This window comes from Desulfosediminicola ganghwensis, from assembly GCF_005116675.2.
Classification (GTDB): domain Bacteria; phylum Desulfobacterota; class Desulfobulbia; order Desulfobulbales; family Desulfocapsaceae; genus Desulfopila; species Desulfopila ganghwensis.
The window spans coordinates 3609963-3667633 of record NZ_CP050699.1; the positions used below are offsets into that span (position 1 = coordinate 3609963).

51 protein-coding genes and 1 pseudogene (2 of these 52 cut by a window edge) are annotated in these 57671 nt (G+C 46.2%); 24 read left to right on the forward strand and 28 right to left on the reverse strand.

Annotation, left to right across the window (positions count from 1 at the left end; translation table 11 throughout):
- Positions 1–52, reverse strand: the 5' portion of a protein-coding gene (gene lspA / locus FCL45_RS15365) for a signal peptidase II (RefSeq protein ID WP_136796650.1). It extends 434 nt beyond the left edge of the window; only the first 52 of its 486 coding nucleotides appear in the window; its start codon is at positions 50–52; its stop codon lies off the left edge, out of view.
- A gap of 2 nt (positions 53–54) precedes the next feature.
- Positions 55–2877, reverse strand: coding sequence for an isoleucine--tRNA ligase (gene ileS / locus FCL45_RS15370; RefSeq protein WP_136796649.1), 2823 nt, complete (start codon positions 2875–2877; stop codon positions 55–57).
- A gap of 556 nt (positions 2878–3433) precedes the next feature.
- Here ileS and ftsE point away from each other — a divergent pair.
- Genes ftsE through FCL45_RS15395 form a run of 5 tightly spaced genes read left to right on the forward strand, consistent with a single transcriptional unit; the run spans position 3434 to position 8128 of the window.
- Positions 3434–4141, forward strand: coding sequence for a cell division ATP-binding protein FtsE (ftsE, locus tag FCL45_RS15375; RefSeq protein ID WP_228721345.1), 708 nt, complete (start codon positions 3434–3436; stop codon positions 4139–4141).
- Entirely contained in the window at positions 4138–5025 is an 888-nt protein-coding gene (gene ftsX / locus FCL45_RS15380; protein ID WP_136796648.1) for a permease-like cell division protein FtsX, read from the forward strand. Before ftsE ends, ftsX begins: the two co-directional genes overlap by 4 nt.
- Before the next feature lie 11 nt (positions 5026–5036).
- Positions 5037–6374, forward strand: coding sequence for a murein hydrolase activator EnvC family protein (locus tag FCL45_RS15385; protein ID WP_167495720.1), 1338 nt, complete (start codon positions 5037–5039; stop codon positions 6372–6374).
- Positions 6375–6407: 33 nt separating this feature from the next.
- Positions 6408–7739, forward strand: coding sequence for a S41 family peptidase (locus FCL45_RS15390; RefSeq protein ID WP_136796646.1), 1332 nt, complete (start codon positions 6408–6410; stop codon positions 7737–7739).
- On the forward strand, positions 7739–8128 hold the full coding sequence (locus FCL45_RS15395; protein WP_136796645.1) for a DnaJ family domain-containing protein: 390 nt from the start codon (positions 7739–7741) through the stop codon (positions 8126–8128). Before FCL45_RS15390 ends, FCL45_RS15395 begins: the two co-directional genes overlap by 1 nt.
- Positions 8129–8222: 94 nt before the next feature.
- On the opposite strand, the gene FCL45_RS15400 is transcribed toward FCL45_RS15395, so the two are convergent.
- Positions 8223–9914 (reverse strand): serine hydrolase, encoded by a 1692-nt coding sequence (locus tag FCL45_RS15400; RefSeq protein ID WP_167495719.1) that lies wholly within the window; start codon positions 9912–9914, stop codon positions 8223–8225.
- A gap of 220 nt (positions 9915–10134) precedes the next feature.
- Positions 10135–11043 (reverse strand): GTPase Era, encoded by a 909-nt coding sequence (gene era, locus FCL45_RS15405; protein ID WP_136796756.1) that lies wholly within the window; start codon positions 11041–11043, stop codon positions 10135–10137.
- Between the two features lie 236 nt (positions 11044–11279).
- Between era and FCL45_RS15410 the strand changes: the two genes are divergently transcribed.
- Entirely contained in the window at positions 11280–13283 is a 2004-nt protein-coding gene (locus tag FCL45_RS15410) for an RNB domain-containing ribonuclease (protein ID WP_136796643.1), read from the forward strand.
- 48 nt (positions 13284–13331) lie between these two features.
- Here FCL45_RS15410 and FCL45_RS15415 read toward each other — a convergent pair whose 3' ends face one another.
- Positions 13332–13526, reverse strand: a complete 195-nt coding sequence (locus FCL45_RS15415; protein WP_136796642.1) for a hypothetical protein — start codon at positions 13524–13526, stop codon at positions 13332–13334.
- Between the two features lie 296 nt (positions 13527–13822).
- Here FCL45_RS15415 and FCL45_RS15420 point away from each other — a divergent pair, with 296 nt between their 5' ends.
- Both FCL45_RS15420 and FCL45_RS15425 read left to right on the forward strand, forming a co-directional pair.
- On the forward strand, positions 13823–14791 hold the full coding sequence (locus FCL45_RS15420; RefSeq protein WP_136796641.1) for a helix-turn-helix transcriptional regulator: 969 nt from the start codon (positions 13823–13825) through the stop codon (positions 14789–14791).
- Between the two features lie 45 nt (positions 14792–14836).
- Positions 14837–15247 (forward strand): hypothetical protein, encoded by a 411-nt coding sequence (locus tag FCL45_RS15425; RefSeq protein ID WP_136796640.1) that lies wholly within the window; start codon positions 14837–14839, stop codon positions 15245–15247.
- A gap of 27 nt (positions 15248–15274) precedes the next feature.
- Here the strand turns inward: FCL45_RS15425 and FCL45_RS15430 are convergent, their stop codons facing one another.
- A complete protein-coding gene (locus tag FCL45_RS15430; protein WP_136796639.1) occupies positions 15275–15892 on the reverse strand; it encodes a LysE/ArgO family amino acid transporter in 618 nt (205 codons plus the stop codon).
- A 97-nt stretch (positions 15893–15989) separates the two neighbouring features.
- Between FCL45_RS15430 and FCL45_RS15435 the strand changes: the two genes are divergently transcribed.
- Positions 15990–16904 (forward strand): LysR family transcriptional regulator ArgP, encoded by a 915-nt coding sequence (locus FCL45_RS15435; RefSeq protein ID WP_136796638.1) that lies wholly within the window; start codon positions 15990–15992, stop codon positions 16902–16904.
- Between the two features lie 240 nt (positions 16905–17144).
- Positions 17145–17753: a DUF2284 domain-containing protein gene (locus FCL45_RS15440; protein WP_136796637.1), complete on the forward strand. Its 609-nt coding sequence runs from the start codon at positions 17145–17147 to the stop codon at positions 17751–17753.
- Between the two features lie 2 nt (positions 17754–17755).
- On the opposite strand, the gene FCL45_RS15445 is transcribed toward FCL45_RS15440, so the two are convergent.
- Complete coding sequence (locus tag FCL45_RS15445; RefSeq protein ID WP_136796636.1) at positions 17756–18280, reverse strand: 2-thiouracil desulfurase family protein; 525 nt, start codon at positions 18278–18280, stop codon at positions 17756–17758.
- 277 nt (positions 18281–18557) lie between these two features.
- Here FCL45_RS15445 and FCL45_RS15450 point away from each other — a divergent pair, with 277 nt between their 5' ends.
- On the forward strand, positions 18558–19013 hold the full coding sequence (locus FCL45_RS15450) for a glycine zipper family protein (protein WP_136796635.1): 456 nt from the start codon (positions 18558–18560) through the stop codon (positions 19011–19013).
- A 564-nt stretch (positions 19014–19577) separates the two neighbouring features.
- A complete protein-coding gene (locus tag FCL45_RS15455; RefSeq protein ID WP_136796634.1) occupies positions 19578–21026 on the forward strand; it encodes a DNA integrity scanning protein DisA nucleotide-binding domain protein in 1449 nt (482 codons plus the stop codon).
- Positions 21027–21133: 107 nt separating this feature from the next.
- Here FCL45_RS15455 and FCL45_RS15460 read toward each other — a convergent pair whose 3' ends face one another.
- On the reverse strand, positions 21134–21388 hold the full coding sequence (locus FCL45_RS15460) for a hypothetical protein (protein ID WP_136796633.1): 255 nt from the start codon (positions 21386–21388) through the stop codon (positions 21134–21136).
- Positions 21389–21460: 72 nt separating this feature from the next.
- The gene (gene rpmB / locus FCL45_RS15465; RefSeq protein ID WP_136796632.1) at positions 21461–21655 is read right to left on the reverse strand and encodes a 50S ribosomal protein L28; all 195 of its coding nucleotides are present in this window, start codon (positions 21653–21655) and stop codon (positions 21461–21463) included.
- Positions 21656–22753: 1098 nt separating this feature from the next.
- On the opposite strand from rpmB, the gene resB reads away from it, so the two are divergent.
- From resB to FCL45_RS15480, 3 genes are all read left to right on the forward strand, one after another.
- Positions 22754–24064 (forward strand): cytochrome c biogenesis protein ResB, encoded by a 1311-nt coding sequence (gene resB / locus FCL45_RS15470; protein WP_136796631.1) that lies wholly within the window; start codon positions 22754–22756, stop codon positions 24062–24064.
- A gap of 95 nt (positions 24065–24159) precedes the next feature.
- On the forward strand, positions 24160–25008 hold the full coding sequence (gene ccsB / locus FCL45_RS15475) for a c-type cytochrome biogenesis protein CcsB (RefSeq protein ID WP_136796630.1): 849 nt from the start codon (positions 24160–24162) through the stop codon (positions 25006–25008).
- A gap of 150 nt (positions 25009–25158) precedes the next feature.
- Entirely contained in the window at positions 25159–25581 is a 423-nt protein-coding gene (locus FCL45_RS15480; protein ID WP_136796629.1) for a cytochrome c3 family protein, read from the forward strand.
- A gap of 135 nt (positions 25582–25716) precedes the next feature.
- On the opposite strand, the gene glyS is transcribed toward FCL45_RS15480, so the two are convergent.
- From glyS to FCL45_RS15525, 9 genes are all read right to left on the reverse strand, one after another.
- The gene (gene glyS / locus FCL45_RS15485; protein WP_136796628.1) at positions 25717–27789 is read right to left on the reverse strand and encodes a glycine--tRNA ligase subunit beta; all 2073 of its coding nucleotides are present in this window, start codon (positions 27787–27789) and stop codon (positions 25717–25719) included.
- Positions 27790–27855: 66 nt separating this feature from the next.
- A complete protein-coding gene (locus FCL45_RS15490; protein WP_136796627.1) occupies positions 27856–28581 on the reverse strand; it encodes a GTP cyclohydrolase I FolE2 in 726 nt (241 codons plus the stop codon).
- A gap of 108 nt (positions 28582–28689) precedes the next feature.
- Complete coding sequence (locus FCL45_RS15495; RefSeq protein ID WP_136796626.1) at positions 28690–29040, reverse strand: response regulator; 351 nt, start codon at positions 29038–29040, stop codon at positions 28690–28692.
- A gap of 24 nt (positions 29041–29064) precedes the next feature.
- A complete protein-coding gene (gene galT / locus FCL45_RS15500) occupies positions 29065–30060 on the reverse strand; it encodes a galactose-1-phosphate uridylyltransferase (protein WP_136796625.1) in 996 nt (331 codons plus the stop codon).
- A gap of 6 nt (positions 30061–30066) precedes the next feature.
- Positions 30067–30429, reverse strand: coding sequence for an RNA polymerase-binding protein DksA (dksA, locus tag FCL45_RS15505; protein ID WP_136796624.1), 363 nt, complete (start codon positions 30427–30429; stop codon positions 30067–30069).
- A 40-nt stretch (positions 30430–30469) separates the two neighbouring features.
- Entirely contained in the window at positions 30470–30973 is a 504-nt protein-coding gene (moaC, locus tag FCL45_RS15510) for a cyclic pyranopterin monophosphate synthase MoaC (RefSeq protein WP_136796623.1), read from the reverse strand.
- Positions 30974–30979: 6 nt separating this feature from the next.
- Positions 30980–32113, reverse strand: a complete 1134-nt coding sequence (dnaJ, locus tag FCL45_RS15515) for a molecular chaperone DnaJ (RefSeq protein ID WP_136796622.1) — start codon at positions 32111–32113, stop codon at positions 30980–30982.
- A gap of 21 nt (positions 32114–32134) precedes the next feature.
- Complete coding sequence (rpoZ, locus tag FCL45_RS15520; protein WP_136796621.1) at positions 32135–32404, reverse strand: DNA-directed RNA polymerase subunit omega; 270 nt, start codon at positions 32402–32404, stop codon at positions 32135–32137.
- A gap of 85 nt (positions 32405–32489) precedes the next feature.
- Entirely contained in the window at positions 32490–33797 is a 1308-nt protein-coding gene (locus FCL45_RS15525) for an adenylosuccinate synthase (protein WP_136796620.1), read from the reverse strand.
- A gap of 447 nt (positions 33798–34244) precedes the next feature.
- Between FCL45_RS15525 and FCL45_RS15530 the strand changes: the two genes are divergently transcribed.
- Positions 34245–34760, forward strand: coding sequence for a twin-arginine translocase TatA/TatE family subunit (locus tag FCL45_RS15530; protein WP_136796619.1), 516 nt, complete (start codon positions 34245–34247; stop codon positions 34758–34760).
- Positions 34761–34841: 81 nt separating this feature from the next.
- Complete coding sequence (gene tatC / locus FCL45_RS15535; protein ID WP_136796618.1) at positions 34842–35615, forward strand: twin-arginine translocase subunit TatC; 774 nt, start codon at positions 34842–34844, stop codon at positions 35613–35615.
- Between the two features lie 76 nt (positions 35616–35691).
- Here tatC and FCL45_RS15540 read toward each other — a convergent pair whose 3' ends face one another.
- The 4 genes from FCL45_RS15540 to FCL45_RS15555 form a co-directional block, all read right to left on the reverse strand.
- The gene (locus FCL45_RS15540; RefSeq protein WP_136796617.1) at positions 35692–36735 is read right to left on the reverse strand and encodes a radical SAM protein; all 1044 of its coding nucleotides are present in this window, start codon (positions 36733–36735) and stop codon (positions 35692–35694) included.
- A 31-nt stretch (positions 36736–36766) separates the two neighbouring features.
- Positions 36767–37384 carry a nucleoside deaminase gene (locus FCL45_RS15545; protein WP_275942933.1) on the reverse strand — a complete coding sequence of 206 codons (618 nt, stop codon included), beginning with the start codon at positions 37382–37384 and terminating at the stop codon, positions 36767–36769.
- Positions 37385–37500: 116 nt separating this feature from the next.
- Positions 37501–38763 carry a TFIIB-type zinc ribbon-containing protein gene (locus tag FCL45_RS15550; RefSeq protein WP_136796616.1) on the reverse strand — a complete coding sequence of 421 codons (1263 nt, stop codon included), beginning with the start codon at positions 38761–38763 and terminating at the stop codon, positions 37501–37503.
- 3 nt (positions 38764–38766) lie between these two features.
- Complete coding sequence (locus tag FCL45_RS15555; protein ID WP_136796615.1) at positions 38767–39906, reverse strand: SPFH domain-containing protein; 1140 nt, start codon at positions 39904–39906, stop codon at positions 38767–38769.
- 128 nt (positions 39907–40034) lie between these two features.
- Between FCL45_RS15555 and FCL45_RS15560 the strand changes: the two genes are divergently transcribed.
- Complete coding sequence (locus tag FCL45_RS15560; RefSeq protein WP_176360054.1) at positions 40035–40400, forward strand: hypothetical protein; 366 nt, start codon at positions 40035–40037, stop codon at positions 40398–40400.
- A gap of 64 nt (positions 40401–40464) precedes the next feature.
- Here FCL45_RS15560 and FCL45_RS15565 read toward each other — a convergent pair whose 3' ends face one another.
- The 4 genes from FCL45_RS15565 to FCL45_RS15580 form a co-directional block, all read right to left on the reverse strand.
- Positions 40465–40968: an FmdB family zinc ribbon protein gene (locus FCL45_RS15565; RefSeq protein WP_136796614.1), complete on the reverse strand. Its 504-nt coding sequence runs from the start codon at positions 40966–40968 to the stop codon at positions 40465–40467.
- Positions 40969–41030: 62 nt separating this feature from the next.
- A complete protein-coding gene (gene aroB, locus FCL45_RS15570) occupies positions 41031–42104 on the reverse strand; it encodes a 3-dehydroquinate synthase (RefSeq protein WP_136796613.1) in 1074 nt (357 codons plus the stop codon).
- A 272-nt stretch (positions 42105–42376) separates the two neighbouring features.
- On the reverse strand, positions 42377–43654 hold the full coding sequence (gene sat / locus FCL45_RS15575) for a sulfate adenylyltransferase (RefSeq protein WP_136796612.1): 1278 nt from the start codon (positions 43652–43654) through the stop codon (positions 42377–42379).
- 459 nt (positions 43655–44113) lie between these two features.
- Complete coding sequence (locus tag FCL45_RS15580) at positions 44114–46624, reverse strand: heavy metal translocating P-type ATPase (protein ID WP_136796611.1); 2511 nt, start codon at positions 46622–46624, stop codon at positions 44114–44116.
- Between the two features lie 111 nt (positions 46625–46735).
- Here FCL45_RS15580 and FCL45_RS15585 point away from each other — a divergent pair, with 111 nt between their 5' ends.
- The 6 genes from FCL45_RS15585 (at position 46736) to FCL45_RS15610 (ending at position 55560) form a co-directional block, all read left to right on the forward strand.
- A complete protein-coding gene (locus FCL45_RS15585) occupies positions 46736–46930 on the forward strand; it encodes a heavy-metal-associated domain-containing protein (RefSeq protein ID WP_136796610.1) in 195 nt (64 codons plus the stop codon).
- Between the two features lie 337 nt (positions 46931–47267).
- Positions 47268–47801: a GspH/FimT family pseudopilin gene (locus FCL45_RS15590; protein WP_136796609.1), complete on the forward strand. Its 534-nt coding sequence runs from the start codon at positions 47268–47270 to the stop codon at positions 47799–47801.
- A 12-nt stretch (positions 47802–47813) separates the two neighbouring features.
- Positions 47814–48542: a prepilin-type N-terminal cleavage/methylation domain-containing protein gene (locus FCL45_RS15595; protein WP_136796608.1), complete on the forward strand. Its 729-nt coding sequence runs from the start codon at positions 47814–47816 to the stop codon at positions 48540–48542.
- A gap of 2 nt (positions 48543–48544) precedes the next feature.
- Entirely contained in the window at positions 48545–49015 is a 471-nt protein-coding gene (locus tag FCL45_RS15600; RefSeq protein WP_136796607.1) for a type IV pilus modification PilV family protein, read from the forward strand.
- A 4-nt stretch (positions 49016–49019) separates the two neighbouring features.
- A complete protein-coding gene (locus FCL45_RS15605; protein ID WP_167495717.1) occupies positions 49020–49685 on the forward strand; it encodes a pilus assembly PilX family protein in 666 nt (221 codons plus the stop codon).
- Positions 49686–49734: 49 nt separating this feature from the next.
- Positions 49735–55560 carry a PilC/PilY family type IV pilus protein gene (locus FCL45_RS15610; protein WP_136796605.1) on the forward strand — a complete coding sequence of 1942 codons (5826 nt, stop codon included), beginning with the start codon at positions 49735–49737 and terminating at the stop codon, positions 55558–55560.
- Positions 55561–55959: 399 nt separating this feature from the next.
- Here the strand turns inward: FCL45_RS15610 and FCL45_RS15615 are convergent.
- Positions 55960–56169, reverse strand: a pseudogene (locus FCL45_RS15615) (IS3 family transposase); the annotation flags it as partial.
- Positions 56170–56526: 357 nt separating this feature from the next.
- A protein-coding gene (locus FCL45_RS15620) for a sigma-54-dependent transcriptional regulator (protein WP_217907585.1) crosses the window boundary here: on the reverse strand, positions 56527–57671 show its 3' portion. The gene runs 250 nt beyond the window's last position; 1145 of the gene's 1395 nt are visible here — the last part of the coding sequence; its start codon lies beyond the right edge, outside the window; it ends in the stop codon at positions 56527–56529.

Genomic DNA, 57671 nt, shown 5'->3' on the forward strand with positions numbered 1-57671 from the left:
TCGTGTATTGGTCCGCGATAAAGACTATCACGGCAATTATAAAATATGGCACGTCTACTCTTCAGCTGGCAAGTCCATTTCTGCAACAACACCTGCACAGCGCTCGCAGATTAACGGATGATTGCTGTCCATACCTACTGTGGTAGAGCGTGTCCAGCAACGTTCACATTTAGCACCCGGTGCGGGCCGAACCGCAACCTTCACTCCGGGCAACTCCTCACTTGCTATAACGTTCTCTACAACACCGGATGCTGTTTCGAGATCGTTGAGCTCGGAGACGATTGAAATCTCTTTGATGGTCTGCCATTCCTGTTTGACAAACTCAGCGAGTTCTCCTTCAACAGAAAGCAATACCTCTGCTTCCAGTGGATGTCCAATCACTTTCTCCCGCCGTGCGTGCTCAAGAGCACCGGTAATTTCGGAGCGAATTTTAATCAGCCTGGTCCAACGTGCCTCTCGCTCGGCATCAATACCTGTCTCGGCAGGCGCTGGGAAATCCGAGAAGAACACGCTCTCATTCAGAGCTGTCTTCTGGTCATGCCCGTGCAGAGACTCCCAGGCTTCCTGAGCGGTAAAACTCAACACAGGGCTCATCAGTCTGAGCAAACCATCAAGGATATCATAGAGCACAGTCTGCGCTGCCCTGCGTGATTCAGAATCTGTTCCCGCAGTGTAGAGACGATCCTTTATGATATCAAGGTAGAAAGCACTCATGGTTGTACCACAAAAATAGTTCAGACCATGATAGATCGAATGAAATTCATACTTTTCGTATGAAGTGTAAACCCTGGATTTCAATTCTTCAAATTTTGCCAGTGCCCAGCGATCGAGTTCCGGAAGATTCTCAATTGCGACCTGGTGAACTGCGGGATCGTAATCGCTCAGATTACCAAGCATATACCTGATGGTGTTTCTGATCTTTCGATAGGCATCAGAGACCTGGCGCAGGATCTCGTCGGAGACCTTTACGTCGTCCTTGTAATCTTCACTGCTGACCCAGAGACGCAGGATCTCAGCACCGTACTTTTCAATGACCTCGCCCGGAGCTACGACATTGCCAACAGACTTGGACATCTTTTTACCGGCGCCATCAACAACATAACCATGGGTAAGAACGCCATGAAACGGTGCACAACCACGAGTTCCCACAGAGGTCAGTAAAGAACTCTGAAACCAGCCGCGATGCTGATCGCTACCTTCGAGGTACAAATCCGCAGGTGCTCTCAACTCGTCACGGATTTCACACACTGCGGCATGGCTGACTCCTGAATCAAACCATACATCGAGGATATCCTCTTCTTTAGTGAAATCAGTAGATCCACATGAACAGCTATGACCTTCCACAAGGAATTCCCCGACGTCATGTCTAAACCACGCATCGGCACCCTCTTTGAGAAACAGCTCATCGATTTTGTTTACCACTTCTTCGCTGCGCACAATCTCACCACAGGAAGAACAGCTGATTACGGTAATCGGTACACCCCATGATCTCTGGCGCGACAAACACCAGTCAGGACGCCCCTCAACCATAGATTGGATACGCTGCATGCCCCAGGAAGGAGTCCATTCAACCTTTTCGATCTCACTCAGAGCCTTGTTGCGAAGCTCATTTTTCTCCATTGAGATAAACCACTGCGGAGTAGCACGATACATAACCGGCTTTTTGCATCTCCAGCAGTGCGGGTAGCTGTGATGGATCTTGTTCTGGTGAATCAGTACTCCTGCTTCGAGCATATCACTGATAATGCGCTGGTTGACCTCAGGCACTTTTTCGCCGGCGTATGGCCCTGCCTCTTCAGTGTAGGTTCCATCGTTATTCAAAGGAGAGAGAATCTCAAGCCCGTAACGCAGACCTGTCTGGTAATCGTCGGTTCCGTGACCCGGTGCGGTATGAACACAGCCGGTACCGGCATCGGTGGTTACATAATCAGCCAGAACCAGCAGCGAATCCCTGTCGAGGAAAGGGTGACGGCAATTCTTGCGCTCAAGGCCAACCGCTGAAAAAGTTGAAACGATCGAATAATCTTCAATCCCAGCCTCGCTCATGACTGTTTCAACCAGCTCTTTTGCGATTACCCAGGTCTCTTCACCAACCTTGACCGCAGCATATTCAAAATCAGGATGCAGAGCTATCGCCAGGTTCGCAGGCAGGGTCCATGGCGTGGTTGTCCAGATAACTACGAACACCTTTTCTCCTGCAAGTGCTGAATCGACATCAGAAATGTCGTCTTTTACAGGGAATTTCACATATACCGATGGTGAGGTGTGGTCGTGGTACTCCACTTCCGCCTCAGCTAGAGCCGTGGTACAGGTTGAACACCAGTAAACTGGCTTCTTATTACGTATTACAGACTCTGAGAGCAGGAAGCGGTTGAACTCACGGGCAATGGCAGCCTCATACTCATAGGTCATGGTAAGATATGGCGCATCCCAGTCGCCCAGCACACCCAGCCTCTTGAATTCGGCTTTCTGGGTTTTAATCCACTTTTCAGCGTATTTGCGACAGGCACCACGCTTGGAAAGCTTCGGGATTACTTTTTTCTTCTCGCCAAGCTCTTTGTCTACATTATGCTCAATAGGCAGCCCGTGACAGTCCCAGCCCGGAATGTATGGCGCATTGAATCCAGCCATACGGCGTGACTTGAGAATGATATCCTTGAGAATCTTGTTGAAGGCGGTACCAAGGTGAATATGACCGTTCGCATATGGCGGGCCGTCATGCAGTACAAACAGAGGTTTTTCTGCAGAGTGCTCCTGGAGCATTTTATACAGTCCCTCTTTTTCCCAGCGTTTAAGGTATTCCGGCTCTCTTTGTGCAAGATTCGCCTTCATTTTGAACTTGGTCTGGGGCAGATTGAGAGTTGCCCTATAGTCCATGATATTCTCCTTTCATGTAAATCACTTCAACCAGAGACAAAGTCATAGTTGTCAAGTGTTAACGAATGTTTTGTTTGGGTGTTCAAGAGCCGTTGGCTAGTATCACATAAAACGAATAAAAATAACAACTGCGCTTGAACTTGCAAGGTTTAAAAAAAATGCATGGAACCAAGCCGCTTATCTTTGCGATGTGTTCGACAACGTTAATCTGAATAACCCGGTTTGTTTTGGGTAAATACTAATTTCCCAGTCAGTCAGTTACACCTTTGTTTGTGCTTACGGTGAATTCACCACTATCCGGAACGATACCTATTCTGATTTTTCTCATAAAATTGAGATCATTTTGACTACTACCTTCATAATATCAGGTTAAAACGACTATTTTCGTATATGACGTCAGCCCTTAATTGTGGTATAAATTCTGCCGAGGACTATTTACTTTGCAGTTTCCTTAGGTTATACCCTTATTTAAAGTAAAACCCTTAAATTATCAGGCCCTCCAAGCCGCGAAAGTAATATCGATCATTTTCGATCAATAGCATTGATTTTAGATTCCATGACAAACAGCGCCAAAAGTCAAGACATCCCGATGGTAGAACTGATCAAGGTTTTCAAGCGATATCCACCTGATGTCGCTGCTCTGACAAACATTTCCCTATCAATCGGACGCGGCGAAAAGTTTTTTATCATCGGTCGCTCCGGAGCTGGCAAAACAACTCTTTTAAAGCTTGTTTCGAGTATGGAGCCTCCCTCAAACGGGCTTATAGAGGTTTCAGGCAAATCGATTCACAAAATACGAGGAGCAAAACTGGCTCGTCTTCGCCAAAAGATAGGGGTGGCCTACCAGGACTTCAAGTTACTCCTCGATCGAACTGCTGCTGAAAATATCGCAATCTCCATGGAGGTCTCATATAAAAAACCGCAGATCATACGCAATCGTGTTCGATCGCTACTTGAACAGCTAGATCTCTCCGATAAACATAATACCATAACGGCTGAACTCTCACGTGGAGAACAGCAGCGGGTTGCCCTTGCCAGGGCCGTCGCCAATTCTCCAACCATGGTACTGGTGGATGAGCCTACAGGCAATCTCGACGCCGATACCACAGAGCGTGTCGTGAAATTACTTAATAACAGTCATAAATCAGGCGCGACTGTGATTATAGCTACCCATGATGAGTCTATTTATACAGATAGTTCCAGTCGCATTATGGAACTGAGGGGTGGCATGATTCACTCTCTCACAGGAGGTACAGCTGTATGAGTTTCTGGTTTACGGTAATACGACAGGTGGGGCGGAACCTCAGACAGACCTGGATGTCGCAGATCATGACTTTGCTCACGGTCAGTCTTTCGGTGCTTATTTTTACTCTGTTTTATCTCATCTATATGAACATGCTCAATGTCAGTGACCAATTGAGCGACGACCTGCGACTGATCGTATACCTTGAGGAAGAGCCGGTCCCCGAGATGAAGGAACAATTGAGAAACAAAATTCTCGCTTTCGATGATGTAGAGAGTATCAAATTTGTTTCGAGCGAAGATGCTTTTACACAATTTTCCGAGCAACTCGGCAATGACCGCGATGTGTTGGAAGATATGCCCAGGGATTTCCTTCCCGCCTCTATCGAAGTCACCCCACTGAAAACATTGAGGAGCCTCAACCAGATTCAGCTCTTCTCCGGCTATCTGGCTAAATTGCCCGGTACCATGAAGGTACAGTATGGAAAAGACTGGATTGAACGTTTTTTCCATTTCACCAGGTTGCTCTCTATCGTTGTCCTGCTCAGTGGCAGCCTACTGATTTTAACGACTGTTTTCATGGTTGCCTATACCATTCGTCTTACTATTATGGGACGGCAGGATGAACTTGAGTTGTTGAAGCTTGTCGGAGCCACCAATAATTACATACGCACACCATTTCTACTCGAAGGTTTTTTACAGGGAGCACTTGGTTCGACAGTCGGTCTTGCTTCCCTCTACCTCCTCTTTCAATGGATCACCATTCGCTTTACCGGCCAGGGATTTCTCAACCTGATTGATTTTGCCTTCTTCCCGCCTGCCACGGTAATAGCGATCATTGGTATATCGATTCTGCTCTGCGCAGTTGGCAGTCACACTTCAATGCGACGGTACCTGCGTATATGATTGATATTATCATGACATCAACCCGATCGCATGACAGTCAAGGCTACCGGCTACCCGCACGGAGTAAACGCAAATGGTCCAGTGCGCCTCAAAAATCCCGGGCCGGATATAAGAGTGTTGTGTTTTATCTTTTATGCTCGGCTTTTATTTTGAGCCCGCCGATACTCGCAGCATCAACAGATGTCGACGCCTTTACCAGAAAAGAAATTCGCAAAAATATTGAAAGCCACAGGATCAACATCCAAAGACTTCAGCTTGGTATTCATAACCAGCAGGATCTATCTCGCAAATCCGTTCAAAAAGAAAAAAACGTTCTACACGAGCTTGAAGAGATAAACCAGAAGCTTCAGAAACAACTGGTAAAAGTTTCAAAACTCGAACAGCAGACACAACTTCAGCAGGAACTCATAGCTACCAAAGAGCAGGAAATTTCCCAGCTACAGACAGATAAGAAAAGGGTCCTGCACCATTTCACAAAACGTGGCAGCGCCTATTATAAAATGGGTAAAATAGGCTTCCTGAACGTTACCTTCTCTTCCCGGTCACTTCCTGAACTGCTGAGATTTCAGGAAGCGTTCCAGACAATGATAGAATATGATCAGAATGTAATACGCAAATATCGCGCCAAAATCCATGATCTGGAACGTGCAAGGGACGCATACGCCTTGGAGAAAGGGGTTCTGCAGGAGTTTATAGCAAATACCAGGGCCGAAAATGAAGAGACAGCCAAGATCCGGGCCAAGAAGGAACAGCTTCTTACTCACATTCGTACCCAGAAACATTTACATGACCAGGCGGTTCTGGAAATGGAGGCCTCTGCTGCCCAACTCTCCGCAAACATCATTCAGCTCAAAAGCCAGGAAGAAGACCTCAAACATGTCTTCTCTCGCTCAAAGGGCAAATTGCCCGTGCCTCTTTCAGGAGAAGTCATCACCTTTTTCAACCAAGAGAAAACCAATAATCTCGGAGTACTGCGAAAGTCAACAGGTATAGCTATTGACGCACCGGAGGGTTCTCGTGTTCAGGCCATTGCTGACGGAACTATAATATTTTCTGGATATTTGAGAGGATACGGGAATACAATTATCATACACCACGGATACCAGTATTACTCTATTACCTCAAGAATCGACAAGATAGCTGCCCAAAAAGGTGACAATGTCAAATCAGGCAGTTATCTCGGCCTCTTGAGCGAGACTGGCACCCTCCTTGATGAAGGATTGTATTTTGAAATTCGTCATGGAAAAGAATCTCAGGATCCGTTGCAGTGGATTGATACCAGTAAGCTGGATATCCAGGAAGCTGAACTTGAATTCAGCGATCTCAATTCCTCTCTCAAGCAAGGGTGATCCGGAAAGGATCACCTTGGTCGGAGCCCCAACATGAGAAGCATAGCGCTCGTTTGCCGTCTTACCTTTCTTTTTCTGACTTTCCTTCTTGTCTCATCGACACTCTCCCATTCCGAATCGGCTGAAAAAGCCAAGCAGAGACAGGAGACCTACCAGCAGCTGGAAGTATTTGCCAACGTGCTGAGTATCTTGCAAGATAACTACGTCGAAGAAATCGATACGCCTGAAACGATTAACGGCGCTATAAGAGGTCTCCTCTACTCGCTCGATCCGCATTCCGCCTATCTGGACTCTGAAGGATTCAGCGAACTTCAGGAAGAGACACAAGGCCAGTTCTCAGGTATCGGCATAGAAGTCACTATCAAGGATGACATTCTGACTGTTATCAGCCCAATAGAGGGCACACCGGCAGACCAAGCCGGGCTTAAAGCAAAAGATGTAATCGTAGAAATTGATGGCGAAAAAACTAAGGAGATGGGTGCAGTTGAAGCTGTTAAAAGATTACGAGGCCCCAAAGGAAGTAGTGTTAAAATAACAGTATTCAGAGAAGGCTGGAGCGAGTTTAAGGAATTCAATCTTACCCGTGACATTATCCCCCTCCAGTCCGTACGATCTTTCATGCTTGCACCTAACATTATCTACTCCCGTATAACAAACTTTCAGAGTCACACCACCGAAGACTTCAAGGAAGCGATAGCCCGGCTTTCTGCAGATACAGAGATCAAAGGCCTTATCCTTGATCTTCGTAACAATCCCGGCGGCCTGTTGAATCAGGCTGTAAGCATTACGGATTTGTTCGTTGACGAGGGTCTCATTGTATACACCAAAGGCAGAACCGAGAACCAGAACATGTCGTTTAAAGCCAAAACTTCGCCTCAGGATTACCAGTTTCAGCTTGTTGTACTGGTCAACGAGGGTTCGGCCAGTGCTTCTGAAATTGTGGCCGGAGCCTTACAGGATCACCAGCGCGCGATAATTGTCGGCACCAGGACTTTCGGCAAAGGTTCCGTCCAGACTATCATACCTCTTCCCGGTGGCGCAGGATTACGTGTTACCACAGCACGTTATTTTACCCCCAACGGAAAATCCATACAGGCCACTGGTATTTTACCTGATGTTGAGGTACCTTTTGTGCCATGTAACGGCCAGGTCGAAGAGAGTGACGAGGATGAAGAGAAATTTCGTGAATCTGATCTGAAAAATCACATCCCCGGCACTGAGAAAGCTAAAGATACCAAAACCGAGTCAGAGCAAAATCAGGCTAAACAGAGGCTGGCTGAAGATAATCAGCTGCGCTCAGCCTTGAATATACTGAAAAGCCTTAATCTCTACTCACGATTTTGTGAAAAGGACAACGAGACCTAATGGATTGCCTCACCTTTATTGCCGAACAAAAGATCGCTCAAGCCATTGAAAATGGCGAATTAAAAACATCTGGCTGGAAAAACAAACCACTCAAGCTCGAAGATGACCATATGGTTCCCGATGACCTGAAAATGGCATATAAACTGCTTAAAAATGCTGGCTACATTCCACCAGAGATTGAGCAGAGAAAAGAGATAACCAGACTCGAAGAACTTATCGCGAAAACGGAAGACGAGCATGAACGTTTGCAGCAGATGCGAAAACTCAGCGTTTTATTAATGAAGGTCGATGCTAACCGTATCACACCAGCCAACATCTCCCACGATGATGAGTATTATCGTAAGCTAGTTGAGAAAACTTCCGTTCATTCCACAAAGAAAGATAAATAACTTCGAAAATCCACCCAGGCACAAAAAAAAAAGCTGAAACCGTTCTGAGTGAACGATTTCAGCTTTTTTAATGTTCTATACAATGAACCTATGACTACATGAAGTTATGCTTCTCCTTCATGTCCTGGTAAACGATCGTCGAGACCTTCCTGATAACGTTGCCCCGGGTGAGCATCCAGTTTCCATAATTTGCGGGCCTGGAACTTCCCTCGATAACCCCGATAATTGCGTATGGATAGCGCTTTCCCTGGCGGGTTTTGGCGACGATAATCCCCATATCCCCACAAAGGTGGGCTGTTGAACCTGTCTTATTATAGACCAGTGTTCCTCGTGGAATCGGAGTTCCATAATAGAGGCGGTCACGTTTGGGCAGGGCCATAATTCTTCGGATTTCTTTACTGTATGGCAATTCCACATTCCATAACGCTCTTAGGAAACGTATGTAATCTGACGGCGGTGCCGAGTTTTTATAGGTTCTGCCACTGGCTGGAATATATTCAGTGATAACAATATTGCGAAATATCGATCCGTAGTGATTTCTCAGCAAACGCTCTGTTGCCGCAGGCCCTCCCACCTGGCGAATTGCCCAGTTTGTAGCAGTGTTACTGCTACGCTGAATCATCGCCTCAAGCATCCGCCTACTCTTTGGTCCATATTGTATTTTGCCGTTCTTTACCTGATGAAAGAAGGCCAGGGCAACAAACGGTTTAATCATACTGGCAGCCTGAAATTGCTGATCGCCATTGATATTGACCAGACTGCGATCATTTTCGAGATCATAAACCATCCAGCCGGTACGCTCGTCACCTCGAATTTGTCCCTTTCTCCGCAACTCCTTGATATATTGATTAATATTCGATTCAACCAGTGTTCCGCTCGAAACTGCGTACACTTTTTTAGTCTTCGTTTGAGTGATGGCTACGATTTTTTCAGGTTTGTTAACCTTTGCAGGAGACTGGGGCTGTACTTCTTTTTCAGGAGATTCCAGAACGATCGTCTCTGACGGTTGGCTCTCCCCGGACTTCTGATCTCGGCTTGCAATAATTTTATTAGAAAGTTCACTGACAATCCGGTTTACGGCTGCCTCGACCTCCTCCGGCTTGATTGGCGATTCAGGTACTTCTTTTTCAGTCGCACCCTCACCTGCGTCCGTTACCTGCGTATCATCTCCTTTCTCGGCCACCTCTTCTGGTGAAGAATTGCTAGTATCATCAAGAAGGCTTGACTCACCATAGACTATCGGATTGTTATTTTCCGGGGTAATTGAGGTCTTTATATGACGACTTTTCAGCATTCTGGCGTGACTCTTCGCCACATTCATGGTGGACCGTCTATCACCCTGCCGTCTGTAAATAAGAATGTAATTGTTTGAATTGGTCTTCTCAATGAAGAGATCTTTACCGACCTGTTCCCCAAGGATCACATACACTCTAGTATAGAGTTTTTTCAGAGAGTCCAGATGCGGACCGAGACCATAACTGACATTGTAAAGCCGGTCATAGCCCTTTTCCTTGATAGCCCAGGCCTCATCCAAACCTGCCTTACGGAGCAACTCACCCTGCCTGGCAATGCTTAAAATGACATTTCTGGGGGAATCGTTGGCATCGTAGATCACCCCATACTCTTTGTCTTTGGTAACAACCTTCAGACCCCGGGAGATGTCTTCATCGAGCAACTCCTGAAGTTGCTCCTTGTAATCGAGAACCCTTTCCAGATCTGAATCCCAGATATACATGATGTCATAGGTATCTTCCTCGGCACGGACACCTTGAGCGGCGAACAGCATGGAAAATACCCACAGCAATATGAGAAAAGAAGATAAGAAGACAGGAGAAATGAATGTATTCTTCAACAAGTGCATTATACCGCTCTATCCTGGATGCAAGAACCTGATATATTTACCGAAATAAATCCGGAGAAATGATTTACGAAACGCAGAAGACAGAGCATCGTAACACGTGCTTTTCGGGCTCTTCAACCCAAATTATCAAGATTTTCCAGAATATTTAAAATCCCAGCTCTTTAAGAAATCTTTCGTCCTCGGACCATTTCTTCTTAATTTTCACCCAAAGCTTGAGCAGAACCTTTTCACCGATTAACTTTTCTATGTCAATTCTTGCAGCGGTGCCTATTGATTTGAGCTTTTTACCACCCTTGCCTATCACAATGCCTTTCTGGGAGTTCCGTTCAAGAACAATGGTAGCATGAATAGTGACCAGTTTCTTCTCCGAATCTTCCTTAAACGACTCAATGGTCACCGCGGTTGAATAAGGGATCTCCTGGCCAGTCTGCAGGAAAACCTTCTCACGAATAATCTCCGCGACCAAAAATCGTTCAGTGGCATTAGTTGGTATATCTTCAGGGAAATAACGCGGCCCCATGGGCAGCAAATCGAGAATCTCATTCAAAAGGATATCTGTACCATCTCCTCGCAGAGCAGAAAGAGGGATAACCGCCTTAAAAGGGAAAAGTGAGGAATAGGTTTCAAGCATAGGCAGCAATCGTTCCTTTTCCAGCAGATCAACTTTGTTCAGCACCATGATAGCCGGGCACTTGACCTGCTTCATAACCTCTGCGAATTCTTTCTCCTTCTCCTTTCTCAGCTTTTCCGGCATTGGCAGGGATATATCAATAAGAAAGAGAACAACATCGACATCGCTCAGGGAATCCATGGCAATCTTCACCATCTCCTGATTAAGCGGCACCCGTGACTTATGCAGGCCTGGAGTATCAAGAAGTACAACCTGATAATCATCCTCGTTGACCACACCAAGAATTCTGTTACGGGTGGTTTGTGGCTTCGGCGTTACAATGGAAATCTTCTGCCCCAGCAGATTGTTCATAAGCGTGGATTTGCCCGCGTTAGGTGGGCCGACGATAGCAACCATTCCGGATTTAACCGGTTTTCCAAACATATCCATAGATAATAAGAGTTAATTGAAGTGTAATAGTGAAAATAGTGTGCTTCAAATCGTGATTCACACTATAGTGAACATTCGTGCCTGAACATTTAAGCATTCATATAAATGATAGAAGATAATACGCATCGAAGTAACATGTGAACACTATTTGCGCTAGTTTTACTTCACCTACAACGCTTCTGCATGTGTCGCGTTTCGCATATAACTGATAGTAAAAAGCTTCTCACCCAATGATCGATTCTGGAAAAATCATAGAGTATCTGGATAATGGACGATTTATCTGTGCCTTGATCACGGAGGCCCAGCCTAAGCGGGTCCGCCTGATCAATCAAAATGGCAGGGAAGTTAACCTGCCGGCTTCGCGCATCGTTCATTGCTCCAAAATGGTCCTATCTCCTGAAACCAGCCGTGACACCCTGGTGAAAACTCTTAAAGAAATTACCGATAAACGGCAGGAGCTTGTCGACCAAATTTCCCTCAAGGATATCTGGGAGCTCACGATAGAAGAGCCCTCTGACACTTTTGATCCGGATTTTCTCGCAGAACTCTCCTTCGGTCAGGAACTTAATGACGACATAACCGCTGCCTTTCTTCGCTGCGTTTTCCTTGATAAATTGTACTTCAAATATAAGGAAGGAAAGCTCCGGGCGCACAGCGAAGACCAGGTCGAGCAGATCCGCCTGCAGCGCGAGCGTGAAGCCCAGAAAGCAGAACTGATTGCCAAGGGTGCATACACTATACGCGAAATGATGCGTCATGGTAAATCGTCCCAGGAAACCACCCGCTGGCAGGAGGAATGCCTGAAACTCCTCAGGGATTACTACCTGTTTGGAAACGACGCCGATAATGCCGACATTGCCAGACAGATCTTAAAAGAAGCAGAACTCACCCGGCCACACGACGCTTACCATATTCTCGTTAAAGCCGGTGTGTGGAACAAAAATGAAAACATACCATTGCTCAGATCAAATTTGTCGGTAAGCTTCAGCCTGCCCGCCCGCCAACAAGCTGAAGGTATACTGCAAAGCCGACTCGAGGATCTTTTCAACGACACGGGACGGGTTGACTATACCCACCTGAAACCAATGACCATCGATGGGGCTACGACTCTCGATTTCGATGATGCCCTCAGTGTTGAAAAGAAAGGTGATGACTACCTGGTTGGAATTCATATATCAGATGTTTCACACTATGTTCGCCCCGGTGACCCTCTTTTTCAGGAAGCGATGAAACGCGGTACCTCCATCTACTTTCCTGAAGGGCAAATCCCAATGTTGCCCCGCCACCTCTCTCAGGGTATATGCAGCCTCATACAGGGAGAGATCAGGGCCACTTTCAGTTTCATGATTCTGATGACCGCTGAGGCAGAAGTCAAAAGAGTTCGCATTCACCCTTCAATCATTAAAGTTGCCAGGCGCCTCACCTACGAAGAAGTTGACAGGATTATACAATCCGATGAAGAGCTTAAAATACTTAATGTTCTCAAACGGAAACTACGTGAAAGAAGACTCTCCCAGGGGGCATTACTACTGCCTTTCCCTGATGTAAACATCTTCATAGACACGGCAAGCAGAGTTCATGTCAGCCTTGGTAGAACCGATACTCCTGCAAGAACACTTGTCTCGGAAATGATGATACTCGCCAATAGCGAGGCGGCGCGTTACATTTCCGATCGTATGGTACCCGGTTTGTTCCGCAGTCAACCACCTTTGAGACAGCGTATTGTACATGGTGAAGACGATGATTTGTTTTTAAATATCCGGCAGCGCAAGCAGCTTCCTCGAGGTGAGCTTTCCACCAACGCCAACCCTCACAGCGGGCTCGGTGTCTCCCATTATACAACGGTGACCTCACCAATACGCCGTCTTCTCGATCTGGTAATGCAACATCAGCTCAATACCATCACCAGAAGGCTCGAACCATGCTTTACCGAGGATATGTGCAGAGACTTCTCCTCAATTATCACCAGGGCCTTGTCAGCAGCCAACAACGTTAAACAGCAGAGACATCGTTATTGGTTGATCAGGTATTTGCAGGAGCGAAAAGGACAACTCGTCAATGCTCTTGTTATCGACTCCGGTCCCAAAAGGGTCACCCTTGTTCTTACAGATATCCTGATGGATGTTGATCTTGCTTCACCTTCTGGTTACAGGCCAACACCTGGAACCACTATTCAGTTGAGAGTGAGTAAGGCTGATCCGATGGATAACACGGTTCGATTTGATTGGCCCTAGGTAATATGTTGTCAATTCTAACAACATATTACCCTTTTCGGTTGCAGCTTACTCCTTATCACGATCTGTCTTAATCTTCACCCTTCCCTTCTCGGGAAAGCCTTGAGAACGCGCACCACAATCCATCACCAGCACTGTGCCTTTTTTTTCAACGACTACGCACTTAGCGGTTGCGCCCACACTGTTCTCTGCACCCAGAACAAAAACTGCCATCAAAGCTGATATCACGGCTGCACCTTTCATCTCCGCCTCCTCTATATAGCGTTCACTTTACTCTTTTGTAGCGTTATTTATACATCCTCTACTGTTTTCGATATGAATGAAGCGTAATCGCCATGACATATTTAGTCAGCCGACATAGGCTGGTTTCTGCAGGCATCAGGCCCGACATGACCCGACATGAAGGTATATCTCCAAGTATATATGCCTAATTTCATGGATATTATATCTATTTGAAAACTCTTGGCTTCCAACCGATAAGTCGAGTTGGTATATTCCTGTAGGAAATACTCAACTCGACTCTAACCCAGAATTAAACTATGACCGAAACACAGCATCAGGGTGTCATGGCGATGGTAAAAATTGATGGCAGCAAAGCGAGACAACTCCGTGAGCAGAAATCTCTCACCCAGTTGTATGTAGCAACCGCCGTGCAAGTCACCACCGATACCATTTCCAGATGGGAAAATAGACGATACCCCACGATAAAGAGAGAGAACGCCCTTAAACTCGCCGAAGCTCTTGAAGTAGCTCTTGAGGAGATACTGGAAACACCGCCCGAACCGGTACCGAATGGCGAGGAAGCGGAATCACAACAACACAGTGTGAATTTCCAGCATGAAAAAGAGCGAAGGACCGAGACAGTCAAACAGGGTGTGTACGTTCGCTGGCCGATACTTCTGCTCTCCTCGACCATTGCTGCGCTTATTTGTCTGGTAGGCTGGGTTTACTTCAACATGGAGGATTCACCCTCAGTTGCTGTAACGGCCAAGAGAAACTTACCCGCTCATTGCACCCCGGGTCAGGTATTCCCTGTCAGCATTGAGGTAAACGTCCAATCAGACGAGCCTCTTGCCTTTATAGTAAAGGAGCAGCTACCCGACGGCTTTGAAGCTATTCAGGCCGCACCGGCACTGTCTAGTTCCGGTAAAAAGGTGAACACTCTCAAGTGGCTCCAGAAAGGTCACGGCAAACACATCTTCACATATACCGCCATAATGAAAGATACAACCATCGAAGCTGATGAGTTTTCAGGAGGCATCGCCATCAACAAACAATCCGGAGCTTCTTATTCCATCCTGGGGAGCGACACGATCATCGTAAGTGATTACCACTGGGCCGACAGCAACCGCGATCGGGTAATAAGCGATTCAGAGATCCTGACCGTATATGACCAGTACGGCGAAGTGGAAGTACACGGTATCGACCTCGATCTTATTGAAGAGATCTGGCTTGGCTCCGGATATACCTGGAACCCAGATACTCAAACCTACCAAATACTCCCGTAGAAGTTCAACAGGCAACCGATAGCAAGCGGAGGCATTCAATAATAAATGTGTACAATTAAAACAAACCATTCCTGTATTTATCGAATAATCATTACATTATTCACCCTGTTGTTGCTTTCTTCTATTGAGGCGATGGCCAAGGAGCCGGTAATCGGAAAATATCTAAGTTCCTCAGGGAATACGATCCGCCTTCAACTCTCAGTCAGTTCCCCGGCCCCCCAAAATCTGATACTGCAACAGCACCTGCCGCCAGGCACACGGGTCCTGTCAACCTCTCCAAAGGCCATAAAGATTTCTCAGAATAATGGTGTTGTCAAATGGCTCTTCAAGGGAGTATCGCCAGGCAAAATAGAAGTCGTGATGAAGATTCAGCCTCCAGCGGCAGGCTCAGTTCGCGGCTCCATTCGCTATAGAATGGCAGACGGCACCATGCACGAAAAGCCTGTCGGAAGATAACGTCAACCATACCCTCACGGCCTGTTACTATCCTGCTGTGAGGGAACGTATCGGCACAAGATGAAATGCTATAGTCCACATGGTAATGCAGATCAAACCATCCAATATTCTCCAGGCTGTTTTTCCATTTAAGATTGGCGAGAGCAAAACACCTCCAAGGCTTAAGGTGTAAAACCAGATAAAGGAGGCCAGGCACGCCCCCGCAGCAAAGACGTACCGCCCCTCAGCACCAAACTGCCCACTTATCCCTCCAAGAAGAACAACTGTATCCAAGTACATATGAGGGTTTAACAAAGTAACTGAAAATGTTGCCAATATCACGGCCCACCTGGAACTGTAGATATCATTTGCCTTCTCAAGTCTGTTGCCTGCAATCGCTGAGCGCAGCGAACAATAACCATAATATACAAGGAATAGTGCTCCACCACATCCTGCAACATTTCGTATAACCGGATTTTGCACTACTAGAGTCCCTACTCCCGCTGCACCTAAAAAGATGAAAAATGCATCGCAAAAGCTGCAAATAGTTGCCACAGCCCAGTTATGCTGCTTACGTACTCCTTGGGTCAACACAAAAGCATTCTGGGCCCCGATGGCGATGATTAGACCTGCACCAGTTGCCATACCCTGTAAAAACACATTCATGACCTACTCCTTTATTTGAAATGATTCACAGAGTACGCTACTAATACAAAGAAGGAAAATTAAATAATTTTATCATCCATTAGCACCCCTAATACTCATGCTCGATTACAAGCTACTAGAAGCATTTGCCATGGTCATTTTGGAAGGCGGGTTTGAAAAAGCTGCTCGAAAGCTTTGTTTAACGCAATCGGCTGTTTCTCAACGGGTTCGACAACTCGAAGACCTTTATGGGACGATACTGCTGAAACGGACAACCCCGCCACAGTCCACCGACTCAGGTCTTCAGCTCTTAATTCACTATAAAAAAGTAAAACAGCTGGAACGTGATCTTGATCAGCAAAATTCCGGTGATGAGAACACATTCCACTCCCTTTCCATAGGGGTGAACGCAGACACCCTGGAAACATGGTTCTTTTCTTCAGTCCAGAGACTGCTTCATCAGTACAATATTGTGCTTGATCTGCAGGTTGACGATCAGGATATGACCCATGAACTTTTAAAAGATGGCAAGGTTTGGGGTTGTATCAGCACCCGCCCGACACCTCAACAAGGTTGCACCGCCGAATTTCTCGGTGCAGTTCGTTATGGGATTTATGCAGCGCCGATTTTTAAAGAGAAATGGTTCTCTTCAGGCATAAACCTTGATGTCTTCCAGAATGCTCCACTGGTACGTTTTAACCGGAAAGATGAATTGAGTAGAAAAATTCTTACTGAAATTTTTGGTGAGTTACCAAAATCAATCGCCGATCATTCAGGACTGACACGACCACCGGTGTTCTTTGTTCCCTCCACTGAGATTTATGCGCTCTTCGTTACAGATGGATTGTGTTGGGGAGTGTTGCCGGAACAGCAAAGCAAGCCCTTGGAATCTTCTGGTAAAATTGTCAATCTCAGCCCCGAAAATTACGTCGATGTAAATCTCTTCTGGCATAGCTGGACTTTGAAATCAGAAACCATGCAGTGCTATTCAAAGCATTTCATCACCCAGGCCAGAGAAGTGTTGCACAATTAACTCTCTGTAATTCCCAATAGCTTTGTCGCATAAGAACCCGTTTTTGCGGTTTTTATGTCACATTTTTCGTCGGCGACGCAATCATTTGCCCTGGCTCTTTCAATGGTGGTGCATTTCAATTCAAAAAGCTGTAATCTTAGGCACATTTACAATGTTGTACGCGCGAAACCAGCCTGGAAGTTCCAGGGATTATCTACATGAAGGTCAGACCTTAATCACTTACATTTTCACTAATATCTCATGAGTAGCCATACCCCGAAGGAAGCTGGTGCAATCTCCGAATTAATTGCTTACGCAGAAAGCATTGGTGTCACCCGTGCCGCACGAATCTCTCCTCAGTCTGTTCTGGTCGAATCTCGATTAGCCGCATACTGCAGAGAACCCAAGTGTCCGTATTTTGGCCAATCCATGAGTTGCCCACCCCATGTCTCCGGGCCCGCAGGTTTCAAGAAACTGCTTGCCCAAAGTCGCCATGCTATAGTTTTGCGTATAGAGCTGGATGGAGACTCACTACACGGAAACGATCGACCGGAATCCATGCGACTCCTGCACTCATTAACTGCTGCAGTGGAACTTGAAGCGAAACGAAAGGGCTTTGACAATGCTCAGGGATTTGCCGGTGGTTCCTGCAAAAGAAGCTTCTGCGATGATTATGACAGTTGTGCGGTACTCTCCGGGGAAGCTACATGCCGTTTCCCCGACCAGGCACGGCCGTCCATGTCCGGGTATGGTGTAAATGTAGGCGAACTTATGAAAGAAGCAGGCTGGTCAAACAACCTTTTCGCTGAAGAACAGCAGGATAAGGAAAAACAGATGGCATGGATTGCCGGCCTGGTGCTCCTATTCTGATCTCAAAGTCCTGTCAGATGTTTCAAAACGTCCTCAAGTTGATTCTGACTGAAGACCTGAACACCGTTTTCCTTCAGTAAGGCTGTCGTTACACCCACTCCAGATATTTTTGCACCACTGAATGTACCATCGTAGATCATGGTAACCCCACATGATGGACTCCTTTCAGTTAAAATAGCCACCTGCACCCCGTTTTCCTCACATACTTGCAGGGCCAGTTCAGCTCCCTTGCTGAACTCCTCAGTAACATCAACATCTTGAGCTGTCTTAACCCGGGCGATTCCTGCAAGTACTGCTTTACCTCCTGTCTCCTCACCGTCCGTTCTGATTTCCGCTGGCGATCTCGGCACGGGCAATCCACCTGCCATTTCAGGACAACAGGGAATCATTACACTTTGATCTGATATTTTTTCCAGTAGAGCCTGATCCACCTCCACATCAGAACCATCATAGCGAACCTTTTCACCGGTCAGACAAGCACTGATCAATATCCTGACCTTTTCTCCAGCAATGGTTTTACCCGACATTCGACCAACTCCTCCAAAGACACAAAGATCAACTTATACTACTGTATTTACGTCACATAACAGCTAGCATCGGACCCGACATGCCCCTGCATGTACCCCTGAACCGAGGTAAAAGTAACCCCGTTTGACCAGATGTCAGCTATCTCTCTGAACAAAATGAAAATATAAATAACCCATACCCAGAAGGGATGCAGCAAGCTTTACAAATTTCATTAAGAATCAAGACACTATCATTAACCTTAATGCAATCAGTTCAATTACAACCAGGAGGCACATCATGAAAAGGACTCGAATAGCAATATTGGCAATCGTAATAAGCGGCCTTGGTCTCAATTCAGCCCAGGCAGGTGAAAAAGCATTAAACGGTATGCTCATCGGCGCTGGCAGTGGTGCAGTACTTGGCCAGGCTATAGGTCGGGATACAGAATCAACTATCGCCGGCACAGTTGTTGGCAGCATAACAGGCCTGGTAATAGGCAGTAGCCTTGATCATGGGAAAACACAATATGCGCACCGTAGGCCTCCTGTAAAACATGTCTATTATCCACCACCGAGATATAAACACAAAGCAAAGCATCATCGTCCCCATTATGCACCTCCGAAATATAAGAATTGCACCAAGGTGGTGAAAGTAAAAAACAAACATGGCCATAAAAAACGAGTGGTAACCACTACATGCTATGACAGACCTCACAAAGCACGATATCACCACCATCCGGTTGTCTATCGCTAAAATATAATCGTTATATTTTCTCTATAGTTTCAGCCGTCTCACCTGCAAACCAGACGCAACCATCTTGTGGTTGCGTCTGGTTTTTTCAACTAAAGTCCATATTTCAAAATGTTATAATATAGACATACCTGATTACACCCAAAGCTCAACCGCACGAATCGAAGCGTGAGGGTGAGCAGTTAGGGAAGAGCACAGCCTGAACCTAAGAATGTTTTCCCAGCAACTTGTTATAATGATTCGATTTCAGGAGGGCTATGAGCTGAATCAACCACCCCTCACCTCTTCAAGCTGAAGCCTGTGGGTAATCATAGTAGATTATGTGACTGATGTTACTACGCTAAAAGATACGTAACGCAAATCGGATTTCATGTTTCATCCCTTCTACCTTTTCACCCTCCCTTCACAAAATTTGGCAAGACAATTGCTGATGATCAGACAATTCTATAATTTTCCCTATCACTTCCTATTTTCATCTGCAATTTCGGTACCGTATGGTAAGATGCTATTAATTCAATAAGCTAAAATAGATTTTTGATAAAATGTCCTGCATTCTCACGTGATTTAATGAAAACAAAGCACCATAGTCAATCATTTATAGGACGCTGCATTTTAGACACCCTGGCTGGCCTGCGAGAGGGGCTTTCCCGCTTTTCCGGAAACAGTCGCAGTGCTGTCATTTTCTGTCTTAATCCTGGGGATCCCCTGCTTATCTGCGATCCACAGAATTTACTTCGAGGGTATGAGCCCAAACTCAAAGATTTATATATAGATAATCAGAGTTGGAGGGACGAAGATTGCCAACGCTACGACCGCAAACTCTACAACCGCATAGCACCAGTTGAAAACCTGCAACTTGACGGCCTTATCAGTTATGGAGGCTGCTCGGGTGCTGTATACTATCAGGTCTGGTTCACCGAACACCATCCAAACATGTGCTCCATCGGCCCGACAGAGCGATGGCTCGAGCACACCGTTCTGCGCTTCTCTCATGATATGGCGAACGAGAGCCGCCTATATACTGGAATTTCAGGCAGTTTTCTCAGAGAATACACCACTCACGCGGTGAGAGATTACATTGTCGATCAGGTAAATCTGAGACTTGGGATAGATACCCACGTGCGGATCTATCAGGCACTAGAATCTGTACTCGGCATCTCAAAAACGCCGGAAGAAGGAGCTGTGCCACATGGAGAACTTATCTTCGTGGAACCACGACTCCTGCACCAGTTGAACATGATTGCCGAATTCAGCTCGGAGCAGCAACCACAATTAAACCATCATAAGCATATTCGCAAATTGCTGCTCTCTGTTGAGCACAGTAACAACAAGTTAGTCTCTAATGGCACCAGAATTCTTGGGGTTTGTGATCAGCATCTACCTGAATTCTGTCTTGTTGCCGATTTTCAGGGAAAACTTGGTTATCTGCGGCTCAATGACGACCTTGTTTGCAGCTTTGAAGATGGCAGCTTCAACTCCACCACTCATCGAGCTAAGCTTTTCGAAGTCGAGGAAATCCTGCTCGACTACGATCTTGACACCAGTGTCAGAAACAGCCTGTTCCAGGTTGTCTCGGCTCTGGTCCACAATGCCGAAACCAACGGTTTTGGCTGTACGCTTGTGGTCGATTTGGAAGATGACTACACAGGAATATCAGGGCAACTTCTCACGCCACCAATTGATCTTCAACAGCCAGAGAGCCTTGCCCTCGCTGCAGGCCTTTCCCGCACTGATGGAGCCCTGCATATACGTGCTGATCAGTATCTCCATGCCTTCGCCTGCCTTCTCGACGGCTTGAGCATCCCTGGAGAGGATAGAGCCCGCGGCGCCCGCTACAACTCTGCGCTCAGGTTTACTGCTATTAGAAATAATAGCATTGTAATAGTCGTCTCCTCAGATCGCCCGGTATCCGTTATATATAGAGGGGTTGAGGCTCGTAAACGCCACCCGTTCACGCCGGCTGACTTCTGCTCACTCTCTACTGAATTACTCAGCACCTGGCTTGGCAGTGACTAGGCCCGGATTACTTGATGCTTTCCGCACAGCAGAATCAGACACACAACAAAAAAGGCCATATGAAATAGTTATTTCATATGGCCTTTAGATAATGTATTCCCTGTAAATCAGTCTTCCAGCACCCAGTCTGGTATATGATTCAGGATATAATTCTGTACAGCTTCTTTCTGCTCCCCTTTGGCTACTTCTCCAACGGCATTTACCGTTTCTTCGAAGTCAAACCAACAGAGTTCTCTATCGTCAGTTGAGTAAACTGTCAGGATACGGCGATTTGTCTGCTCGATATCCTCTTCCTCCTGAATGGCACCTACAATGTTGACTGCCTGTTCATAGCTGAGGAAGGTAATTTTATCTTCACCCATATCATCACCTCAAACGGAAAAAGGCGAGTAGGATAAGCTCCACTCGCCTTAATTATTATGTATGGTTTCGAATCAGGCTGGTTTTACAACAGACCCTGAACGAATACAACGGGTACAAACACGAGCGCGCTTAACACCACCGTTAGCAGTTACCATACGGACCTGCTTAAGATTAGGCAACCAACGCCTTCTGGTCTTGTTATGGGCGTGTGATACATTGTTACCGGTTACTGGTCCTTTTCCACAAACTTCACATACTTTGGCCATTGCAATTCTCCTTATATACCTTTTTTCTCCTCAGTCCCCCAAATACGAAAGGTGGAGAAGAATTAGAAAATGTGTGCGACAAATGAAATCAAGAACGTCCTTTATTACAATCTTTCGTAAGCGATAGCAAGATGTTTTGTTCCAAAACTACGATTTATCATCGTCCCCTGCCTCTGCTACGCTTGCATGAGACGCTCATTTCCTTAGTTATACGTGTCTTTTCTGCTAACAATATATTTTTTCGAATTCAGAATTTGGCTTACGAATTTTTAACAACACCCGATTAACGATTCTTTCCAGCAAATTACTTTCGCTTTATCAAATTTTCGCATGAGCCATAGGGCCTGAGATATTCGGTCACCTTGCATCCAGTTTATGAAATAGTAACATTCAGCTGGCATCTTTGCCAGTGGCGGTCAGATGGTCGGAGCTCCTGACGAGATCTGTCTATAGTATATTGCAGACCCAGAATGTAATCACAATTGGCACTGGCACAACTTCCGCCTTAGTGGCCAAACCGGTCCCTTGCTACCTTTCTTTTACTTACCACATGACCTGACCGATAATAAGCCCATGTTTTTTTGTCAATAATTCAGCATGATGATTTGGCTTGTTTTCATATTCCATGATATACTCGATCTCATATTGTTTAGCAGGGAAACAGTCATTTATCAAACCTAGTCCAAACAATACATTGTCCTACCTTAGGCTCTAGACACATAGACATAGCCTGAACCATGTATGCGTCATTATTGAAATACACGCGACTTTTGGGTACCAACCAAATCATACTGCTTAACATTAGATAATTTACTAATTGTTCGAAATTGTTGTCTATATATCGGCCTATCCTTACCTTGATCATATTGAGGATTTGCGGGTCTATTTCCTTCAGCAGACTAATAATATTCAGGTTATTGACTATCCTGAAGTTACGTCTATAATGCGCCATTTAACCTTACATGACTTTCTCCGACGAACCGATAGCTATGTAAGAGATGTGCCTTGAAATGTATAGATTTTTTCCATTGCATTTCTAAGTTTTGCATGGTAGCTAAAAAAGCATTATTAACAATTATTCTCATTAACGGATAGTGCATGAAAGACAAAAATTCAGTCTGGAGCTTTTTTGCTTCGGTAAAACTCGCCCTTTTCACCCTCAGTGCCATATCTATTACAGCCATCATTGGAACTGTAATACCACAGAACCAGAAATTTGGTTTGTATGCGCAGCAATATGGTGACACTGCCGCCCAGGTCATCAAGGTTCTTGATCTTCATGATATGTATGGTTCATGGTGGTTTCTTGGTCTGCTGGGGTTATTGAGCGCCAATATTATCATCTGTTCTATCGATAGATTCCCTACTGCCTGGAAACAGATGACAACAGATCAGTCTGGCATCGCCATTGCCAAGATTGAAAAAATGGCCTTGAGCCATCGTATCCCCGCAAGAGAAAAGCTTTCACCTGATGAAGTGAAAACTGTCCTGAAAAATGAAGGGTGGAAACTCACCACCAAAACTTCCGATGATGGCACGGTTATAGCCGGACAAAAAGGGAACTGGTCAAGAATGGGTGTTTATCTCGTTCACACTTCAATGCTTGTCATCTTCATCGGCGCTATGATCGGTCACTTCTTCGGCTTTAAAGCCAGCGTATTTCTTCCTGAGACGAGAGTTACAGACAAAGTTTACGCTGCCGGCCACAGATCACCCATTGATCTCGGCTTTGAACTGCGATGCGATTTTTTCACTATCGACTTCTATGACAATGGGATGGCGAAAAAATATGTTTCCGGCCTCACAGTGCTGGAAGACGGCAAAGCCCCTTTTTCCACTGAGATCGCCGTAAATACGCCGCTTAAACATAATGGCATCACCTTCTACCAGGCAAGTTACGAAGGTTATAAGGATTTCGTATTCAAACTCACTGATCCCGCGGACGGGACTGTGCATACCTTCATTGCACCGTTCCAGGAGCAGGTTGAATGGAAAGATAAAGACATAGTATTTGGTGTTGTAAATGCCGAAGCCTTTCGAGACCACGTAACACGCATCAAAATCTGGTTCAAAGAAGGCAACTCCGAACCTGTCGAATTCTGGGTTGATGATAATGGCATTCAGGAAGTCGCTTCAGTATCTGGAGCACCCTATAGCCTCCAGGCAAAGCAGATGTACGCCACCGGGCTTCAAGTCGCCAAAGACCCGGGCGTCTGGCTGGTGTATCTCGGATTTTTCATGATGCTGGCAGGGTTGTACTTTTCATTCTTCACGTCACATAAACGAGTCTGGATTGTTACCGGACAGGGACGCGAAGTATTGGTTGCCGGCTCAGCGAACAAGAACAAAGAAGGTTTTGAAAAAAATTTCACAACGCTCACTGATAAGCTCACAGATAAACTCGCATAATAGCCAGTCACTTAGAGACACTACCAGGCCGAGCCTGAGTTCTGACCTGTTAGCCAGTCATGCACTGGCAAAGGAAAATATACGGAGCCTTACGAATGGACAGTTCACAATTAATTGGTATCACAACCTTCACCTACCTGTTTTCAAGTCTTCTTTACGTCGGTATTCTGGTCTTTAAAGCCGAGCGTCAGGTTGGTAAAGCTGCGACATTTTTCACCCTTGCCGCCCTTATCATCCAAACCATCGGTATAGGCTTGAGGTGGTATGAATCGTACGAATTGGGAATTGGGCGAGCCCCATTGACCAACATGTATGAATCTGTAGTCTTTTTTGCCTGGGCAATCGTCGCCTTCTACCTTTTTCTTGAATGGAAAATTAAAACCAGGGTAATTGGAGCCTTTGCAATACCATTTGCTTTTCTCGCAATGGCGTACGCCTCTTTTTCTTCAGTTAACAAGGCTATCACGCCACTACTCCCGGCTTTGCAGTCAAACTGGCTTATTGCGCATGTTGTTACCTGCTTTATCGGTTATGCCGCTTTTGCCGTTGCCGCAGGGCTAAGCCTGATGTACCTGGTCAAAAGTACAGTCGGCGACAATATTCGTCCCGGATCAGTGCTTGACTCTATTCCGACGCTCAAGGTGATAGACGACATCACCTATAAAAGCATGATATTTGGTTTTATCTGGCTGACTGCAGGGATCATTACCGGTGCAATCTGGGCTAATTCCGCCTGGGGTACCTACTGGAGTTGGGATCCTAAAGAGACCTGGTCATTAATAACCTGGTTTGTTTATGCTGTTACCCTTCACGTCCGCTATACCCGTGGCTGGAGCGGCAAAAGAATTGCCTGGTTATCGCTGCTTGGTTTCATCTCTGTTCTCTTTACCTATTATGGTGTAAACTTCTTATTGTCAGGCTTACATAGTTATGGCTCAAACTAAGACTACTGCACATTGTGGTACTATTCTGACTAATAATTTTAGGTATTTATGCTGTTTGACAAATTTAAGCAATCGCTGTATAAGTAGGAAAAATCAGCTTTGTATTAACCTCAAACCTGCACCATTAACCTGAATAAAGAGGAAAAGACCATGGTTAAAAAGGTACTCGTAGCTATAGCTACTTCGGCACTCATCTTCTGCGGTATTGCCACATTAAATGCTGCTGACATGGGGCCGGCCGAAATTACTATCGAGAACCCTGACGCGAAAAAGCCAAAGCCAGCTTATTTCCCACACAAGGCTCATCAGGATGCTGGCCTTGCCTGTGCTGAATGCCATCACGGAATGGGTGATGATGGTGCGCAGGTTGCCTACGAGGAGGGGCAGGCTATCCAGAAATGTGCTGAATGCCATAATTCTGACGTTCTCGCAGGGAAGACTAAGGGCAAAGATAAACTTGACACTCTCAAAGGCGCTTTCCACGCAAACTGCCTTGCCTGTCACAAGGAAGTTGCCGAAAAAGATGAGGCCAAAAAAGATCTCAAGAAGTGCTCTACCTGCCACAAAAAGTAATAAGATAACCGGCTATATTGCATAAAATCAAAAAAGGCTGGCAATCCGAAATCGGATTGCCAGCCTTTTTGTGTTTCTCAGCAATAATCTCATATGGGCTGCGGCAACATGGCTACAGCCCCACTTCAGATCATCTTATTCCTGGATCTTGGAAATATCTCCAACCTGCAGAATAAGTTCGCCAATAGCGGTAAGCAGGTTAAGCCGATTGGTACGTACCGCTTCATCTTCTGCCATAACCATGACCTCATCGAAAAAGCTGTCAACCGGTTGCTTGAGTTTCAGCATAGCCTGGAGACCTGCAACATAGTCACCTTTCCCAAGCAGATCTGCCATCTCAGCTTTTACTTCCTGGTATGAGGCATAGAGTACCTTTTCTGCGCTCTCGGTAAAAAGAGCCTCATCCAATTCGATGTTCTCATTCTGCTTGATAATATTTCTGATTCGCTTGTACGATGCTGCGAGCACAGTAAATGCTTCTTCATCACGAATAGTTCTAAGAGCCTCGATTCTGGTAAGGGCGTCAGTAACATTGTCAAAGGAAACAGAGGTTACGGCCTCTACCACCCCTGCATCAATCCCCTTGGCTACACAGTCATTGGCGAATCTTCCTCTGATAAAGGAAAGTACTGTTTCAACAGTTACACTGCTGCCATCGACTTTATCGCCATAAAGCGCTAACGCCTTAGTGACAATTTCCTTGATCGATATATCCCATCGGCCATCAATTAAAATTGCGAGCACCGCAAGGGAGAGTCTCCTCAATCCAAATGGGTCCGCGGTACCGGTTACTTTCTGACCGATACCAAAGCATCCAGCCAAAGTATCAAACCTGTCAGCCAGGGCGACGATCGCTCCAACTTCGCTTGCTGGCAATTCAGCACCGGAGCGTTTAGGCATGTAGTGTTCTTTGATAGCTACTGCCACCTCTTCCGCTTCGTTTTCATTCCTGGCGTAAGCATATCCCATCACACCCTGTAAGGAAGGGAACTCGCCAACCATGTCAGAAATGAGATCAGCTTTACACAGATGTGCGGCCCTGCTGGCCAGATCGGCTTTTTCGGGAGAAATTTTTTCTGCAAGAATTCTGGATAGTTTAACCAGTCGCTCACTCTTATCGAGCATTGTGCCCAGCTTTGCCTGGAAAATAATGCCATCCAGACGCTTTCTCTTTTCCTCCATGCTGCCTGCACAGTCACCATTAAAGAAAAAAAGTGCATCTTCAAGCCTTGCCCGTAATACACGCTGATGACCTTTTCTGGTTACATCCTGATCTTTAACTTTTGTGTTATTTACTGCCACGAAACCAGGCAGCAATTTCCCTTCACTGTTAACCACAGGAAAGTACTTCTGGTGCTCACGCATTGAGGTTATCAGGACTTCTTCCGGGAGTTTGAGAAACTTTTCATCAAAATTTCCACAAACGCCAAAAGGCTTCTCGACGAGGTTGTTAACCAGATCAACAAGATCTTCATCTACTGCCACCTTGGCATCCTGCAGAAGACCGGACTCGGCAACAGCCTTATTGATCTCTTCTACAACCATTTCGCGACGCCTGGCAATATCTGCGACAACATGATTGCTGTCGAGAATCTCTTCATACACGCCACTGTTTTGTACAGTGAATTCGCTATTGGCCAGGAAACGGTGTCCACGGGTAACGTTTGAGGTGGTAATCCCTTCATGTTCGAAATCGAGAATATCATCACCTAGAACCGCTATCAGCCACTGGATAGGACGAGCAAAGGCATGCCTGTTTGCTCCCCAACGCATGGATTTGGCGAACGACAGTTCAATCAGGATATCCTTGAGCATTTCAGGTAAAAGCTCTCGAGTCTCCCTGCCTACAATCTCGCGGACCAGCATCAGATAGGGCCCTTTGGCAGTATCCACTTCTTTCAGATCATCAACACTACCACCCCTGGATCGGGCAAATCCTTCGGCAGCCTTAGTGAATTTACCTTCAGAATCCTTACCGGCCTTCACTGATGGTCCCAGCAACTCTTCTCGAATATCTTCCTGCTTGTCCGCTATGCCTTCTACAATCAAAGCAAGGCGTCGTGGCGTACCTTTTACGATGATTGCCCCATGCTGAATTTTCAACTCTTCAGCTTTCTTTTCAAACTTCTCCTGCATCTGTTTTAATGCAGGTTGCACAAAAGATGCGGGCAGTTCCTCTGTTCCAATCTCGTAAAGTAGATCACGCATAGCTTATATATTGTCTGTGTTTAGTAAGAAATGATTGAGCCGTACCTTGCGCCTTGCAAAATGCTATCAGGACTCAAGCATGGCAAAGGTTGAGTAGTCATCAGAAAGGTTTTCTACTCGTACAGCATAACTTTTTATCCCTTTGAGCGTGTTCAGGCAAGTACCAATTCCACGGGTAACCGCTTCTACTGATAAAATATTCTGGCTCGCCTCGGCAACTGCCTCGATTTCTCGAGCTATACAACTCTCAATCTCGTTGATAAGATCCTCGATCCACATAAAAGTATTGAATCGAACGGCAATCTCGGCGTTCCCCCAATTCCCGGTCGACCTTGGCAATGAATTTTGAACGTACTCCTTGCTCATCGGCAAAGCTATGGGGACTGTAATTCGAAATTCAAGTTCCTGCTCCTGATCAAAGGAACCGCACATCATACACTGATACTTCCTGGTATTGAGTGATTCTTTTGATTTACCGTTTGTCAAAAAAAACGGGAACTCAATCTCCATATGTGATGCCTGGGCTTCCAGGCGATGTTTCATCTCTTCCAAAATCTGATGAAAGTTACGAAGATCAATAGCCCCGTGGTATTGATTGAGTATCTCGACAAACCTGCTCATGTGCGTACCTTTGAAACAATGCGGCAGGTTCACGTACATGTTTACTGTCGCTATTGTTTGCTGATGGCTTTTGGCCTTATCGAGAACTGTAACAGGGTAGGAAACTGTCTTAACACCGACCTTTTTTATATTTATCCGTCGATGATCAACCTGGCTTTGAATATCTTTCATGGTATTTCGTTCATGTACTCAGTCAATGCCGGGGTATTACTTTAACAGCAAAACACCGTAAAGAATTTCAACGGCCAGAGTTAAATAGTGCAGATCGGACCGCTCTAATTATCCTATGAATTTTCGTACAGCCTTTTTCAGCTCGTCAAGATCAGCAGATTTAACCACATATTCATCCGATGCCCAACTGCTCAGATCCTGCTTATACTCATGATAGGCTGAACTCAAAATTACAGGAATATCCTCATTTATCATTTTCATCTGCCTAAGCACTTCAATTCCATTCATTCCTGGCATCTGAATATCGAGAATTACCAGATCAGGGGGGTCGTTATTGAATTTTTCCAACGCCTCCTCGCCATTCATTGCTGAAATAACCCGGTAACCTTCTTCTTCGAATTCCTCATGATACAGCAGTTGTATACTTTCTTCATCATCTACTAGCAGTATCTTTTTCACTCAAACCTCCGTTATGATAATTTACTATGCTTGACGTAAATAATCGGCTGCCTCTTCGGGGGACATGGGGTTAATATAAAACCCAGACCCCCATTCAAAACCAGCGATTGAGGTTAGCTTAGGGACTATTTCAAAGTGATAGTGATAATGGTCAAGCCCTTTGGTCTGCAATGGCTCTGAATGAAGTACAAAATTATAGGGTACGTCAGGAATGCATCTATCAAGCCTGAGTAAGGAATCTGAAAAAATCTGCGCAAGCGAGAAGAGTTTGCTTCTTTCTTCAATGCAGAAATCTGAAGTGTGCTCTTTGGGCAGAATCCACATTTCAAATGGAGTTCTCGGCGCGAATGGAGTCAGCGTAATGAAGTGTTCATTCTGGCAAACAATGCGAATATCCTGTTGAATTTCCTGTCTGATGATATCACAGAAAATACAGCGCTCTTTGTATTTGAAATAAGAGAGCGCACCCGATAGTTCAGAAACTATCATGCGTGGAAGAATCGGCAGAGCAACAAGTTGCGAGTGAGAGTGCTCAAGGGAAGCACCAGCTGCCTTGCCATGATTTTTAAATATCATGACATATTTGAACCTTGGGTCCCTCCCGAGATCGTTGATACGCTCCTTGAAAGCCAGTAACACATACAACATACGCTCGGCAGGAAGAGTGGCGAAACAATCGTCGTGGTTAGGGCTCTCTATTACTACTTCATGAGCACCTATGCCGTTCATCCGATCATATAGCCCTTCACCGGCCTTATCCAACCCGCCTTCTATGACAAGCGCCGGATATTTGTTCGGAACAACACGAACCAACCAATCCGGCCCGTTTTTCTGTTGATTCTCGCCGGATCTGTAAGCCAGAACTTCAGACGGAGTGGTGTTTTCATTCCCTGGACATAGCGGACAGAACCCACCGCTTGTCTGAGGTTTTTCAATCAGGAAGTCAGTCGGCCGTTTTCGCCTTTCTTGAGAAATTATAATCCATCGGCCGAGAACAGGATCTTTTCGCAGCTCCGGCATCTCAGGTTATTGCCCTTTAGATTTCTCTCGTGTTTCCTGTAGAGTTTTACAATCAATACAGAGCGTGGTTACAGGTCTGGCTTCAAGCCGCTTCAAACCAATTTCCTCTCCGCAATCTTCACAAATACCAAAGGTGCCTTCTTCAATACGAAGCAACGCTTCATCGATTTTCGAAAGCAACTTGCGTTCGCGATCACGAATACGTAATTCGAAGCTACGACCTGATTCAACCGTGGCGCGATCATTCGGGTCAGGAATATTAGTGGTCTGATCCGTCATCTCGTTCAAGGTCTTGCCAACCTCATCCAGGATCTCTTGCCTCTTATCAGTAAGACTCTGCCTGAACTGCTCGACTAATGCTTTTTCCATCAAGCCTCCTGTAGAACTGAAACAACGTGCAAGTGAAATTTCAGTCTGATATTTCTTCGCGAGTATATGTGCCGCTTTTTCCACCTGTTTTTGTCAACAATCGGATATCACTTATCACCATTGATTTATCAACAGCCTTGCACATATCGTAAATTGTCAGAGCCGCGACTGATACAGCGGTCAACGCCTCCATCTCAACTCCGGTTTTACCAGTTATTCCAACTGTGGCAAAAATTTCTACCAGATTATCTTCGTCTTGAAAAGAAAAGTCAACGTTGACCTTACTAATAAGTAGCGGGTGACATAAAGGAATAAGCGCATCTGTTTTTTTAGCAGCCATTATTCCGGCCACCCTGGCAATGCCCAAAACATCACCCTTAGCCATTTTTCCGCTTTTGACTTTGGTGAATGCCTCTTTGCTCATGGTTATTTTTCCAGCTGCGTGAGCGACGCGGGTAGTTTCATTCTTTTTGCTCACATCAACCATTATAGCATTGCCATCACTGTCGAAGTGCGTAAAATCTTTATTCCCTTCTGCTGCCATTGATACTTATCCCTTGTGATTTTTACCCACTACTTCGTTAAAAAGTCTGGCAAAGAAGCCTTCACGCTCCTCCTCCTGCCCATGTTCCTGGCACAGAGTTTCAAACTCTTTCAACACCTTGATCTGTTCATCGCAGAGATTGGTAGGGGTCATAACCTGCAATTCGATAATCATGTTGCCCTTGCCACTGCCCCGTAGTCTCGGTACACCTTCATTTTTGAGGGTAAATCGCTCTCCGGATTGGCTGCCTGCAGGGATTTCTATTGTCTTTTTACCATGTACAGTAGGCACTTCGACTTTCGCACCGAGTGCGGCATCCACCATGGAAACCGGCATTCTGGCAAAAATAGTGTCACCCTCACGCATAAAGAACTCATGTTCTTCAACATGGACAATCACATAGAGATCACCCGCCGGACCACCTCGGCGCCCACCTTCGCCCTCACCGCGCAAACGCATGCGAGCACCGTTGTCAACACCGGCAGGAATCTTAATTGCGACAAGTTTGCTTTTATGAACAAGGCCGGAACCATCGCAATCGGCACAGGGGTCTGTAATAATCTCCCCCTCACCATGGCACTGCGGGCAGGTAGAACTCACCTGAAAAAATCCCTGAGAGCGGATTACCTGACCACGACCTTCACACATCGGGCATGTTTTCTTGGGATGGCCAGGACGACTACCAGTACCTTCACATGTCCAGCAGGTATCACGACGACTTAGCTCAACCTCTTTTGAAGCTCCGTGAATTGCCTCCATGAAGCTTATATTCACGTCATAACGAAGATCATTACCGGGACTGGGTCCATCCCTGCGAGTGCGCGAACGACTACCACCAAAGCCAAACAGATCACCAAAGATATCCCCAAAGCTCGAGAAAACATCTTCGAAGTTGCCTGGTCCGCTATAGCCACTATTTTTCAGACCATCATGCCCATAAGTGTCATAAATCTGCCGTTTCTTTTCGTCACTGAGAACCTCATAGGCCTCTGTGCACTCCTTGAATTTTGCTTCTGCCTCCTTATCATCCGGATTTCTGTCCGGATGATACTTCATCGCCAGCTTGCGGTACGCTTTCTTAATCTCGGAGCCTGATGCTGAACGGGAAACAGTTAAAATATCGTAATAATCTTCTCTCATTGTTTCTGAATAACCTATTACTTACGCGGCAGTTTTTGCAGATTCGGAAAATTCGGCCGCGTCAACATCATCGGCATCCAGCTGCTCAGGCAGATCGTCAATATTCTCCATAGTTACTTTGCCAGAGGCAATCTCACGCAGAGTCATAACGATCTCCTTGTTTTTGCCATCAACCACAAAAGGTTCCCCCTGCCTGTGTTGCTTTACGCGCTTCACAGCCAGATGGATCAGATTGAACCTGTTGTCATCGCCTACAACATCAAGACAATCTTCAACGGTAATTCTTGCCATATTTATGTTCCTCGTTGTGTACGTGTAATCCTGCGCTTCAGGTCGGACGACCTGCTAACTAAAACAGATTACGTACTTACAGAATTTAGCTTACTTTTTTTTCAAACGGGTTTTCCAGGAGCAGGGTTTCATTCCTGTCCGGGCCAACTGATACGATCTGAGCTTTAACTTCAGTAAAGTCCTCGATACGCTTAATGTAGTCTTTGGCCGCTGTTGGCAGATCATCAAAATTGCGAACTCCTGCAATTTCCTCACTCCAGCCCGGCAAGTCTTCATAGACAGGCTTCACCGCTGCCGCCGCATTAATATTGGAAGGCATTGCATGAACGGTCTTACCGTTGAGTTCATAGGCATTCGCCATCTTGATATTCTTGTGTCCGCTCAGAACATCTAACTTGGTAATTGCAAAGCCGGTAATGCCGTTCAGACGAACTGCATCTTTAGCCACAATCCCGTCAAGCCATCCACATCTTCGGCGGCGACCGGTAGTCGCACCAAACTCATGTCCCTTTTGCTGCAACTGCTCACCTGCATCATCAAAAAGCTCAGTCGGGAATGGGCCGGCTCCGACACGGGTGGTGTAGGCTTTCATGATACCCACAACCGCGTCAATATGTGCTGGGCCAAAACCAGTGCCATTACAAGCATTGCCAGCGATAGTATTGGAGGATGTCACGAAAGGATACGTACCATGATCAATATCGAGCTGGGTGCCCTGAGCGCCTTCAAACAGGATATTTTTCCCAACTTTGCGTGCATCATCAAGCTCTATGGAAACATTGCCTATGAAATCACGCAGCTTTTCAATATGCTGCATGAACTCGCCGTACACCTGATCGAATTCGACTGGGTCAGCGTTATATTTTTTGGTCAGCAGAAAATTTTTCTCATCGAGTGCGGTCTTGAGCTTTTCAGAAAAAAGTTTTTCATCCAGAAGATCTCCCGCCTTGATACCGACCCTGCCAACCTTGTCCATATAACATGGGCCAATTCCACGACCTGTGGTACCGATCTTCTTGCCATCGGAAAGCGCGGCTTCCTTCGCCTGGTCGAGGCGTGAGTGGTACGGCATTATCAGATGCGCATTCTCACTAATCATGAGACGCTTCGGATTAACACCAAGGCCCTGCTCTTTCAACTGATCCATTTCTTTGAGAAGTACACCTGGATCGATGATGACACCATTTCCGATCATGCACATTTTATCTTCATAGAGGATTCCGGATGGAATAATATGAAAGATAAATTGCTTACCGTCTACAACTAGGGTGTGACCGGCATTGTTACCGCCTTGAAAGCGAACGATATAATCAGAATATTGCGTGAGCAAGTCGACGATTTTCCCCTTGCCTTCGTCACCCCATTGTGACCCGACAACTACGACACTGGACATCTATATTCTCCTGGTATTTATACTGCAGCACATGACTGGTTGGCAGAACAGGAAATGCCGGACAGGCAAAAACTCCAGGTCTGCATTAGACAAACCACGAAGTATAGCTAACTCAATCGACAAAGTCAATTACTGAGATTTAATTGCTACATATATCAGATAGCTGCTTTTTACGATGCAACTCCATCATATTGCACAATTAACGGTCAAACAAGAGCTGTGGAATCGTTTTCCCCGAACATTGACACCTGTCTGCAAATGCCGTAAAGTTGGTCCGGTTGTTAATCATAACCGTACAGGAATAAGCATGTTCAGGCAGGTCGTCAAACAGGGCCGGGAAGGTTCCAAAGTTTTCGGACAAATAACAGACTTACTGCTCTAGAATTTCGCAATAATCCGTTTTTCTGCTTCACCGCTGAAAAACCTTAATACAGTGAGGCTTCACCTATGTTTGGTATTGGCTTGCCGGAAATGATTCTCATTCTGGCTATTGCACTTATCGTTGTTGGCCCAGACAAACTCCCCGATTTAGCTCGGTCTGTTGCCAAGGGCATCATGGAGTTGAAAAAAACGGCCGATGGCTTGAAAGAACAACTCAACGAACAGGGCAACCCGCTCGACGACATAAAACCTGATCTGGAGGATGCTGCTAAAGAATTCAAAAGCCATATGCTCGATCATCCGGAAAAAGGTACATCAGATCTCTTTCCCGCCCAGGGGGTCAATCCAGATGTTGACCAAGCCAAACGAGCCTATGAAGAACTCACCAAGGCTGGTTTTGATCCTGCCGATGTCCCTATGGATAATCTCAAAGAGGGTGAAACCGTTGACCTCTCTGCTGATGACATGACAGAAGTGGTACAGCCTGTCGCTGCGCCAGATGATGAAAATAACCAGGATCCTGCCAATAATGCAAAAACCGAAAAGACCCCGCCCAACAACGATAAGGTTGACAAGGGTTAAAACAGGCAGAACAGCGCATCAGATATCAGTTTTCACGATAAATACAACCCATCATAATAGTATACCTCAAAGTTGCATCTAATGAGCGATTATAATCTTCAGAAAACTATTCCTGCACTAGAGCGCAGTCTCGCCTTTTTCAGGCCCCATCATCTTGAGTTGCGGAACCGTCTCGTTAAAGTTATGGCTGCAATTGTCACTTGTTCGGTGGTGGCCTACATTTTTATTGAGCAGATTGCCCAGCTCTTTATCTCTCCGCTCATAGCTGCCAATCCCCTGGTGGGAAAACTTGTTTACACCAATCTGCCTGAAGCATTTGTAACCTATATCAAACTCGCTTTGATCATAGGCCTGTTGGCCAGCTTCCCTGTAATTTTATATCAACTCTGGCTTTTTGTCGCTCCCGGCCTCAGGAAAAACGAGAAACGACTAGCTGTCACTGTGGTTTTCTGGTCTTCAATACTCTTTGCCGGCGGTGCATCCTTTGCCTTTTTAGTAGTGCTGCCTAAAATGCTTATCTACTTCACCAGCTACGCCAATGAAGGGCTTGAGCCACTGCCAAAACTCGGCCTCTATCTTACTTTTGTGGCCCGCATGATCCTTACCTTTGGTATCAGCTTCCAGATTCCTTTTCTCATGGTGATGTCCGGTAAAGCAAACCTTGTAACTGCCAGCTATTTTCGCAGCAAACGCATCTACTTCTACATGGCAATTGTGTTTCTCTCCTTCCTGCTTGCCGCCGGAGACTTCATGGCAACAGCCCTGCTGGCGCTGCCACTATTTGCACTTTATGAGGTTGGAATTTTTCTTTCTTCGCTTTTCAATAGAAAAAAAGAGCAAACATCTGAAGCGTAATCCGGAAATACCTGAAAAGAGCAAAAAAAAGCCCTGGATCTAAGACGATCCAGGGCTTTTTTTCAAAGAACAGGCATCAGCCGATCTCCTGCTTCAGGAGACAGCATGAAATCCTGTGCAGTGGCTTTCCGGTATCGTCATAATCGATAATATCCGGCTGAAGCAACTTATTCATCACACACCCTTCAGCAATATTCAATTGGAAGAATTTATCTTCGGTAAAACCATCATTTTTGATGAGTTTGCCGGATTCAATTCGATAACTGTGTACCGGGTGATCTTCGCAAAGCGGACATTGATATACTCGACCATTAGGGAAAATGAAGTAATTTTCCGCTTCAGTCCCTGCACATTGAAATTCTTCGTCATCTGCCAGAAAAACTTTTGGATATGTGACATGGATGCCGGCTTCGGCGGCCGTTTGTGCCACCGCAGGTACCACTGCAAGCCACTCTTCCCGGCTTAACTGTAAAGAGTCGCTATCAACTTCAGCCGACTTTCCTCTGAGCCCGATTACCTGAATGAAAAACTTCTCGACTCCCAGCTCAAGCAACAACGGCACCATACGGTGCAGGTGGTCAATGTTCTTCTTACTCACCGTATAGATCAGGCTGACCTTGAAGCCCTTCGCCAACGCCTTTCTCAGATTACTGACACACGTATCATAAACGCCTTCACCACGTATCGGATCATTAACTTCAGCGTCCGGCCCGTCTAAACTGAAACTGAGATAGTTGAGTTCGTCAGGGCTGATTTTCTCAAGAAAATCATGAAAAAGATACCCATTTGAATCCACAGTTACGTCGTATCCCAACTCCCGGGCAAAACGTACCGCTTCCGGCAAATCCTTGTGCATCGTCGGCTCACCGCCAAGAAAAATGACATTGCCAACTCCCCGCCCATCACGGGAGGCTGTAGCGAGCTGCGTTTCGTCAGGCTGGAACAACTTCAACCATTGCCTGATGGTGGTAATCGAAAGCGTCTGGCTTCCATGCTGCTCCGGATTGATGTAACAGTGGCTGCACGAAAGATTGCATGCTGTAAGTATATGAAAGAATATATTTTTTTCGCCTGGACGAAAACCAACAGTCCTCAGGGCTTTTTGCGGGGTGGAACTCATGATGCGTCCTCAATACATATTCAAAAGTGAATCAAACAGAGACCAGCGGTTGCTCCAAAGTATACTTTGCAAGCAATGTATCTTTAAGATAGTCATTGTTGTTCGAACCAAAAAACTGCTGAAATAACCTCAGACTTTCAAATCTCATCACTTTGGGAACTATCGATATCTCTAATGATGAATAGAGTGGCGACAAAAGCTTTAACGGCAAATTGGTGCCACCACCCATTACATCTTCATAAGCATACACCACGGAGCGTACACCATTAACAATCATGGTTGAATAGCACATCAGACAAGGCTCCATCGTGGAATATACAGTAACCCCGGACAAATCAAGGCCAGGCTGGGATTGCTGGAGATTTCTTAAAGCGACGATCTCTGCATGATCGAGTTCGTTCATCTCAGCAGCACTGTTTCTCCTGCCCCCCGATGCAATAATTTTGCCCTCGGAAACGATTACACAACCCACCGGAAATTCGTTGTTCAATAGTGCCTGCCGTGCTTCTGCCAAAGCATGACTCATAAATTTTTCATGGCCGTCCATCTCTTTCTCCTTAAACAATTCGGCCATTAGCCAATTTGTTTTCACGATCTTCCCGGTGGTAACCGGGTAAGCGCTGACTCCGTGTACAACTATTGTTTGCATCCAAAACATCGATCCGACAACGTATTAAAGCAACTTCATCCGTTAAGCTGAGAAGCAGGCCAGACTCTATTCAGTTTCTCGCAAAAGGTCAAAAAGAAGATGGAGGGTTGCCAGCTTCACAAACCTCGTCCAAACCTTAACGCTGCCGATGAAATACTGAAACCTGTATTCTCCTCTATCCAATCGTGACAGGATGGCTTGAATGGGATGTACTGGAGACAAATGCCTTTCACTGAAAATTGCAATCCCGGCAACAATTGCATTATTCGCCTTGCATTCACGGCGGAGGCCGCGATTACCGTCTTCAAAGCCTGTATGGCCTCCGAATATGGCAAGGTGGCAGGGTATCTTAGCCCATTCTTTACTTTTAGAGTTGCAGAGCTCTGCGGTAAGGAGTGCTGGAGGAGAGTGACATTCCTGGCGGTATGCAAAAACGCCTCTGGATTCAATTTAAAGGCAGGAATAAGAAAAGCAAGAGCATGTTCCCTGTGACGAGCATTTACCACTACAGGTTGGTTCGTTAACTGTATAAAGTCTGCAAAGCTCGACAGCGAAATTCCCCTGCCCTCGCTCCCCTCTACCTGCAGGTGCCAGAATGGCAGATATTGCATTTCTCTACTGCTGGTTGGCATCACCTGGTGTTTCACTTTGACAAATCGCCCTTTTTCCTCAAGCCATGCCGCATTGCAATTCTCACAATGCAATACCAGGCTGTTCACCTCTCCCTGCAAATCATCGCCACAGCCCGGGCATATTGTCGACAAAAAACGTGGCTCCCAGTTTTTGTCAAAATCAAGCATCCGCTTCGTTTTGGGATTGGGGGAGGCGTTGCCAAGCTGATTGTGAGTGATTCCATCGAACATTCGACCTTTAGACTCATATACCGGCAGATATATCCTGCTGACAGTCTCACCAATGAATGCCCGGTGCTGTACTGTGCTCGTCTTGTCCTTGTCAAAAAGCGTAGTGAGTTTTGCAGCCTCTGTTAAAATCGTTTCTCCCTTGACATCTTGCGGCACGAAACGGCCCTGCAACTGTTCCGTCACCGGAGCGGTAGCCATCGCCTGGGGCCTTAACCCCAGAGAGATAGGCAAGTGTTGAATACTGTGACCTACCCTGGTGGTATCGATGAGCTTATGACGAACCCGGTCCCCCTGGCAAAAATAGATACTCCCCTTAAATCGCAAATACGGCATATAGAGCAGCTGCGCATAATCTATATGGGGTGGGAGTTTTGCCGGAAGTACGTAACGTGGCAATCGCTGGTGAATTCTGTAATTTTTGACCTCACAGAATTCACAACGAATCAAGCGACTATTCTCATTAATCCGTATTTCAGCTCCACAGGAAGGACACGGCTGGGTAATTGTGAGTTCCATAAATCAGCCGAGCCGTTCACCGCAATTGTTGCAGAACATAGAACCTGGCATATTTTCGGTACCGCAGCCGGAACAAAATTTTGATTTTACCCCTTCACCGGCTTTTTCACCGCATCTGGAGCAAAACTTTGCCTGTGGTGGAAGGTTTTTGCCACAATTCGAGCACTGGCTCAACACAACCTGCTGATGGCCACACATAGGACAAAACCTTGCGCTTTGCGGAATTGAACTTGAACAGTCCGGGCATTGAGAATGGACCTGATTCTGTTGACTCTGACTGTTTTGTTGAAGAGTTGAAGCAAATATCCCTGGCAACATAAGCCCCATCCCCATCCCCAAACCTGCTCCGGCACCAGAGCCTGCCTCCCCCTGCCCTTCTGCTGCTTTTTCCATAGCCATGGCAGCTTTAAGCTTTACGAACTTGTCCATATCCTGGATTGCGTTCATTCGACTCTTGTCATCTATAGCTTTTTGCACTTCATCCGGGGGAGTTATCGAAGTAATGTAGAGATGACTGAGATTCAGGCCAAAATGGGCAAAATCCTTGACCAGCCTTGCCTGAAGCTCGGCAGACAACTCATCAAATTTCCCTGGAAGATTGAGTATTGTATCGAGTATTTCACCCAGGTAATCGTTAAACCTGGAAACTATCACCCGTTTGAGATAGCTCTCCACCTCTTCGGTGGTGATTTTTCCCATTGTGCCCACAAGAGAGTTTATAAACAATACCGGCTGGACAACATTGATATTAAATACCCCGTGAGCCCGCAGGCGGATCAAGCCAAATTCTGAATCACGGAAAGCAACCGGGTTTCTCGTACCCCACTTGAGGTTGGTGAAATATTTCAAGTTCACCATATACACCTCAGCTCGTAATGGGCTGTTACCCCGCCATGGAATTGACAATATTTTTGTCAGGATTGGCAGGTTCAGAGTTTTAAGGGTATGCCTGCCTGGACCAAATGCATCACATGCTTTTCCCTGATAAAAAAGTACAGCCGCCTGGCTTTCTCTGACGGTCAGTTGGGCACCGAGCTTTATCTCTCCTGAACCGCTTTCCGGGAGACGATGAACCAACTCCAGCCCGCTCTCATCAAACCACTCGATATTCTCAAGGAAAACTGCACTGTCAAACCTGTTCATGAACTATCTCCAAGATCAATTAACCAGCAATTTATGCGAATACTGTACATTACAAAACAGAGTGCTTCCAGCTTTGCAAGACCGTTAAAACACATTATATTAAAATTTGTAAGCAACATATGGAAAACATGAGAGAGGATAACATGAGCTTTAAGGACGAATGGGATTTAGCAAGCGCACTCAAGGTGTTACAGCACCCCACTGTAGATGGAAAACTCTGGGCTGAAGCTGTCGAGTGGTTGCTAAAATACGGTCCGCCATCCATTAAAAAAATTCTTCTGGAAGCTTCTCAGACCGCTACAGAAATGCAGTTCCCAGAACTGGAACCATCTCACCACACTGCAGACGGAGAGCCGGTTTATGATGTGGCTCAGCTGGCAATTACGCTTGGTATATCAGAGGAAGAAGTTCTGGAAATTATAGCAAAAAAAGGTGTTGAAAAAGAGCCTCTTGAGCTGTTCGACAGTGAGAATGTATCTAAAACCATTCACTGATAGCCGTTGCATGAGCATGCCGGAGGCGGGAATGGAATTCTTTATTATTTCCATTCCGGCCTGATCAGTTTTCTACCCGTTGCAGGGGATACAATGTTTCGTCCTTAATAGGGGGAGCGCCAGCTGAACGAACCTTCTTTTGCAGTGAATCAAGGTTGAAATCGTCATCCCCCAGCACATCACCCATCTCCTGCTCTATCTGGTCGGGATCTTCACCAGCCTCCATCCTGCTGATTGCCTCTTCCATTGCATCTCCCAGATTCAAACCGGTTTGCCTGGTGAAATTACGCATCAGAGAGGCCATCTGGCGAGGATCGTCATCATTAATTCCTTCAGCCTCTCGCATTATCGACTCAAAGGCTTGCTCCATCTTTGTCTCATCCAGGCCTGCCAGAGCATCTGTTTCTTCGGAGCCTTGGGACCGGATAGTTGCGAACTTTGACACCTGTCTGGCCAAATCTTTTTTGCCGCACCTGGGACAATCCGGGCGGGTAGTGGTGTCTATTCTCGAAGAGAAAAAGTTAAAGATAACATTGCATGAATCGCAATAAAATTCATAAATCGGCATGTTCAGTTCACTCGTTCTTCAATGATAAGGTTTCTCAAGTCGCAAAAAACATTCGGGGTGAATCAATTAAGCACCTGGTCGATCAAATCCACACTCACGTCATCGGTTATATAGGTGGAACCGATTTTATCAGGCAGTACAAATTGCACTTTGCCAGAAACAGCCTTCTTGTCGGTTTTGAGATATCGTTTTATTTCGGCTCGGTCAAGATCTCCTGGAATCTCAGTCGGCATACCATAAGAGATCAGGATACTGGTTATACGATCCAGAACATCCTGGGCTAAAGTCCCCTTCAATATACTCAATCGAGCAGCGGCCACCATGCCTATAGAGACAGCAAGTCCGTGGATAAGCTGAAAGCTGGAAGCTCCTTCAACTGCGTGACCTATGGTGTGACCGTAGTTCAAGATTTTTCTCAAACCACCTTCCCGCTCATCTTCAGCAACTACCTCTGCCTTTATTGCGCAACACCTGGTAATCATATCAACAATCACCTCAGGGGCCAGGGAAAAAATCCTTTCACGTTCTTTTTCCAGAAACATAAAAAAACCTTCATCCCAAATTACGCCATATTTAATGACTTCGGCAAGTCCACCGAGCAATTCCTGGTCATCAAGTGTCTGCAACACCTCAGTGTCTATATACACTGCTCTTGGCTGATAGAAAGCACCTACGAGATTTTTCCCCTCCGGTAGATCTACACCAGTCTTGCCGCCAACAGAGCTATCCACCTGGGAAAGCAGGGTTGTAGGAATCTGGATAAAAGGAATCCCTCGCATGTAGGCCGAGGCGAGAAATCCTGCGATATCACCGGTCACGCCACCGCCCAACGCGATAATCGCATCATGCCGATCATACCCTGCCCGGGCAAGCTGACTGGCAAGATCAGTCACGGTAGCCATGGTCTTGTTCTCCTCTCCAGCAACAAAGGTGAACATCCTGGCGCTGATACCGGCGCTATCGAGAATATTCAGCAAGCGCTCGCCATAGAGCTTTGCTACATTGCTGTCACTGACCACTGCATACCTGTTGCCGATTCTACTTTTTGACAGTTCAGCACCAACTCTATCGAGACATCCCGGTTCTATATGGATGGGGTAACTCCGATCTCCGAGCCCCACACGCAACTCAGCCATACAATTTTCCTCATATTCCCTGGCACCCAACTACCACGGTAACCAGATATAAAAACAGACGACGGATGGACTAAAAAAAAAGAGATTCAGTCTACACCCATGAATAATGGTAGCCATTAGTTATTACATCAATCTTCTTTTACCAATACAACAACAAGAGCCTGAGGTTAAAGATGATCAGCGACAAAACCTTACCCTTTTTGACAGCAAAAAAAAAGGAGATACCACCCGGCTGGGCAGCATCTCCTTTATACTACAAGATGAAGTACTAATTACATAGCGTCGCCAGAGGCTGCACCCTGCATCTTAACTTCAACTTTCTCGGTCAGACCCTCGTAGTAAGCGCGGAGGTGTACGAGAACTTCGTCACGACCAAAGTGGTCAACGATCTCAGCACCATCAGAAAGAGCTTTACGGAGTTTGGTACCAGAAAGAATAACGCGGGACTCTTTGTCATGGTTACAGGTACGGAGAGAAGCCATACCATCACACTTGTGACAGTAGAAGGTCCAGTCGATCTTCATTGGCTTACACAGCAGATCTTTGGCAGCATCACCGGTGGTCGGGATGCGATCAAATATTTCCTGAGCCTCGAACAGACCGTAGAAGTCACCAACACCAGCGTGGTCACGACCGATCAGCATGTTGTTAACACCGTAGTTCTGACGGAAGGTAGCATGGAGCAGACCTTCGCGAGGACCGGCGTAACGCATATCCAGTGGGTAACCAGCAGAGATTACGTTCTCTTTAACAAAGTAGTTCTCGATCAGGATGTCGATAGCCTTAACACGAACAGGTGCAGGGATATCGCCTGGCTTGAGGTTACCGATCAGGGAGTGAATCAGAACACCGTCACATACCTCAACAGCGATCTTGCAGAGGTACTCATGGGAACGATGCATTGGGTTACGGAGCTGCAGAGAAGCAACGTTAGCCCAGCCACGCTCTTCGAACATTGCACGGGTCTCAGCTGGGGTCAGGTATACGCCTGGGTACTCTGCAGGATACTCGCCCTGGGAGAGAACTTTAACAGGACCAGCAAGGTTGAATTCTTTCTGAGCCATTACCATGATAACGCCAGGATGATCTTCAGGTGCGATCTCCCAGAACTTACCATCTACAGACTCTTCGCCTTCACCCATGAATACTTTCTCACATTCCCACTTCTTGTCAGCTTCTGTCATCTCGAACTTCTCGTTGACAGTCATGGTAGCGAAAACTTCACCATCTTTAACGAGTGCGATCTCAGAACCTTCAGCGATGTCGGCAGCATCAGCAGCGCTTACATCAAGAGTAATCGGTACAGGCCAGAAGGTGCCATCAGCCATCTGAAAGCTCTCACATACGCCCTTCCAATCAGCTTTAGTCATGAAACCATCCAGAGGGGAAAAACCACCAATACCCATCATGATCAGGTCGCCTTTGGCACGATCAGAAATCTCTACCTGCTTCAGGCCAGCAGCTTTTGCTTTCTCTGCTTCGAGTTCTGCGCCTTCGAGGAGGCAGCATACAAGACCTTTTCCGCCGTGTGGTGCAACTAATTTAGACATAGAGTTCCTCTTTTATAAAGTTTTTAGATATATAAAAAACTATTGTGCCCCAACCTTTGAGACACAATGAACTGAACTACTATTCTTCGTATAACCTCAATGAACTGAACTGCTATTCATTTATAAGGGATTATTTATAATTTGGTCAGCGTAAAAGTCAAGCGAAAAGCGAGTGTTGGATCTTCAAGCTACTCGACAGGCACAACCAGTTGACTCGACGTTACAAATTTTGCTCGGCGATCAGCGGCTTCAGAGCAGTTCCATACTCATCAAACCACTACGGGGGAAAACATAAACCATGTTTTTTAACATGAAGACGGATAAATAGAAGTCGCAAAGAGGGCTCCCCCGACATTTTACACTTCAACCATGGTAATTATTCTATTTCAAAAAAAGAAATTTCAATTTCTAACAATTATCAAAATCTGTTTGCAAGGCAGGAAAGTAATGGTAAGCATCTCAGGTTGCCCTGAACATTCTCAGCCTGAGCGCGTTGGTTACCACAGAAACAGAACTCATAGCCATGGCAGCCCCTGCAATCATAGGGTTGAGAGCCGGTCCCCCAAATATATAGAGTAATCCTGCAGCAATCGGAATCCCTGTGACATTGAAGGCAAATGCCCAAAACAGGTTCTGCCTGATGTTGTTCATCACAGCCCTGGAAAGTAATAGGGCTGTTCTCACTCCCTGCAAATCTCCCTTCATCAGCACGATATCACCTGATTCAATGGCGATATCTATGCCTGTTCCCATGGCTATCCCGACATCGGCCTGGGCCAGTGCAGGCGCATCATTGATGCCATCGCCTACCATGGCGACTTTCATGCCCCGCTTTTGCAGATCCTGTACAGCTATAGATTTCTGGTCCGGTAATACTCCTGCTATAACTTCATCAATGCCGACTTTACCGGCAATATTCTTTGCGGTTTTCAACTGATCACCAGTTAGCATGACGACACGTTTATTCAACGCCCGTAGCGCTTCGACAGTTTTTGCACTTTCAGTTTTCAACTGATCTGCGACTGCCACAACTCCGGCGAATTTTTCATTTATACTAATATATAGTACTGTTGCACCAGATTCCTCCAGCGAATGAATTTCCGTATCAAAACTCTCTACACGGGTAAGCCGCTCCCTTAAGAATTCCTTATTACCAATCAGGACCTTGTGTGATTCCTCATCAATTACAACTTCAGCACTAATCCCTCGACCCTGGAATGGAGTAAAGGAGGCTGGTTGAACCAAATCAATACCGGTATCTACTGCTTTTCTTACGATAGCAGCAGCTAAGGGGTGCTCTGACATCTGCTCGGCTGAAGCTACAAGGCGAATAAGTGTGCCCGCCGGCATTCCTGACACAGGTAATATCTCTGATACTTCAGGTTTTCCTTCTGTTAAAGTGCCTGTCTTATCAAAAACAACAGTATCAATTTTTTCTGCTCTCTCCAGGGCAGCGCCGCTTTTTACCAGTACCCCAAGTTGAGCCCCCCTGCCCATTCCGACCATGAGTGAGGTCGGAGTCGCAAGCCCCATGGCACATGGGCAGGCAATTACCAGTACGGCAATAAAAAAACGTAACGCTTGAGAGAAGTCGACACCGCCTATGAAATACCAGCTAAGCCCGGTTATAAGAGCAAATATCATAACCACTGGCACGAAATAGAGGCTTATTCTATCCGCCATGCTGGCGATGGGGGCTTTCGTCCCCTGGGCATCCCGTACCAGACGAACGATTCTGGCAAGCATAGTGCCCTCTCCGGTTTCTTCACATCGCAACTGCAAGACACCTGTGGTATTTAACGTACCTCCGAAAACCTTGCTATCGAGGGCTTTAGATACTGGCATGGGCTCACCTGTGAGCATCGATTCATCGACCTTGCTCTTACCAACCACTACAGTGCCATCAACCGGAATTCTCTCACCAGGTTTAACGAGGAGTACATCCCCGGGCTCGATCTCTTCAGCGGCGATTGTCCTGTATTTGCCATCAACAATCAGGGTGGCATTTTCTGGAGTCAGCTCAAGGAGTTGACGAATCGCATCGGAAGTGTGCGACTTGGATCTGTTTTCAAGATATTTACCTAAAGATACCAGAGTCAGTAAAATACCAGCTGATTCAAAATAGAGATCCATCGCCCGGGCCACGGCATCTATGCCCAGGCAAATCTCTATAAAATTCCAGATTGAATATATTAGAGCTGCACCGGTGCCAACTGCGATAAGCGAATCCATATTCGGCACTTTACGTAAAAGAGCGGGAATACCTGTGAAATAGAAATTCCTGCCCAGCCAAACGATTGGCATAACCAGCAGCAGCTGAATAAGTGCGAAATTTACAGGTGATACCTGGGGAGCAATGATGGACGGCAGCCGCAACCCGACCATTTCTCCCATGGAGATACAGAGTAAAGGAATTGCAAAAGCGAACATCATAATCAGCCGTCTTTTCATTTGGCTGAGTTGAGTTATCATCTCTTTGCGCTTTGTCTCATCAGACAATGAACCTGAGCTAACGATTTCAGCAGAAAAGCCTAATTTCTCAATAGTTTCCCGGATTGAGCGCACCTTAACCTTATTGCGATCCAATTCAAGCTTTGCCGTTTCTGTTGCGAGATTTACGGCAATTGACGTTACACCTGGGATTTGGCCCACAACTTTTTCAATTCTGCTTGAGCAAGCTGCGCAGTGCATGCCACCAATCTGCAGCAGGAGATCATCAGCTTTTTCCGAAGAAGGATCAGCCAATTCAAACCCAAGGGAAGCCACCCGCTCCTTCACATCATCGAACGCAAGTTCACTTTCATTCCAGCGCAGATCCAGTGTCTCTTCTGCGAGGTTTACTACAGCGCTATCAACTCCAGGCAAGCCACCGACTACACGCTCTATTCGACTTGAGCATGCCGCACAATGCATTCCCTGCACCGGCACCTTGATATGTCTCAACTGCATGCCTGAACTCATCTCACTCATAAACCCACCTGAATAACTATTCTCTTGATTTCTAAATTTCCAATCATTATGCTTCCCTTACCATCCTACATTGTAGGAATTAAAACATAATTCAATTTATCGAGGTGAACAATGTCTACCGTTAAAATTAAGGGAATGAGTTGTAACCACTGCGTCAACTCTGTTCGTGAAGCTCTGGCTAAAATTCCTGATATCAAGGATATAACCATTGACCTTGAAGCAGGCGAAGCACAATATGCAGGAGAAGTCGATCCAGAGAGCGTAAAGCAAGCTATTGCCGCTATTGGCTTTGAGGTTGTTGAGTAACAGCTCTATCGTGGCCAGGACTCTCTGAAGCCGGCAAAGTAGATCCCGGCTTCAGAAGCCACTCTGTTTTTTGAACTTGAGCAACAACCTTTCAACGGAATACATGCTCCAGTAATCCAATATTGCTATTAATTTTTTTTACATCCCCACCCCGCCACTGACATATATCGTCACCAGACCTCTTACATTTTTTATCTTCTCCGCATCGTACAAGAACACCGTTTTCTTTTTAACTCCGGTGTTTTGTCCATAATCCTGCGGGATTCACTGATATTCTATCCAGGTATGGAATTTGCTCATTAAGAATAAATTCCATTTCAACCCTAACAGTGATGCCATGAAGACATTAGATTTTTTCATTGTCCCAAATCAGAAGTCTCAACATGAAGCTGGATACACACTCATTGAAGTGCTCATGACCATTGCCATCTTCACTGTCCTTGTATCAATTGCCGTCCCAAGCTTTCTCCATTGGATGCCAGGCATCCGGTTGAAAGATGCATCCACCGCATTGCTCTCAGACATGTATCGTGCCAAGGCTGAGGCCATAAAAAGAAACCAGAACGTAGTCGTTCAGTTCTCAACCGTTAATTGCTCCCCTTCAGTTCCAGGCGGCCAGGGAAACTATCTGATATTTATTGATGAAAATGACAACAGCACCCTTGACGCTTCCGAAACCACCCTGCTCCAGAGATTCATGCCTGACGAGGTAGCGCTTTGTTCTGAAGATGAGACTTTTGGCGGTAACACCGGTTTTACCTCCCGAGGCTTTCCAATTGCTCTGAACACGGGTGATATTGTCCTGAAAAACACAGATGATCGGTCACATAAGGTCTCCCTTAATGCTGCCGGTAATATTTCACTTAATTAATCAGCCGGTAAAATGAGTACTCTAAAATCAATCAATAGATATCAGTCAACTGCACAGGATGGTTTCACTCTGGTCGAGCTGTTGATAGCTATGGTCGTATCTTCATTTGTGATCGCTGCAATCTATTCAGCCTACCAGGTTCAACAGCGCCAATATACCAATCAGACTCAGGTTGTTGAGATGCAGCAAAATCTCCGCGCCGCCATGCTCTTCATGGCTTCCGAAATCCGAATGGCAGGTTACGACCCACAGGGAACTGCCGGCGCAGGTTTTATCGAAGCAAGAACCAACAGAGTTCAGTTCACCAAAGACACAGTGAACAATTCCGGCACAACTATGAGAGGCGATGGTGCACTCACTGGAACAATGGAAAACGTCTATTTCGGCTTCATACCTGCAGATGATACAGATAGTAACGGTATCATAGCGGATGGTGGTGCAGCGAAACTGGTTCTGAGTCAGGATAACGGTACCAACTATGAGGCAATTGCCGATAACATCTCAGCTATCGAGTTCAGCTATACCATGGTCGATGGTACGATCTCCACGACCCCAACAGATTTGTCAAAAATTGCCTCAGTTACTGTTTCTATTCTCGCCCGCGCCAAAAATCCCGATCTTAAGTTCACTAACAACATCAGCTACACCACGGGCAGCGGAAATTCATGGGGCCCGTACAATGATAACTTTCGCCGCCGTCTCTTAATTTCCAATATCACATGTAGAAATATGGGATTGTAACAATGCTTTTTTTTCTCTCTGACACCAAGTCAACAATGGATCAGGAGGGTTTTACACTCATCGAAACCCTGGTTGCAATGGCTGTGCTGGTCGTTGGCATATTTTCGCTCTATTCACTGCAAACAACCTCCGTGATTTACAATGCCAAAGCCAGCGGCATAACCACCTCATCCAACTGGGCTTCGGACCGCATTGAGCAACTCATAGCTCTGGATTATGAGCATAACGATCTGCTTGACGGCAACAACAACGGAGTGGGCGGTTTGAATGACCGGGGGACCGCAGCAGATGGGACTGCAGCTTCACCAGATGGTTATTACACCATCTCCTGGAACGTTGCCGATTATCTCACCCCAAACCCAAATGATTCTTCAGCTTCAACTCTCAAAACTATTAGGGTCATTGTCGAGCGAAACGAGTTTGGCAATAACCAGTCTGTTGTTTTCAACTACTACAAGCAGAAGATCTTCTGATTCCATGAAAATTTCTATCTATTCCAAACAACTTCTCAATCGTTCATCAGACGGCTACATCCTCATTGCAGCGCTCATGATCTTACTGGTGCTGACTCTCATCGGCATTGCCGGCAACCGCAATACCACCACGGAATTGCAGGTAGCTGCCAATGATAAGGTCCATAGACAGACCTTTTATACCGCTGATGGCGGCACAGAATACGCCTCTGAACTTCTGGAACAAAATATCGGTTGTATCGGTTTTACCAGCAATGGCACTTCAACCAATTGGCTCGATGATTCCAGTGGGCCTCTCGTCGTTGATAACTATATAGCTGTTGAAAACAGTTCGTTAAACTTCTGGCAAAACTCTATCGGCACCTGGTCTGACACGGGCTCTGATTACCCGAGTGATGACGACAGGGACCTCTTCTTCCCGCCTGACTACTCCGAAGGAGAGCCACACACAAATATCACCATAGAGGGTCGTTCTGATCTCACCGCCGGCAGCTCCATTATTATGGCGGCCGGCTATCTCGGTCTGGGCCGCAGCATGAGCTCAGGCGGGGTCACCCTCGAGTACGAAATCTACGCAAAACATATAGGCCAAAACAACAGTGAGAGCCTTATCCGGGTCGAGTGGCGGCATGTTGTTGGCCGTGAAGATCCATTCTGCACATATGATTGATATTATTGCAAATTATTATATATAACGTTTTTATCTCGGAGGATTCAGTATGAATCACTTATTCAGGAGAAAAGCAGCAGCATGTCATCTTCTATTGCTTGCTTCTATCACCTTTACGCCTCTATCTCTGAACGCTTCGGTCTGTGGTGATGGTCTTGGAATGCCACCTTTTCTTTCTTCAGGAGCGAAGCCAAACCTGATGCTTGCCATTGACAACTCGGGAAGCATGCTGGATCTGGCCTATGTCAATAACGTTGGTGAATGCTATGACAATGGTTTCGATGCAACACAGACCTACACCGGCCTTTATGAACCGAACACATGGTATGAATATGTACCAGGCCAGCCTCATTGGGTAAGTGGTACTTCATACACGGAAAACGACATTGTTTATTCTGACGGCGCGTTTTTTATTGCTAATTTAGTACATAAAGACCCAGATACCGGCCTACCACTTCCCTCAACAGGCATTTCTATCAGTGAAGACGGTTCAGTGTACTGGCTGCCATTGCACTCAATAGCAGATTGGGAAAATGGCACATCATATGACAATGGCAGCTTCGTTCGCTACGAGGATCAACTCTATTACACCACCAATGGTGGCACAGCCAACGGCACAACGATTGCTGACGATACTGGCGTAACCTGGGAACCCAGAGATCACACCTGGTTGCCACAGACACCTTACCTGGCGAATGATATCGTTTCCTATAATGGCAAACTTTATCGCGCCACCAGTGGAGGAACTTCATCTGCTACTTCTCTCCATGACGACAGTGGCCTTACTTGGGACAGACTGAGCGAAGGACATTTTGAAGAGACAAATTTTGCCAGCATAAATGAGGCAACCACACATTTCAGTACATCTGCCGGGAATGCCTACAGCAATGCCCATCTACTTGTTCATATTACTGAAGTGGAGGATACCGAAACATCCACATTACATCAATCAGGGGTCACCGCTTTTACTGCCACCGGTAATTTTCTCAATTGGGCATCTTCCTCTAAATTTGATATCCAGAAAAAAATTCTTACTGGCGGCAAGTTCGATCAAGATGAAGAGTTTCTTGTTAGTGAAGGCCGGGGCTGCTCCTCAAGAGGTTTTCTGAAAGAAATACCAGTGACCGGCCCGGCAGGTACCAACTCTGTCATTACTTTTTCAATCTCTGGATTTAACGACGACAGCTGGATCGATACCACAGACGACACGACCAGAATTGCAATTCTGGGAATATCTGCAAAGGGGTTTATAGGTTCTGAACGGCAGCAGGCATGTAAGAACGCCGTGGATGAAATCAGTAAGGGAGCAGATGCCTCACAGGGCCAAACAAGTCAATATATTGACACATGTCTGGCTTATGATTCCCAAAACGGCATACTTGCTGCCTCAAATGCAGCATACAACCACTCGATCCACGCTTGCTGGTCCGCCGTAAAAAAAGGTTACACAGCTCCAAGTGACTTTGGCAACCTCAGCGAAATTTATAATGCCTGTGACGGCATTTATGCAAATGGTGTAACTCCACCAACAATCAGCCATTCAGACAGCGGCTATATGTGCTACGGCGTTTATAACGAATCGACAATTGATACCGCACGCAAAGGGTACGTCGGCCGCTGCTATGAACCGGAAATTGGTGAGGGTTGTTCAAAAAAAGCATGCACCTCAAGCGATGACAACGTTGATGGCAATCCTGCTATAAAATGCTTTGAAAACGTACTCTATGAATGTACAGGCAACTACCAGGCGAATAAAGACGCCTGCAACAAAGAATGGGCCGTCATCTGGGTCGACGATTCCGGGAATTCCTGTACACCAACCTCATCACAACCTGCTCAATGGACTGACGACTTTAACCCTAACTCTGCCGATGAGTGCGTTCAGGAAGCAATGTGGGATTACTGTCAATCCATTACTTTACCAGAGGTTATCGACCCGTCTGATGAAATATTCAACAGCGGAGAAACATGGGGATTACCTGGTTCACTGGTTGACTCTGGCGTTATAGCTATGTTCGGAACTGATAGCCCGCTCATCGTTATGAAGGGTTATCTCAAGACGACAGAAAAGCCAGAAGGGCTTTTGCATGAGGTCGCTGGAGATCTGCGTCTTGGCGCTATGGCCTTTGCTGATAATGGTGCCTTAACTGAATGTGAAATTGCCAATAATGCAATCTCCACAGACCCGAATAAACTCACCGACCCGATTATCAAATATTGTCCAGCGGAAAACAGAGACGGTGCAGAAATAATTGCCCGGATAAGCGACGGGGACACCATATCCATCTCGACAGGCAACAAACACGTTGAGGATCTATCCACTGCCATTAACAATATCAAAGCTACTGCCTGGACGCCATTGGCTGAAGGCATTTACAATGCTTTGGGATATTACGGTCAGAACGATTCCTTTCGCCTGGATGCCAGAGATTTTCTTCTTGAGACTGAAGATTCAGCCTGGGAAGATCCTGTGCAGTATTGGTGTCAGGAAAACTATGTCCTGTTTATAACCGAGGGCGCTTCAACAGCTGATATCCATAACGATGTTGCTGGCCTTGTAAATACAATGCCAGCAACCTTTGCCAATGCAGGTTACTCTGTAGCAAACGATGGCGAGTGCACAAGTGGGCAGCTCTATGGTTCGACCTATCTTGACGATGTCGTTTATTACGGCAAGAATGCGCCGGTCACCTCTCTCTACACCACCCCGGCCGAGAGCCCGGGGCAATTAGCCAGCGACGACGGCATACTGTATGACAAGCGTAATGTTACCTCATACTTCGTTGTGGCCGGTGTACCTCGTGATGATGATTCGAAAAATGATTGTAATCCTGCAGTGCTTATGCAGAAAGCTGCCGATAATGCAGGTACGACCCTGTACACCGGGGAAGACCCTGGAATGCTTGAGTCGAACTTAAGGACAGCGCTATCAGACATTCTCTTCCGCGCCTCGGCAGGTTCTGCCGCATCGGTTATCTCCAGTTCCCGAAGTGGTGAAGGTGGCGTTTACCAGGCTATCTTCTGGCCGAAAATTGATCGTGGCATCGGTAAAGAACCTCTTGTCTGGGTTGGCGATGTGCACGCATTCTTTATCGATTCCAAAGGTAATCTCTGGGACGACTACAGTGGCAACTCCACGACACAGGGAGAGTTGTGGACTGAGGATACCAATGGTAACGGAAAAATCGACACCGGTGAGGACAGCAACAACAATGGTGTCCTCGATGGTGACAGAAGGGTTGTGACATATTTTGATGAGACATCACACTCGACTAAAATATGTTTTAACCGGGATGTTATAGACACAGGTGTCTGCAGTCAATCCGACTATTTTCAGACCAATGACACTTCCATCGACCTCCGCGACTTTAAACATTATCTCTGGTCCGCCAAAGACCGCCTTGCCGCTATTCCAGACAGCAACATCCTCGAAAATCGTGAATTTCTGCCGGATGGCACCTGGGACTTCACCGGTGGATACCCATACCGTTATGTCTTCACCTGGAACGATATCAACAATGATGGCATCGTCGACAATTATGAAGTCCTATCGTTTGACAGAGATACCATCAAAAGAGCAGAATCAGATTGGCTTGAATGGTATACAACACATAAAGGTCGCGGATCACTGCAAAGCGACTTCGGTGTAACTTCTGTTGAAGAATTGCAGGATGTTGTCGCCTGGGTTCGTGGCTATGACGAGTATGTCGAACTTGCCGATGGTACCTACGAGACAAAATATCGCTGCCGCCAATATCCGGACTGTGATTACACCACGCTCAATCGCGAAACATGGCGTCTTGGTGATGTCATTCATTCAACCCCTACTCTGGTTGGAAGACCGTCGGAGGGATACCACTACATCTACAATGATCCGGATTATGCCGACTTTTATAAGAAGTACAATAATCGTCGCCATATGATCTATTTCGGCGCCAATGATGGTATGCTCCACGCGGTTAACGGCGGGTTCTACGATTCAGGTTTAAACAGGTTCCTGCCCTGTCGACCCGATAGCGATCAGCGAAATTCATCCGGAGAATGTATCGCCACAACAGCATACGGCTCCAACTCTACCACTGCGTACCCTGAATTAGGCGATGAGATGTGGGCCTATGTGCCGTACAACCTGCAACCTCACCTGCAATGCCTGACTTCTCCGGAATATGAACATAAGTATTACGTGGATGCGCCTCCAAGAATTTTCGATGTTCGCATATTCCCTGATGATGACATACATCCTAATGGCTGGGGTACCATTCTCGTTGGCCATATGCGTTTCGGGGGTGCACCTCAGATAGCTGATAACTCTACTGTCATCGATGAGAACCGTGAGTTCGTTTCTGCCTATTTTGTCCTGGATATCACAGACCCTGAACGTCAACCGACTCTTCTCGGTGAGATGACCATGACCACTGAAAAATTAGCAGATAGCACTGACAAATACGCGCAGTTAGGTTTTACAACCGCAATGCCCTCTATCGTGGTAATGCGTGACGACAGCGGCAATTCAGAGTGGTTCCTTGTTCTGGGTAATGGCCCGACAACAATCAAAGGGCAGAATGATCAGCAGGGTAAAATTGCCATCTATCCGCTCAACGCGCTCACAGGCGTTAACTGGAAGACAGGCAACGGCACTGTAGTCCCATCCAGCATAAAGCCTTTCAGGATTCCAAACGCTCTGCCCTCTTCTTCAGCCACTATTCCTTATGCCGGAAGATTTTTGATTGATGCAGACAGTAGCGGGGGGATCGAAAGTTTTGTAGGAGATATTGTCACAGTCGACTACGACCTGAGTTCGAACGGTTCTACCGGCAAAGGTATAGCCTACAAATCTGATGCGGCCTACTTCGGCACCACCGACGGATCTGACTTCACCGGTACCAAACCGACATGGAACGGCGGAGGCAGGCTCTTCAGGCTTGTTACCAAAAGCTTTGATACTGTAACTGGCAAACAGGCATACACCTACCCGGATCAGTGGGAAATTAAAAAACTTATAGATACTGAGGCTCCTATAACCGCTGCCCCAAATATCGGTTTTGACCCTGAAAACTTCTGGATCTACTTTGGTACCGGTCGGTTCTATTCCCCTGAAGACAAATCTGATGCGACGACCCAACGTTTTTTTGGCATACGGGAGCCAAGGGATCAAAACTGCGATATGACCTGGGGAGAGGTCAACTGGTTAAATAATGGCTCTGCGATTGCCCCTAATCCCGCCGCCATCCAGGGAGACCAGGGGCTTTACCGCTCTGACCTCATGAAAGTTCTCCTGAGTGGGACCGGAGGTTTTTATGGTAAGAGCAGCTTGATCTACTGTGAAAATGAAGACGGCACAACATGCATTCCGCCAGGGCTCAGCAAGACATACAGCCTTAACGGCAGTTCTAAAACATACTATTCCTATGGAGAAATGGAGCAATACATCAGAGGCGAGAGGTGTGGGGGCACTAATAACGATTCGATCGGTATCGACGGTTGGTATCGCGAGTTGACAGAGCCACGCGAGCGTTCACTGGGTATGCCTACCCTTCTCGGTGGTCTTACTACTTTTACAACCTATCAGCCCTTTGCAGATATTTGCCAGGCTGAAGGTGTAAGTTCCCTGTATGGTGTCTATTATCTCACCGGTACAGCATGGTATGAAAATGTCTTTGGTACCGATAGCGATCAAGAGAGCAACGATGTCGTTCGCGATAAACTCGACCTCGGTCGTGGTCAGGCCATGACCCCCAGTTTGCATGTCGGCTCAGGTGGTGATGACGCCAACGCCTATATTCAGACCAGTACAGGTGAAATTATTCAGGTCGGACAACAGAACCTGCCATTGAATAATTTCAAGAGTGGCCGATCAACATGGACTGACCAGTAAAAGAGCAATCTCATACATCTCCAAACCCCAATGTGCTTGGTGCACATTGGGGTTTTTTTCTTTTTTCAAAAAAAACCTTTCACCATCTTACAACGCTCAGCCTGGTTATTAAGCTATTTAACAGCCCGGGCCTGCAATTGACAATTTCCGTCATCTTATTCATGCTGAATTTCTGCCCAGCCCTCTATTCACTCATACACTCACAATACCTAATCCATTACAATCACCAACTCAAATAACCCTTTTACAGGTCAGGCACATTCATTGCTGGCTCAATATATCAGCTTTCCAACTTCTGCTTGAGGGAGCTTACCATGATCCGGCAACTCACTTATCACACATTCCCAGTACGACCAGATCCCTCAAACTGATGTCGTGAAATAAAATCGGACACATTTCTTAAGCTGTTTTCTTTAACTCCAGCTCTTTCTCGAAATCATTTGGCCTAAGATAGGCCCAAATAAAAGTGGCATCTTTTGCTGTTATAAAACATCTCGATATAATCAATCACGTCCTGCTTGACCTCCTCTCTGAACTTATAGGACGATCCAATACTCGCTCAGTTATCAGACTCGCAAAGAAACTCTCTGCAACTGAATTATCCCAACAAAAATCAATAACAACAGCAAGACACTTCATTTGGATCCGACTCGAATGATCAAGACGAACAAGGGGGCAGGGATAAGCTTGATCTGGATAAAATACAGGTGCAATTATCAAGGTGGGACAGGATGAACCTGCCCCTAAAGAACTTCAAGAGGGGCAGGACAAACTGGAAAATGCATTAAATCATTCTTAAACTTTCAGCAACCCGTCACTATTCATTATCAGCGCGGGTTGCTGAACTGAATTTTCCGCATACTCTGTTGAACCTGGTGACCCCCTGCTTTTCTACGTTCGTATTTAGTTATTGTAACGAGTTTTGCTCTTTAAATTTTGCCTCTTGATAATCGTGAAAGATTCGGGCTAAAATCCATACTCCTTGATCTTACTTAACAAAGAGGGGTAACTCATTTCCAGCAACTCTGCGGCCTTTCGCTTATTTCCTCCTGTTTTTTCGAGTACCCTTCGAATATAAATCATTTCAACTTCCTTTTTGGCACTCTTTAGAGAAAAGCTCTCACCATGAGCTGTTGGCACTGGTACCTCCTGGTTTCCCGGCCGTAAAGCATCTGGCAATTCCGCTTCAGTAATTGAATTCGTTTCTGCAAGTATTACGGCTCGCTCTATCACATTTTCCAGCTCCCTGACGTTGCCAGGCCAATCATGATGTAAGAGTAATGAGCCTGCTCCGGCAGACACTCCCTCTATTTCGCGACCGATATAATTACTCTTCTTGCGGATAAGATGGTCGCAGAGCTTATGAATATCGCCCTTCCTCTCCCGTAGTGGAGGAAGCTCCAGTCGTATAACATTCAGCCTATAGTAGAGATCTTCTCTAAACCTGTTATCAGCAATCTCCTTTTCAAGATTTCTGGAAGTTGCGGCGATGATTCGGACATCTACAGACAAGGGATGATTTGCCCCGATCGGTCTGATTTCACCTTCTTGCAAAACACGCAAAAGTTTCACCTGCATTGCGTATGGGAGTTCTGCAATTTCATCAAGAAATAAAGAACTGCCGTCAGCTTCAAGAATGAGACCGTTCTTCTTGCTCTCTGCACCGGTAAAGGCACCTTTTTCATAACCGAACAACTCTGCCTCAAGAAGATTCTCAGGAATGCTTCCGCAGTTAATGGCAAAAAATTCATTACGGCTGCGATTTGAATACTTATGAATCCCCCTGGCGAGCAATTCCTTACCTGTGCCTGATTCTCCCGTAATAAGAACGGTAGCATCATGCCCAGCAACTTTCTTTGCCAGATTGAATAGCTCTCGCATAACCTCTGAATCCCCAACCATACCGAAAAACCCATCCTCAGCCCTTATCGATGTCAACTCCTCCCGCAGTTGCAGATTTTCCCTTTTAAGCTGCTCCCGCTCTTCCGCTTTTTTGAGCGTTAGCAAAACTTCATCAACCTTGAAAGGCTTGGAGATGTAATCGTAGGCACCCTTTTTCATAGCTTCAAGAGCGAGTTCTACCGTACCGTAGGCCGACATCATGATCACGG

Bases quoted from the DNA above. Each gene is read 5' to 3' on its own strand.
- FCL45_RS15525 (WP_136796620.1), bottom strand. From the start codon at position 33,797: ATGTCCAGTGTCGTAGTTGTCGGGTCACAATGGGGTGACGAAGGCAAG.
- FCL45_RS15385 (WP_167495720.1), top strand. From the start codon at position 5,037: ATGACATCAACCCGATCGCATGACAGTCAAGGCTACCGGCTACCCGCA.
- FCL45_RS15415 (WP_136796642.1), bottom strand. From the start codon at position 13,526: ATGAAAGGTGCAGCCGTGATATCAGCTTTGATGGCAGTTTTTGTTCTG.
- FCL45_RS15550 (WP_136796616.1), bottom strand. From the start codon at position 38,763: ATGGAACTCACAATTACCCAGCCGTGTCCTTCCTGTGGAGCTGAAATA.
- FCL45_RS15410 (WP_136796643.1), top strand. From the start codon at position 11,280: ATGATCGATTCTGGAAAAATCATAGAGTATCTGGATAATGGACGATTT.
- FCL45_RS15480 (WP_136796629.1), top strand. From the start codon at position 25,159: ATGGTTAAAAAGGTACTCGTAGCTATAGCTACTTCGGCACTCATCTTC.
- dksA (WP_136796624.1), bottom strand. From the start codon at position 30,429: ATGGAAAAAGCATTAGTCGAGCAGTTCAGGCAGAGTCTTACTGATAAG.
- aroB (WP_136796613.1), bottom strand. From the start codon at position 42,104: ATGGCTGAGTTGCGTGTGGGGCTCGGAGATCGGAGTTACCCCATCCAT.
- ftsE (WP_228721345.1), top strand. From the start codon at position 3,434: ATGACAAACAGCGCCAAAAGTCAAGACATCCCGATGGTAGAACTGATC.
- FCL45_RS15420 (WP_136796641.1), top strand. From the start codon at position 13,823: ATGACCGAAACACAGCATCAGGGTGTCATGGCGATGGTAAAAATTGAT.
- FCL45_RS15530 (WP_136796619.1), top strand. From the start codon at position 34,245: ATGTTTGGTATTGGCTTGCCGGAAATGATTCTCATTCTGGCTATTGCA.
- FCL45_RS15600 (WP_136796607.1), top strand. From the start codon at position 48,545: ATGCTTTTTTTTCTCTCTGACACCAAGTCAACAATGGATCAGGAGGGT.
- FCL45_RS15445 (WP_136796636.1), bottom strand. From the start codon at position 18,280: ATGTCGGGTAAAACCATTGCTGGAGAAAAGGTCAGGATATTGATCAGT.
- resB (WP_136796631.1), top strand. From the start codon at position 22,754: ATGAAAGACAAAAATTCAGTCTGGAGCTTTTTTGCTTCGGTAAAACTC.
- FCL45_RS15450 (WP_136796635.1), top strand. From the start codon at position 18,558: ATGAAAAGGACTCGAATAGCAATATTGGCAATCGTAATAAGCGGCCTT.
- FCL45_RS15590 (WP_136796609.1), top strand. From the start codon at position 47,268: ATGAAGACATTAGATTTTTTCATTGTCCCAAATCAGAAGTCTCAACAT.
- FCL45_RS15425 (WP_136796640.1), top strand. From the start codon at position 14,837: ATGTGTACAATTAAAACAAACCATTCCTGTATTTATCGAATAATCATT.
- FCL45_RS15440 (WP_136796637.1), top strand. From the start codon at position 17,145: ATGAGTAGCCATACCCCGAAGGAAGCTGGTGCAATCTCCGAATTAATT.
- FCL45_RS15490 (WP_136796627.1), bottom strand. From the start codon at position 28,581: ATGAAAGATATTCAAAGCCAGGTTGATCATCGACGGATAAATATAAAA.
- ileS (WP_136796649.1), bottom strand. From the start codon at position 2,877: ATGGACTATAGGGCAACTCTCAATCTGCCCCAGACCAAGTTCAAAATG.
- ftsX (WP_136796648.1), top strand. From the start codon at position 4,138: ATGAGTTTCTGGTTTACGGTAATACGACAGGTGGGGCGGAACCTCAGA.
- FCL45_RS15540 (WP_136796617.1), bottom strand. From the start codon at position 36,735: ATGAGTTCCACCCCGCAAAAAGCCCTGAGGACTGTTGGTTTTCGTCCA.
- FCL45_RS15455 (WP_136796634.1), top strand. From the start codon at position 19,578: ATGAAAACAAAGCACCATAGTCAATCATTTATAGGACGCTGCATTTTA.
- FCL45_RS15610 (WP_136796605.1), top strand. From the start codon at position 49,735: ATGAATCACTTATTCAGGAGAAAAGCAGCAGCATGTCATCTTCTATTG.
- rpmB (WP_136796632.1), bottom strand. From the start codon at position 21,655: ATGGCCAAAGTATGTGAAGTTTGTGGAAAAGGACCAGTAACCGGTAAC.
- ccsB (WP_136796630.1), top strand. From the start codon at position 24,160: ATGGACAGTTCACAATTAATTGGTATCACAACCTTCACCTACCTGTTT.
- FCL45_RS15390 (WP_136796646.1), top strand. From the start codon at position 6,408: ATGAGAAGCATAGCGCTCGTTTGCCGTCTTACCTTTCTTTTTCTGACT.
- FCL45_RS15400 (WP_167495719.1), bottom strand. From the start codon at position 9,914: ATGCTGTTCGCCGCTCAAGGTGTCCGTGCCGAGGAAGATACCTATGAC.
- FCL45_RS15395 (WP_136796645.1), top strand. From the start codon at position 7,739: ATGGATTGCCTCACCTTTATTGCCGAACAAAAGATCGCTCAAGCCATT.
- galT (WP_136796625.1), bottom strand. From the start codon at position 30,060: ATGCCGGAGCTGCGAAAAGATCCTGTTCTCGGCCGATGGATTATAATT.
- FCL45_RS15595 (WP_136796608.1), top strand. From the start codon at position 47,814: ATGAGTACTCTAAAATCAATCAATAGATATCAGTCAACTGCACAGGAT.
- tatC (WP_136796618.1), top strand. From the start codon at position 34,842: ATGAGCGATTATAATCTTCAGAAAACTATTCCTGCACTAGAGCGCAGT.
- FCL45_RS15460 (WP_136796633.1), bottom strand. From the start codon at position 21,388: ATGGGTGAAGATAAAATTACCTTCCTCAGCTATGAACAGGCAGTCAAC.
- sat (WP_136796612.1), bottom strand. From the start codon at position 43,654: ATGTCTAAATTAGTTGCACCACACGGCGGAAAAGGTCTTGTATGCTGC.
- moaC (WP_136796623.1), bottom strand. From the start codon at position 30,973: ATGGCAGCAGAAGGGAATAAAGATTTTACGCACTTCGACAGTGATGGC.
- FCL45_RS15565 (WP_136796614.1), bottom strand. From the start codon at position 40,968: ATGCCGATTTATGAATTTTATTGCGATTCATGCAATGTTATCTTTAAC.
- FCL45_RS15560 (WP_176360054.1), top strand. From the start codon at position 40,035: ATGAGAGAGGATAACATGAGCTTTAAGGACGAATGGGATTTAGCAAGC.
- era (WP_136796756.1), bottom strand. From the start codon at position 11,043: ATGTTTGGAAAACCGGTTAAATCCGGAATGGTTGCTATCGTCGGCCCA.
- FCL45_RS15435 (WP_136796638.1), top strand. From the start codon at position 15,990: ATGCTCGATTACAAGCTACTAGAAGCATTTGCCATGGTCATTTTGGAA.
- dnaJ (WP_136796622.1), bottom strand. From the start codon at position 32,113: ATGAGAGAAGATTATTACGATATTTTAACTGTTTCCCGTTCAGCATCA.
- glyS (WP_136796628.1), bottom strand. From the start codon at position 27,789: ATGCGTGATCTACTTTACGAGATTGGAACAGAGGAACTGCCCGCATCT.
- FCL45_RS15430 (WP_136796639.1), bottom strand. From the start codon at position 15,892: ATGAATGTGTTTTTACAGGGTATGGCAACTGGTGCAGGTCTAATCATC.
- FCL45_RS15545 (WP_275942933.1), bottom strand. From the start codon at position 37,384: ATGCAAACAATAGTTGTACACGGAGTCAGCGCTTACCCGGTTACCACC.
- rpoZ (WP_136796621.1), bottom strand. From the start codon at position 32,404: ATGGCAAGAATTACCGTTGAAGATTGTCTTGATGTTGTAGGCGATGAC.
- FCL45_RS15555 (WP_136796615.1), bottom strand. From the start codon at position 39,906: ATGAACAGGTTTGACAGTGCAGTTTTCCTTGAGAATATCGAGTGGTTT.
- FCL45_RS15585 (WP_136796610.1), top strand. From the start codon at position 46,736: ATGTCTACCGTTAAAATTAAGGGAATGAGTTGTAACCACTGCGTCAAC.
- FCL45_RS15580 (WP_136796611.1), bottom strand. From the start codon at position 46,624: ATGAGTGAGATGAGTTCAGGCATGCAGTTGAGACATATCAAGGTGCCG.
- FCL45_RS15605 (WP_167495717.1), top strand. From the start codon at position 49,020: ATGAAAATTTCTATCTATTCCAAACAACTTCTCAATCGTTCATCAGAC.